Source organism: Pediococcus argentinicus (assembly GCF_001437605.1).
GTDB lineage: Bacteria > Bacillota > Bacilli > Lactobacillales > Lactobacillaceae > Pediococcus > Pediococcus argentinicus.
The window spans coordinates 1-57,671 of record NZ_JQCQ01000006.1; the positions used below are offsets into that span (position 1 = coordinate 1).

Annotated in this window: 65 protein-coding genes, 1 other RNA gene and 1 other annotated feature (1 of these 67 running past the window's edge); of the genes, 7 read left to right on the plus strand and 59 right to left on the minus strand. The window is 37.2% G+C overall.

The window, feature by feature from the left end; all coding sequences use genetic code 11:
- The 22 genes from IV88_RS02275 to IV88_RS02380 form a co-directional block, all read right to left on the minus strand.
- The coding region (locus IV88_RS02275; RefSeq protein ID WP_157059320.1) for a mucin-binding protein at window positions 1-297 on the minus strand (297 nt) is incomplete at its 3' end.
- 90 nt (window positions 298-387) lie between these two features.
- Window positions 388-1,470, minus strand: coding sequence for a mucin-binding protein (locus tag IV88_RS02280; protein WP_057798310.1), 1,083 nt, complete (start codon window positions 1,468-1,470; stop codon window positions 388-390).
- A gap of 292 nt (window positions 1,471-1,762) precedes the next feature.
- On the minus strand, window positions 1,763-2,707 hold the full coding sequence (gene trxB, locus IV88_RS02285; protein ID WP_057798312.1) for a thioredoxin-disulfide reductase: 945 nt from the start codon (window positions 2,705-2,707) through the stop codon (window positions 1,763-1,765).
- A gap of 141 nt (window positions 2,708-2,848) precedes the next feature.
- Window positions 2,849-3,742: a UTP--glucose-1-phosphate uridylyltransferase GalU gene (gene galU / locus IV88_RS02290; protein WP_057798314.1), complete on the minus strand. Its 894-nt coding sequence runs from the start codon at window positions 3,740-3,742 to the stop codon at window positions 2,849-2,851.
- A 23-nt stretch (window positions 3,743-3,765) separates the two neighbouring features.
- The gene (locus tag IV88_RS02295) at window positions 3,766-4,782 is read right to left on the minus strand and encodes an NAD(P)H-dependent glycerol-3-phosphate dehydrogenase (protein WP_057798316.1); all 1,017 of its coding nucleotides are present in this window, start codon (window positions 4,780-4,782) and stop codon (window positions 3,766-3,768) included.
- A 64-nt stretch (window positions 4,783-4,846) separates the two neighbouring features.
- On the minus strand, window positions 4,847-5,689 hold the full coding sequence (gene lgt / locus IV88_RS02300; RefSeq protein ID WP_057798318.1) for a prolipoprotein diacylglyceryl transferase: 843 nt from the start codon (window positions 5,687-5,689) through the stop codon (window positions 4,847-4,849).
- A gap of 11 nt (window positions 5,690-5,700) precedes the next feature.
- Window positions 5,701-6,639, minus strand: a complete 939-nt coding sequence (gene hprK / locus IV88_RS02305) for an HPr(Ser) kinase/phosphatase (protein ID WP_057798320.1) — start codon at window positions 6,637-6,639, stop codon at window positions 5,701-5,703.
- 18 nt (window positions 6,640-6,657) lie between these two features.
- Window positions 6,658-7,017 (minus strand): phage holin family protein, encoded by a 360-nt coding sequence (locus IV88_RS02310; RefSeq protein ID WP_057798323.1) that lies wholly within the window; start codon window positions 7,015-7,017, stop codon window positions 6,658-6,660.
- Window positions 7,018-7,045: 28 nt separating this feature from the next.
- Entirely contained in the window at window positions 7,046-7,360 is a 315-nt protein-coding gene (locus tag IV88_RS02315; RefSeq protein ID WP_057798325.1) for a PspC domain-containing protein, read from the minus strand.
- A gap of 147 nt (window positions 7,361-7,507) precedes the next feature.
- Window positions 7,508-8,179 carry a phosphate signaling complex protein PhoU gene (gene phoU / locus IV88_RS02320; RefSeq protein WP_057798327.1) on the minus strand — a complete coding sequence of 224 codons (672 nt, stop codon included), beginning with the start codon at window positions 8,177-8,179 and terminating at the stop codon, window positions 7,508-7,510.
- A gap of 13 nt (window positions 8,180-8,192) precedes the next feature.
- The gene (gene pstB / locus IV88_RS02325) at window positions 8,193-8,948 is read right to left on the minus strand and encodes a phosphate ABC transporter ATP-binding protein PstB (RefSeq protein WP_057798329.1); all 756 of its coding nucleotides are present in this window, start codon (window positions 8,946-8,948) and stop codon (window positions 8,193-8,195) included.
- Window positions 8,949-8,958: 10 nt separating this feature from the next.
- Window positions 8,959-9,759: a phosphate ABC transporter ATP-binding protein PstB gene (gene pstB, locus IV88_RS02330; protein ID WP_057798332.1), complete on the minus strand. Its 801-nt coding sequence runs from the start codon at window positions 9,757-9,759 to the stop codon at window positions 8,959-8,961.
- A gap of 8 nt (window positions 9,760-9,767) precedes the next feature.
- Window positions 9,768-10,655: a phosphate ABC transporter permease PstA gene (gene pstA / locus IV88_RS02335; protein WP_057798334.1), complete on the minus strand. Its 888-nt coding sequence runs from the start codon at window positions 10,653-10,655 to the stop codon at window positions 9,768-9,770.
- Window positions 10,655-11,575 carry a phosphate ABC transporter permease subunit PstC gene (pstC, locus tag IV88_RS02340; RefSeq protein ID WP_057798335.1) on the minus strand — a complete coding sequence of 307 codons (921 nt, stop codon included), beginning with the start codon at window positions 11,573-11,575 and terminating at the stop codon, window positions 10,655-10,657. The genes pstA and pstC overlap by 1 nt, the downstream gene beginning before the upstream one ends.
- Complete coding sequence (locus IV88_RS02345; protein WP_057798337.1) at window positions 11,575-12,453, minus strand: phosphate ABC transporter substrate-binding protein; 879 nt, start codon at window positions 12,451-12,453, stop codon at window positions 11,575-11,577. The genes pstC and IV88_RS02345 overlap by 1 nt, the downstream gene beginning before the upstream one ends.
- A 152-nt stretch (window positions 12,454-12,605) precedes the next feature.
- The gene (locus IV88_RS02350; protein WP_057798339.1) at window positions 12,606-14,000 is read right to left on the minus strand and encodes a sensor histidine kinase; all 1,395 of its coding nucleotides are present in this window, start codon (window positions 13,998-14,000) and stop codon (window positions 12,606-12,608) included.
- Complete coding sequence (locus IV88_RS02355; protein WP_057798341.1) at window positions 13,981-14,688, minus strand: response regulator transcription factor; 708 nt, start codon at window positions 14,686-14,688, stop codon at window positions 13,981-13,983. The genes IV88_RS02350 and IV88_RS02355 overlap by 20 nt, the downstream gene beginning before the upstream one ends.
- A gap of 10 nt (window positions 14,689-14,698) precedes the next feature.
- A protein-coding gene (gene prfB / locus IV88_RS02360) for a peptide chain release factor 2 (RefSeq protein WP_147165225.1) occupies window positions 14,699-15,815 on the minus strand; the annotation gives its coding sequence in 2 pieces (ribosomal slippage) (window positions 14,699-15,742 and window positions 15,744-15,815; 1,116 coding nt in all).
- 69 nt (window positions 15,816-15,884) lie between these two features.
- The gene (gene secA, locus IV88_RS02365) at window positions 15,885-18,242 is read right to left on the minus strand and encodes a preprotein translocase subunit SecA (RefSeq protein ID WP_057798344.1); all 2,358 of its coding nucleotides are present in this window, start codon (window positions 18,240-18,242) and stop codon (window positions 15,885-15,887) included.
- Between the two features lie 196 nt (window positions 18,243-18,438).
- A complete protein-coding gene (gene hpf, locus IV88_RS02370) occupies window positions 18,439-19,008 on the minus strand; it encodes a ribosome hibernation-promoting factor, HPF/YfiA family (RefSeq protein WP_057798346.1) in 570 nt (189 codons plus the stop codon).
- A gap of 124 nt (window positions 19,009-19,132) precedes the next feature.
- Window positions 19,133-19,714 (minus strand): ComF family protein, encoded by a 582-nt coding sequence (locus IV88_RS02375; RefSeq protein WP_147165227.1) that lies wholly within the window; start codon window positions 19,712-19,714, stop codon window positions 19,133-19,135.
- Between the two features lie 98 nt (window positions 19,715-19,812).
- Complete coding sequence (locus tag IV88_RS02380) at window positions 19,813-21,132, minus strand: ATP-dependent helicase ComFA (protein WP_057798349.1); 1,320 nt, start codon at window positions 21,130-21,132, stop codon at window positions 19,813-19,815.
- 35 nt (window positions 21,133-21,167) lie between these two features.
- On the opposite strand from IV88_RS02380, the gene IV88_RS02385 reads away from it, so the two are divergent.
- Window positions 21,168-21,800, plus strand: coding sequence for a YigZ family protein (locus IV88_RS02385; protein ID WP_057798351.1), 633 nt, complete (start codon window positions 21,168-21,170; stop codon window positions 21,798-21,800).
- A 16-nt stretch (window positions 21,801-21,816) separates the two neighbouring features.
- Here the strand turns inward: IV88_RS02385 and IV88_RS02390 are convergent, their stop codons facing one another.
- The 4 genes from IV88_RS02390 to groES all read right to left on the minus strand — a co-directional run bounded on the left by IV88_RS02390 (window position 21,817) and on the right by groES (window position 27,141).
- Window positions 21,817-23,025: a glycosyltransferase family 4 protein gene (locus tag IV88_RS02390; RefSeq protein WP_057798353.1), complete on the minus strand. Its 1,209-nt coding sequence runs from the start codon at window positions 23,023-23,025 to the stop codon at window positions 21,817-21,819.
- A 161-nt stretch (window positions 23,026-23,186) separates the two neighbouring features.
- Complete coding sequence (locus IV88_RS02395) at window positions 23,187-25,019, minus strand: APC family permease (RefSeq protein ID WP_057798357.1); 1,833 nt, start codon at window positions 25,017-25,019, stop codon at window positions 23,187-23,189.
- Window positions 25,020-25,205: 186 nt separating this feature from the next.
- Complete coding sequence (gene groL / locus IV88_RS02400; protein WP_057798359.1) at window positions 25,206-26,828, minus strand: chaperonin GroEL; 1,623 nt, start codon at window positions 26,826-26,828, stop codon at window positions 25,206-25,208.
- Between the two features lie 28 nt (window positions 26,829-26,856).
- Window positions 26,857-27,141 carry a co-chaperone GroES gene (groES, locus tag IV88_RS02405; RefSeq protein ID WP_057798362.1) on the minus strand — a complete coding sequence of 95 codons (285 nt, stop codon included), beginning with the start codon at window positions 27,139-27,141 and terminating at the stop codon, window positions 26,857-26,859.
- Between the two features lie 177 nt (window positions 27,142-27,318).
- Between groES and IV88_RS02410 the strand changes: the two genes are divergently transcribed.
- Window positions 27,319-27,972 carry a CPBP family intramembrane glutamic endopeptidase gene (locus IV88_RS02410; protein ID WP_057798364.1) on the plus strand — a complete coding sequence of 218 codons (654 nt, stop codon included), beginning with the start codon at window positions 27,319-27,321 and terminating at the stop codon, window positions 27,970-27,972.
- Window positions 27,973-28,331: 359 nt separating this feature from the next.
- On the opposite strand, the gene IV88_RS02415 is transcribed toward IV88_RS02410, so the two are convergent.
- The 13 genes from IV88_RS02415 to IV88_RS02475 form a co-directional block, all read right to left on the minus strand.
- On the minus strand, window positions 28,332-28,955 hold the full coding sequence (locus tag IV88_RS02415) for a redox-sensing transcriptional repressor Rex (RefSeq protein WP_057798366.1): 624 nt from the start codon (window positions 28,953-28,955) through the stop codon (window positions 28,332-28,334).
- A 26-nt stretch (window positions 28,956-28,981) separates the two neighbouring features.
- Entirely contained in the window at window positions 28,982-29,956 is a 975-nt protein-coding gene (locus IV88_RS02420) for a serine hydrolase domain-containing protein (RefSeq protein ID WP_057798368.1), read from the minus strand.
- A 14-nt stretch (window positions 29,957-29,970) separates the two neighbouring features.
- On the minus strand, window positions 29,971-31,008 hold the full coding sequence (tsaD, locus tag IV88_RS02425; protein ID WP_057798370.1) for a tRNA (adenosine(37)-N6)-threonylcarbamoyltransferase complex transferase subunit TsaD: 1,038 nt from the start codon (window positions 31,006-31,008) through the stop codon (window positions 29,971-29,973).
- Entirely contained in the window at window positions 30,995-31,591 is a 597-nt protein-coding gene (gene rimI, locus IV88_RS02430; RefSeq protein ID WP_057798372.1) for a ribosomal protein S18-alanine N-acetyltransferase, read from the minus strand. Before rimI ends, tsaD begins: the two co-directional genes overlap by 14 nt.
- Complete coding sequence (tsaB, locus tag IV88_RS02435) at window positions 31,572-32,300, minus strand: tRNA (adenosine(37)-N6)-threonylcarbamoyltransferase complex dimerization subunit type 1 TsaB (protein ID WP_057798373.1); 729 nt, start codon at window positions 32,298-32,300, stop codon at window positions 31,572-31,574. Before tsaB ends, rimI begins: the two co-directional genes overlap by 20 nt.
- Before the next feature lie 165 nt (window positions 32,301-32,465).
- A complete protein-coding gene (gene galE / locus IV88_RS02440) occupies window positions 32,466-33,461 on the minus strand; it encodes a UDP-glucose 4-epimerase GalE (RefSeq protein WP_057798375.1) in 996 nt (331 codons plus the stop codon).
- A gap of 33 nt (window positions 33,462-33,494) precedes the next feature.
- Complete coding sequence (locus tag IV88_RS02445; RefSeq protein ID WP_057798377.1) at window positions 33,495-34,250, minus strand: acyl-[acyl-carrier-protein] thioesterase; 756 nt, start codon at window positions 34,248-34,250, stop codon at window positions 33,495-33,497.
- Window position 34,251: 1 nt separating this feature from the next.
- The gene (rsmI, locus tag IV88_RS02450; protein ID WP_057798379.1) at window positions 34,252-35,130 is read right to left on the minus strand and encodes a 16S rRNA (cytidine(1402)-2'-O)-methyltransferase; all 879 of its coding nucleotides are present in this window, start codon (window positions 35,128-35,130) and stop codon (window positions 34,252-34,254) included.
- A gap of 8 nt (window positions 35,131-35,138) precedes the next feature.
- The gene (locus IV88_RS02455; protein WP_057798381.1) at window positions 35,139-35,480 is read right to left on the minus strand and encodes a DNA replication initiation control protein YabA; all 342 of its coding nucleotides are present in this window, start codon (window positions 35,478-35,480) and stop codon (window positions 35,139-35,141) included.
- Window positions 35,481-35,482: 2 nt separating this feature from the next.
- A complete protein-coding gene (gene holB, locus IV88_RS02460; protein ID WP_057798383.1) occupies window positions 35,483-36,487 on the minus strand; it encodes a DNA polymerase III subunit delta' in 1,005 nt (334 codons plus the stop codon).
- A gap of 8 nt (window positions 36,488-36,495) precedes the next feature.
- Window positions 36,496-36,831, minus strand: a complete 336-nt coding sequence (locus IV88_RS02465; protein ID WP_057798385.1) for a cyclic-di-AMP receptor — start codon at window positions 36,829-36,831, stop codon at window positions 36,496-36,498.
- 19 nt (window positions 36,832-36,850) lie between these two features.
- Window positions 36,851-37,489 (minus strand): dTMP kinase, encoded by a 639-nt coding sequence (gene tmk, locus IV88_RS02470; RefSeq protein ID WP_057798387.1) that lies wholly within the window; start codon window positions 37,487-37,489, stop codon window positions 36,851-36,853.
- Between the two features lie 131 nt (window positions 37,490-37,620).
- On the minus strand, window positions 37,621-37,989 hold the full coding sequence (locus IV88_RS02475) for a winged helix-turn-helix transcriptional regulator (RefSeq protein ID WP_057798389.1): 369 nt from the start codon (window positions 37,987-37,989) through the stop codon (window positions 37,621-37,623).
- A gap of 139 nt (window positions 37,990-38,128) precedes the next feature.
- Here IV88_RS02475 and IV88_RS02480 point away from each other — a divergent pair, with 139 nt between their 5' ends.
- On the plus strand, window positions 38,129-39,301 hold the full coding sequence (locus tag IV88_RS02480; RefSeq protein ID WP_057798391.1) for an MFS transporter: 1,173 nt from the start codon (window positions 38,129-38,131) through the stop codon (window positions 39,299-39,301).
- A gap of 58 nt (window positions 39,302-39,359) precedes the next feature.
- On the opposite strand, the gene recR is transcribed toward IV88_RS02480, so the two are convergent.
- The 6 genes from recR to IV88_RS02505 form a co-directional block, all read right to left on the minus strand.
- On the minus strand, window positions 39,360-39,959 hold the full coding sequence (gene recR, locus IV88_RS02485) for a recombination mediator RecR (RefSeq protein ID WP_057798393.1): 600 nt from the start codon (window positions 39,957-39,959) through the stop codon (window positions 39,360-39,362).
- A 23-nt stretch (window positions 39,960-39,982) separates the two neighbouring features.
- Window positions 39,983-40,297: a YbaB/EbfC family nucleoid-associated protein gene (locus IV88_RS02490; RefSeq protein ID WP_057798395.1), complete on the minus strand. Its 315-nt coding sequence runs from the start codon at window positions 40,295-40,297 to the stop codon at window positions 39,983-39,985.
- A gap of 18 nt (window positions 40,298-40,315) precedes the next feature.
- Window positions 40,316-42,091: a DNA polymerase III subunit gamma/tau gene (gene dnaX / locus IV88_RS02495; protein ID WP_057798397.1), complete on the minus strand. Its 1,776-nt coding sequence runs from the start codon at window positions 42,089-42,091 to the stop codon at window positions 40,316-40,318.
- 85 nt (window positions 42,092-42,176) lie between these two features.
- Window positions 42,177-42,263, minus strand: an RNA gene (ffs, locus tag IV88_RS09075) — signal recognition particle sRNA small type.
- Window positions 42,264-42,297: 34 nt separating this feature from the next.
- Window positions 42,298-42,798, minus strand: coding sequence for a tRNA adenosine(34) deaminase TadA (tadA, locus tag IV88_RS02500; RefSeq protein WP_057798399.1), 501 nt, complete (start codon window positions 42,796-42,798; stop codon window positions 42,298-42,300).
- Entirely contained in the window at window positions 42,795-43,397 is a 603-nt protein-coding gene (locus IV88_RS02505; RefSeq protein WP_057798401.1) for a class I SAM-dependent methyltransferase, read from the minus strand. Before IV88_RS02505 ends, tadA begins: the two co-directional genes overlap by 4 nt.
- A 206-nt stretch (window positions 43,398-43,603) precedes the next feature.
- Between IV88_RS02505 and nrdH the strand changes: the two genes are divergently transcribed.
- The 4 genes from nrdH (at window position 43,604) to IV88_RS02525 (ending at window position 47,747) form a co-directional block, all read left to right on the plus strand.
- Complete coding sequence (nrdH, locus tag IV88_RS02510) at window positions 43,604-43,834, plus strand: glutaredoxin-like protein NrdH (RefSeq protein ID WP_057798403.1); 231 nt, start codon at window positions 43,604-43,606, stop codon at window positions 43,832-43,834.
- 111 nt (window positions 43,835-43,945) lie between these two features.
- Window positions 43,946-46,111 (plus strand): class 1b ribonucleoside-diphosphate reductase subunit alpha, encoded by a 2,166-nt coding sequence (gene nrdE, locus IV88_RS02515; RefSeq protein ID WP_057798405.1) that lies wholly within the window; start codon window positions 43,946-43,948, stop codon window positions 46,109-46,111.
- An 18-nt stretch (window positions 46,112-46,129) separates the two neighbouring features.
- Complete coding sequence (gene nrdF / locus IV88_RS02520) at window positions 46,130-47,089, plus strand: class 1b ribonucleoside-diphosphate reductase subunit beta (RefSeq protein ID WP_057798407.1); 960 nt, start codon at window positions 46,130-46,132, stop codon at window positions 47,087-47,089.
- An 85-nt stretch (window positions 47,090-47,174) separates the two neighbouring features.
- Entirely contained in the window at window positions 47,175-47,747 is a 573-nt protein-coding gene (locus IV88_RS02525; protein ID WP_057798409.1) for an LOG family protein, read from the plus strand.
- Between the two features lie 69 nt (window positions 47,748-47,816).
- Here the strand turns inward: IV88_RS02525 and rplL are convergent, their stop codons facing one another.
- The 14 genes from rplL to IV88_RS02595 all read right to left on the minus strand — a co-directional run.
- Entirely contained in the window at window positions 47,817-48,185 is a 369-nt protein-coding gene (gene rplL, locus IV88_RS02530; protein ID WP_057798411.1) for a 50S ribosomal protein L7/L12, read from the minus strand.
- Between the two features lie 51 nt (window positions 48,186-48,236).
- The gene (gene rplJ / locus IV88_RS02535; RefSeq protein ID WP_057798413.1) at window positions 48,237-48,743 is read right to left on the minus strand and encodes a 50S ribosomal protein L10; all 507 of its coding nucleotides are present in this window, start codon (window positions 48,741-48,743) and stop codon (window positions 48,237-48,239) included.
- A gap of 25 nt (window positions 48,744-48,768) precedes the next feature.
- Window positions 48,769-48,889: a sequence feature (ribosomal protein L10 leader region), on the minus strand.
- Between the two features lie 48 nt (window positions 48,890-48,937).
- Window positions 48,938-49,627, minus strand: coding sequence for a 50S ribosomal protein L1 (gene rplA / locus IV88_RS02540; RefSeq protein ID WP_057798415.1), 690 nt, complete (start codon window positions 49,625-49,627; stop codon window positions 48,938-48,940).
- A gap of 91 nt (window positions 49,628-49,718) precedes the next feature.
- Window positions 49,719-50,144: a 50S ribosomal protein L11 gene (gene rplK, locus IV88_RS02545; RefSeq protein ID WP_057798418.1), complete on the minus strand. Its 426-nt coding sequence runs from the start codon at window positions 50,142-50,144 to the stop codon at window positions 49,719-49,721.
- Window positions 50,145-50,270: 126 nt separating this feature from the next.
- Window positions 50,271-50,816: a transcription termination/antitermination protein NusG gene (gene nusG, locus IV88_RS02550; protein WP_057798420.1), complete on the minus strand. Its 546-nt coding sequence runs from the start codon at window positions 50,814-50,816 to the stop codon at window positions 50,271-50,273.
- A 95-nt stretch (window positions 50,817-50,911) separates the two neighbouring features.
- Window positions 50,912-51,082, minus strand: a complete 171-nt coding sequence (secE, locus tag IV88_RS02555; RefSeq protein ID WP_057798422.1) for a preprotein translocase subunit SecE — start codon at window positions 51,080-51,082, stop codon at window positions 50,912-50,914.
- A 13-nt stretch (window positions 51,083-51,095) separates the two neighbouring features.
- Window positions 51,096-51,245, minus strand: coding sequence for a 50S ribosomal protein L33 (gene rpmG / locus IV88_RS02560; RefSeq protein WP_057798424.1), 150 nt, complete (start codon window positions 51,243-51,245; stop codon window positions 51,096-51,098).
- A 62-nt stretch (window positions 51,246-51,307) separates the two neighbouring features.
- Window positions 51,308-51,907: a hypothetical protein gene (locus tag IV88_RS02565; RefSeq protein ID WP_057798426.1), complete on the minus strand. Its 600-nt coding sequence runs from the start codon at window positions 51,905-51,907 to the stop codon at window positions 51,308-51,310.
- Between the two features lie 119 nt (window positions 51,908-52,026).
- Window positions 52,027-52,788, minus strand: a complete 762-nt coding sequence (gene rlmB / locus IV88_RS02570) for a 23S rRNA (guanosine(2251)-2'-O)-methyltransferase RlmB (protein ID WP_057798428.1) — start codon at window positions 52,786-52,788, stop codon at window positions 52,027-52,029.
- Window positions 52,781-53,194: a Mini-ribonuclease 3 gene (locus IV88_RS02575; protein WP_057798430.1), complete on the minus strand. Its 414-nt coding sequence runs from the start codon at window positions 53,192-53,194 to the stop codon at window positions 52,781-52,783. The genes rlmB and IV88_RS02575 overlap by 8 nt, the downstream gene beginning before the upstream one ends.
- Window positions 53,187-54,599, minus strand: a complete 1,413-nt coding sequence (gene cysS, locus IV88_RS02580) for a cysteine--tRNA ligase (RefSeq protein WP_057798432.1) — start codon at window positions 54,597-54,599, stop codon at window positions 53,187-53,189. The genes IV88_RS02575 and cysS overlap by 8 nt, the downstream gene beginning before the upstream one ends.
- 269 nt (window positions 54,600-54,868) lie before the next feature.
- The gene (gene gltX, locus IV88_RS02585; RefSeq protein ID WP_057798434.1) at window positions 54,869-56,362 is read right to left on the minus strand and encodes a glutamate--tRNA ligase; all 1,494 of its coding nucleotides are present in this window, start codon (window positions 56,360-56,362) and stop codon (window positions 54,869-54,871) included.
- 71 nt (window positions 56,363-56,433) lie between these two features.
- Window positions 56,434-57,552 (minus strand): PIN/TRAM domain-containing protein, encoded by a 1,119-nt coding sequence (locus IV88_RS02590; protein WP_057798436.1) that lies wholly within the window; start codon window positions 57,550-57,552, stop codon window positions 56,434-56,436.
- A 96-nt stretch (window positions 57,553-57,648) separates the two neighbouring features.
- Window positions 57,649-57,671 carry the end of a hypothetical protein gene (locus tag IV88_RS02595; RefSeq protein WP_057798438.1) on the minus strand. The gene runs 409 nt beyond the window's last position, so the window shows 23 of its 432 coding nt (coding positions 410-432); the start codon falls outside the window, past its right edge; it ends in the stop codon at window positions 57,649-57,651.

Consider the following 57,671-nt stretch of genomic DNA (forward strand, 5'->3'; position numbering starts at 1 on the left):
AGTTCTAGTCACTACTTTAGATACTGGGATCTTCGGAATTGCTTTATAAACTACTGATTCAATTTGATCATCGGAATCCGGTGTGACTGTGGTTTTATCAACTTGGCTACGGTCAAAAGTATAACCTTTGATGTCTGGTGTAATAACATTATCCATCGTTTCTTTTGAATTATCCCACGTAATAATATTCTTTCCGGTAACTTGATCATAAGCCGAAGTACCATCAAACTTAACAGTTTGAACAACTGACTTAGGAGTATCTGCTCCGGCGCCAGTATAGTTAATAGTCCTAGTCACTACTTTATTGATAGAACTGCTAATAATATTATGTTCAAAGTTTAAAGTGAATTTTTGTGGATTATTATCTGTTTCTTTAGTAATGTTTTGTTAATCATTACTGCCAGCGTAACTCCATTCACCATTTTTAAATTCATATGATGTGTTATCGGTACTATCGTATTTAAAGCCCTTTTCAAAGTCGGAATCCTTCAATACGTAACCTAAAGTCCCAAGGTCTTGAATAAGATTACTTGGATCATAATCACTTGTATTACCGGTGAAAGAAGTTAAAGTCTTTGTTCCAATTAACTTATTATCCGTTTTATCAAAAAAAACAATTTCAGCTTTTTGGATGTCAGGGAAGTAGTTGTAATAAGTATTCATTGCCATTCCCATAGTAGCATCGTCCCATCCTGGCTCTCCTTTGTAATACCATTTATATGTTTGGGGATCAATACGCTCTGCTGTATCATAAGATGCACCATCTGTAGTTAAATCAGGTTCAAACCAAGGAACATTATATCCAGCACTCAAGTCATTTGCATCAACTGGGGTAAGTTGCAACCATCCAGCATCATGCTGTTTATTTTTATGTTGATACCACACAAGCCCAATCCATCCTGGCATATACTTAAAGATAGGATAAGCACGCGAACCATCCGCCATTAAGGAAGGATTCCCATTTTTATCCATCGGCGGAATCATCGCAGAAGCATCATTTGGATCATTTCTATAAGAAATAGAATCAAACTGCGGTACTTGTGGCTTACTCTTTTCTTGATAAGTATTACTAAATTCCTTATTCAGTTCTGAACTAGCTGCAGACGCTGCTGTATCGTTGGCAGGCTTCGTAGATTCTGAATTATCCGTAGTTGCTACCGGTGCCTTGGTATCCTTAGCCGGTTCTGGACTAGCTGTAGAGACTGCCGTTTCGTTGACAGCATTTGCTGTTTTTGAACTAGCTACAGGTGCTGTGTTCTTATTTGATAACGTTGTATCTTCTGCTCGAGACACAGTGGCTTCAGGGACTGATTGTTTATTATCTCCTCCGAAAGAGTCCGCGTGAACATTCATTACAAGTCCACCGGCAGCCAGAAGTGTTAACGTAGTTGCCGTCGTCAAATATGTTTGCAACATGTTGAATCTATTTTTTCTCAAGTCATTTTTAACATTTTTATCTAAATTTTGCATTAAAATACCCCCCAAAAAAACTTATTAACCTGTCGAGAGTATCATTTCAACTATTTAAATTCGTTTTTTTGCTCAGATTAAGCAAATTTTGACCTAATTAAAGCAAAAATAATCACTTAATTGAAGATCAGAAAATAAAAGTTTAAAAAAATTATCTGAAATAACAAAAAAACTCAATCAAAATTGATTGAGTTTTTAAATGCATTGTATAACAAGATTATTTATGAATAAGTCGAATTATAAATAACGTAATAATTTTAGATGAAAACGTTATCTGCCTTACACAATATTTTTAGCTTTTAATTTCCGCACTCTTTAATTCTTGAATATATTCATATGCCTGTTGTCCAGCCATACCACCTTCACCTACAGCTGTGGCAATTTGACGTAAGTCCTTCTTACGAACATCGCCCACAGCAAAGATGCCGGAAACCTTAGTGTGCATATGATCATCGGTTGGGATCCATCCATCTTCATCTAAGACACCTAAATCTTGAAATGGTTCTGTCATTGGATGTACACCAACATAAATAAATGCGCCAGAAGCTTCAATAAAACTATCTTCACCAGTCTTGTTATTGTTAACCTTAACTCCACTGACTTTACCGTCTTCACCTACAATTTCTGTGACGTTGCTGTTCCAAACAAATTCCATCTTATCGTTGTTAAAAGCGCGATCTTGGATAATTTGTTGCGCTCTTAATTGATCACGACGATGAATAACAGTAACTTTAGATGCTAGTTGTGTTAAGTAGATTCCTTCCTCAATTGCTGAATCTCCACCACCAACAACAATTAAGTGCATGCCTTTAAAGAATGCACCATCACATACAGCACAGTATGAAACACCGCGTCCACTGTATTCTTCTTCCCCAGGAACGCCTAATTTTTTATATTCAGAACCGGTACCTAGAATTAATGCCTTGGCTTCAAATACATCACCCATATCGGTTTTTATTTCCTTAGTAGTACCATGATCGATAACTGATTCGACGCTACCATATGCATATTCAGCTCCAAACTGAGTTGAACTCTCATACATATCTTTGGCTAAATCAGGTCCTAAAATCGATTTAAACCCAGGAAAGTTTTCAATGGCTGCAGTATTGTTCATTTGACCACCATAAATCCCACGATCTAACATCAAAACGGATAAATTAGCACGCGAAGCGTACAGAGCCGCTGTCATTCCAGCGGGTCCAGCTCCAATAATCACAACATCATATTGTTTAGCCATGTTATTCCTCCACAATTTTTAATAAGACTAATATACACTTACATTTTGTAACTGTCGAATAATCTGTTTTAAAAAGTATTATATTAAAAAGCCGTGAAATCAAAAATGATTGTCACAGCTTTTGTATATTACAAGTTAAAATTATTTTTTCTTATCTTCAGCTTCTAATTTGTGTCCTAAATCCTTAATATATTGACGAAGTTCATCTTTAACTTCAGGATGTTTCAAACCAAACTCAACGTTTGTTTTAAGGAAGCCAAACTTATTACCAACGTCATAACGGTCTCCAGTAAATACATGAGCAAAGACACGTTGCTTCTTGTTCAATGTATCAATTGCATCAGTTAATTGAATTTCGTTCCCTTCACCAGGCTTTTGATGTTCCAAAACATCAAAAATTTCTGGTGTAAGAACGTAACGGCCAATAATAGCCAAGTCACTAGGTGCTTTATCAGCATCTGGCTTTTCAACAAAGTTGGCAACGTTGTAAAGAGTGTCAGAAACCTTTTCTTGAGGATCGATAACACCATACTTAGAAACTTCTTCATGCGGAACAGGCATAACAGCTAATGTCGAGGCACCTGTCTCTTCGAATGATTGAACCAATTGTTTTGTTAGTGGAACTTTATCTTCCATTAGATCATCACCAAGCATAACAACGAATGGTTCATCACCAACAAATGCTTTGGCTGTCAAGACAGCGTCACCTAATCCGCGAGGATGACTTTGGCGAATAAAATATAAGTTTATATTAGTTGTTTGATCGACTAACTTAAGCATTTCACTTTTTCCCTTAGCTTTTAAGTTTTCTTCAAGCTCAGGAACTGAATCAAAGTGGTCTTCAATGGCACGTTTACCCTTACCAGTAACAACAAGAATATCTTCGATGCCAGACTTTTTTGCTTCTTCAACGATGTACTGAATAGTTGGTTTGTCAACAATTGGTAACATTTCCTTTGGCGAAGCCTTAGTAGCAGGTAAGAATCTTGTTCCTAAACCAGCTGCTGGTATAATGGCTTTTCGTACTTTTTTCATGAAAATAACTTCCCTTCAGTTTATTAATCTAACTCAGATTTACCTTCACGTTCCATTAAGTCTGCAACCACTGACTTAACATCTTTTCCATTATACAATACATCATAGATGGATTCAGTGATTGGCATAGAAATATTTTTTTGCTGGGCTAATTCATAAGCCGCTTTGGTAGAAGGAACTCCTTCAATAACCATTCCCATTGTGTCAATAACTTCTTGGAGTGACATTCCTTGTCCAAGTTCATTACCAGCACGCCAGTTACGTGAGTGAACACTTGTGGCAGTGACGATTAAATCTCCAACACCGGATAGTCCGATGAATGTAAGTGGTTTAGCCCCAAAAGCAACTCCTAAACGAGAAATTTCTGCCAATCCTCGTGTAATCAATGCTGCCTTTGCATCATCACCATAACCAAGGCCGTGCAAAGCTCCGGCCCCAATAGCAATAACATTCTTCAAAGCCGCACCCATTTCAACACCAATTACATCATTGTTAGTGTAAACACGGAAATATTTGTTCATGAATAATTCTTGAACAGTCTTTGCAGCTTCAAGATCTGCACTTGCTGCAGTAACAAGTGTTAAATCCTTTTTAGCAACTTCTTCAGCATGACTTGGACCAGATAAAACAGCAATTGCAGAACGATTTTGTTCTGGAATTTCTTCTTCTAATACTTGTGATAGACGTTTGTGTGTGCCTAATTCCAATCCCTTACTTGCATGAATAATAATTGGCTTTGCCCCATTCTTCTCAAGCACTGAAACCATTTGTTGAGCAACTAAACGCATAACCTTTGTTGGAACAACAAATAATACTGCGTCAACACCATCTAGTGCCATTTCTAAATCAGTAGTTGCAATTAAATCTTTTTCGTATGTAAAACCAGGGACATAATGTTCATTTGTATGTTTCTCGTTTAGTTCTTTCGCTTGTTCTTCCATGTTAGTCCATGCTACGACTTTATTGCCATTTTCAACAAGCATGTTAGCTAAAATACTACCCCATGATCCAGAACCCAGAACCGCTACTTTTTTAACCATTACTGTACCCCTATCTATTTTTTAAAATTGAAATAATACTCTTATTATCGTATAAAACTTTTCTTTACTCAACTACATTTGGATTTAATTGATTACCGTCCAAGTAATATGGGTTAGTTTTATTCTTTGAACGACGCCAAATAATAATGATAATAGAACCAATAAACAGAATTACTGATAACCACTGTGACACTCTAAATCCTAATAACATCAAGCTATCCGTTCGCATTCCTTCAATAAAGAATCGACCAATCGAGTACCAAATAACATACGTTAAGAACACTTCACCCTGTTTAAATAATTTCGGAATATATCTCAGTGAAATAAGAACAATAAAGCCTAAAATGTCCCAAACCGATTCATAGAGGAACGTTGGTGTCCTATACGCTCCCCGAATATACATTTGATTAATAATAAATTCAGGTAAATGTAAACTGTTTAAAAATGTTAAACTGGTAACTTTTCCAAATGCTTCTTGATTCATAAAGTTACCCCAGCGCCCAATTCCCTGAGCCATAATCAAAACCGGAGCCGCAACATCTAGCATTAGCCAAGTAGGAATCCATCGTGATCTCGTAAAGAAATACACTACAATTCCAGCTCCGATTAATGCCCCGTAAATCGCAATCCCTCCATCCCAAATTCTGACAATCTGATCAGGATGTTGACTATAGTACCGCCATTGGAAAGCCACATAGTAAGTTCGAGCCGAAATGATGGAAACCGGTAGTGCCCACAGAATCATATCATAAATATCATCTGGATTAATTCGACGTCTACGCGCTTCTCGGACTGCTAAAATAGTAGCCAGAATAACTGCCGAGGCAATAATAACGCCATACCAATGAATCTCAATTCCACCAAAAGAAATTGCAATTGGATCTAATGCTCCTAATAAAAAACTCACAATCATCGCTCCTATTTAGTAGAATTATCTTTAATTAGTTCATTCAAGTTATCATCAAAAACCTTGGTTGCATCATAACCCATGTTTTTAGCACGGAAGTTCATTGCAGCTGCTTCAATGATATCGCCTAAGTTTCGACCGACACGAACTGGAATTGTAATCTTTGGTATTTCAACATCAAAGAACTTACGCTTTTCTTCGCCATTGCCAAGACGATCAAATTTAGTTTCATCATCCCAATTTTGCAAGTGAACAATCAAGTTAATATCCGTATGTCCTTTAACTGATCCAGCACCAAAGAGGTTCATTACATCAATAATTCCGACTCCACGAATTTCAAGCAAATGTCGTAAGATCTTAGGTGATTCACCAACTAAAGTTTGTTCATCTTGCTGGAATACGTCCACTCGGTCATCAGCAATCAAACGGTGCCCACGTTTAATTAAGTCTAGCGCCGTTTCACTCTTACCAATGCCAGAGTCACCAGTAATTAAAACTCCTAATCCATAAATTTCAACTAGTTCACCATGAACCGACTCACGTTCAGCCAGCTGACCTTCTAAGTAGTTAGTCATATTACTTAACAATCTAGATGTAGTTAACTTAGAAGTTAGGATTGGAACCTTATTCTCTTTAGCCGCCTGTGTGAGTTCCACTGGAATTGGCAAGCCGGTTGAAACAACAAATGCGGGTGTATCAACGGTTGCCATGCGACGATACGTATTTAACCGGTCATCACTCGACATACTATCCTTTGCGTAAGATATTTCTGTTTTACCAAACAACTGAACACGTTCACGTGGGTAGAATTTGAAGTAATTGGTTAACTCCAAACCTGGACGCGAAATATCGCTAACTTTAATTTGTTTTTGATCTAGTAACTCTTCACCATGGAATACTTCCAAGCGAATGTTATTGACTAAATCTTTTACTGAAACACTATCGGCCATAGTTTGGCCCTCCTCAGTTTAAACTTCTCGATTAAAATGATTCGAGATAATGGTATTACAAATCGACAAAATGATAGAAACTAACATTGTCATACCAAAAGATGCGAAGTGGAACTGTTCCGTTCCAACTAACACAGATGTAAATGACAACATCAAAGCGTTGATCACAATACTAAATAATCCCAACGTTAAAATTGTAATCGGTAATGAAATTAATTGTAAAAATGGTTTGATGCTAGCATTTAAAATAGCCAAAACTAGACTTGCACCAAGGGCTACCCAAATACTTGCAACATAAAAACTACCTGAACGGCTGAAAAAGCCAGCCATTGCAATGAATAAAATTGCGTCAATTAAGACTCTTTGCCAAAATCGCATCTGCTTTATCTCCTACAATACTTATGATTTATTTTTCATCATGTTCTTCAACATTATGAATTTCTTTTCGTTCTCGTTTAGTTGATTGATTATTTGAACCGAAGTTAGAACCGAAATTAGAACCAAAGAAAGTCCCACTCGTTCGATCTGGTTTACTGGGCATAATAATTGCCAATAAGATATACGCTAATAATCCTAGCCCGTGAGTAAAGATAATTAAGGCTGCAAATAAGATTCGCACCAGTGCCTTATCAATTTTAAAGTATTCTGCAATACCACCACAAACACCAGCAATTAGCCGATTATTAGATTTAGTAAAACGATGTTTTGCTTTAGAATTCAATTTATCACCCCTTAACTATAAGCTAAATCCTATTTTACAGCTTACAATAGGTATTTAGCAAACCTTTCAGTCGTTCTTAAATGGTTTCTAAAATTTATCTTATTCAAAATAAAAAAGCTGGTTGCACGAACCAACTTTGATTAATAACTACTGACCGTCTAACTCTGAACTTAGTTCCACTATCTTGCCCGTCTCGTTGTAAATAATCCATTCCACAACGTTCGTAATATGATCACCAATTCGCTCAAGATAACTAGCAACCATTAGGTATCCAGTATTACCACTCACCATTTTAGAGTCCGTTTTCATATTATCTAAACTCTCTTGTCGGATTTTTCGGTAACGATCATCAATCTGTTTATTCAAATTAACTACTTCATCCGCCAATTTGGAATCCTTCTTCACAAAGGCATCTAGAGTTAGATCTAGCATTGACCGAACCATATTCGTCATATCCGCAATTTCTTCTTCAATCTTTGCATCTCGAAGTTTGCCTTTTAATCGAATACTTTCTTTAGCGATTCCTACCGCATGATCACTAATTCGTTCCAGTTCGGAACTCGACTTCAGTACTACAATAACTTGTCTAAAATCTGTGGCAACGGGCTGCTGGAGTGCCATTAAATTAAGTGCTTGGTCTTCTAATTTAATTTCTTCATCGTTAATATTCGTATCATCTTCAATAACCTGCGTCGCAAGTTCTCGATCATGATCGATAAATGATTTGGTCCCCCGATAAATTTGTTCACTAACATTAATTCCCATTTCAGTGAAACGGCCCAATAATCTTCTCAACTCATCTTCAAATATTCCACGCATTGATAAAGTCCCCCTATCCAAATTTTCCGTTTAAGAAATCACTTGTTTGTTCTTGCACCGGATTTACAAACATCTGTTGCGTTGCTTCTGTTTCGATTAAGTCGCCATTCAAGAAAAATGCTGAGTAATCGGAAATACGCGCCGCCTGTTGCATATTATGAGTCACGATTGCAACCGTATAGTCATTTTTCAATTCCAACATCGTATCTTCAATTTTGGAACTGGAAACTGGATCCAGCGCACTAGTTGGTTCATCCATTAATATCATATCCGGCTGAACCGCTAAAACACGTGCAATACAAATACGTTGTTGTTGCCCACCAGAAAACGATAGTGCACTTTCTTTTAAATGATCTTTCGTCTCGTCCCATACTGCCGCCTGTTTTAAAGATTCTTCAACACGTTGATCAAGCAGTTTCTTATCCTTTACACCTTCTAATTTCAGTCCATAAATCACATTGTCATAAACTGAAAAAGGGAACGGATTGGGTTGTTGAAAAACCATTCCAACTCGTTTTCGTAAATTAACGACATCCATTTTAGGAGAATAAATATCTTGTCCTTCAAATTTGACCGACCCCGTAATCGTGACATCTGGAATCAAATCATTCATCCGATTTAAGCTTCTCAAGAATGTTGATTTGCCAGATCCCGAGGGACCTAGTAAGGCGGTAATTTGATTTTTAGGAAAGGCGAGGTTAATTCCATGTAACGCTTCTTTTTCACCATAGTATAAGCGCATATTTTCTGCTGTAATTACGTTTTCCATGTTGAACCTCCTAGCCAAAGTTTCCTGAAATATAATCCTCGGTAATTCGAGTTGTCGGATTAGTAAATATTTTCTGTGTTCGATCAAATTCAATTACATGTCCCATGTGAAAGAACGCCGTATAATCGCTCAGGCGTGAGGCCTGTTGCATGCTATGGGTCACAATAATAATTGTGTAGTCCTTCTTTAATTCCTGCAGTGTTAACTCCAATTTGGCACTCGAAATGGGATCCAAGGCGCTGGCTGGTTCGTCTAACAGTAAAATATCTGGACTCATGGCTAAAGCTCTAGCAATACACAAGCGTTGCTGCTGTCCGCCAGAAAGAGATAAGGCACTGCGTTTTAAATCATCTTTAACTTCATCCCATAGAGCAGCCTGTTTCAAACTTTTTTCTACCGTTGCTCGAATCTCCTGCTTATTTTTAATACCCATTTCACGTAATGGAAAAGCGATATTTTCATAGATCGATTTAGCAAACGGATTAGGTCTTTGAAATACCATTCCAATTCGACGACGCATCTGATAAACATCAACATCTTTACTGTTAAGATTCAAATCGCGATACATAATTTGACCTTCTACTCGTGCAATCCCATCATTCATTCGATTGATACTTCTCAGATAAGTCGATTTCCCCGAGCCAGAAGCGCCAATCAAAGCCGTAATGGAATAGCGTGGAAACTGTAGGGATGCATCATGCATTGCATGATTAGTGCCATAGAATACTTGTAAGTCTTTCGTTTCTACAACAATTTCGGTATCGGCAGGCAATTTTAAAATTGATTGCTCAGTTAAGTCATAATTTTTCATAATTGTCCCTACTTTCCAGCAGTGATTTTCCTATATAATCTTGCTCCAATAAAACGTGCCAATAAATTAAATACCAATACTGCAATTACTAGAACCGCTGATGCTCCAGCCGAAACCTGATTGGCATCGGGCATAATGCCTTCTGTATTAATTTTCCAAATGTGAACTGCTAATGTTTCGGCTGGTCGGAAAATATTGAGTGGACTTGTTCCGTTAAAGGGATTCCAGTCCGCATAGTTAATTGCTGGGGCGCTTTGGCCGGCTGTAAAAATTAAGGCCGCAGCTTCTCCAAAAACTCGTCCGGCACTTAAAATAATTCCAGTAATAATTCCTGGTAAGGCGATTGGAAAAATCACTCTCGTAACGGTTTTCCATTTTGATAACCCCAATGACAGACCGGCTTCACGTTGTAGATCTGGCACTGCACTAAGGGAATTCTCAATACTCCGAGTTAGTAATGGCAAATTGAAGAAAGTTAACGCAATGGCACCTGAAATAATCGAGAAACCTAATTTGAATTGAACAACGAAGAGTAAAAATCCAAACAAACCAACTACCACCGAAGGAAGAGAACTCAAAACTTCAATTGTGATTCGAACTAGATTAGTAACCCAATTTTTAGGCGCATATTCAGAAAGATAAATGCCAGCTCCCAAAGCAATCGGAAACGATATTAGTAAGGTTAAAATTAATAAATAAAATGAATTAAACAGCTGGTCTCCAATTCCACCACCAGCAATAAAGGCCTGCGCTGGTGAAGTTAAGAATTTCCACGAAATGTGTGGTACACCTTTAATTAAAATGAATCCTAATAGGAATAATAGAATCAGCACTACCACGCTAACCAAGGCGTAAATAATGCCAGTTGCAATTCGATCAATCGTTTTTGCTTTCATTATTTGAGTCCACCCTTTCGTCCGATATAGCGTGTCAGTAAGTTAAATAGTAATGACATAACTAACAGAATGAGTGCCAAAGTCCATAGAGCATTGTTTGGTAATGTTCCCATTACTGTATTACCAATTCCGGTTGTTAACACACTAGTTAAAGTCGAGGCTGGTGATAACAAATTGTGTGGTAATAATGCAGCATTTCCAATTACCATTTGAACAGCCAATGCTTCGCCAAATGCACGTGCCATCCCAAAAACAATCGCTGTTAATAACCCTGGAACTGATGCTCTAATTACTACTCGTGAGATAGTTTGCCACCTGGTCGCTCCGAGAGCTAGAGAAGCTTCTCGATAAAAACGCGGCACACTTTTTAGGCTGTCGATATACATTGATGTAATGGTTGGTAATACCATTACGAATAAGACAAATGTTCCTGACAAAATTCCGAATCCAGTTCCACCAAATAATTGACGCGTTAGTGGAACAACTACTGTTAATCCAATAAATCCATATACTACAGATGGAATTCCGACTAGCAGTTCAATGACCGGTTGTAAAATTCGTTGTCCACGTTTAGGTGATATTTCAGTCATAAATACTGCTGTTGCAATTGCAAAGGGTGTTGCTAACAATGCGGCAAGAATCGTTACACTAAATGATCCGACAATCATTGGTAATGCCCCAACTAAATAGTGACCATTAGCATCAACTGCTGACGGATTCCAAACAGTTTTGGTGAAGAAATCACTGACTGGGACTTTATCCTGAATAAAAGTGGATAAACCTCTGGATGTAATCATAAATAAGATCGACAACACTACTAGCATGATGACCGCAATACAGATGAAAGCAATTGTGCGTCCACGAACATCTTGCTTAGAAGCCTTTGATTTATGAGTTAATTCATTTTTAATTTGATCCATTAGTGATCACCACCCTTAACTGGTGTAATTTTATTATTAGCATCCATTTGAACCTTCATATCATGGATTGAAATGTACCCCAAATCTGTAATCAACTTTTGTTGAACAGCTTTAGATTGCATATAGTCGATAAACTTGGTCGTCTCCTTGGAGGCATTCTTCTGGGTATACATATGTTCATAAGACCAGATTTTCCATTTATTCGTAGCTACATTTGCAGCATTAGGTTTAACCTGTTCCAGAGTCAGCGACTTCACTTGGTTATTAAAGTATGAAAATGACAAGTAACTAATAGCCCCTGGAGTAGCTTCAACAATCTTTTGCACCGTTCCGTTGGAATCCTGTTCCTGTGCATTCATCGGTTGTTTACCGTCTAAAACTACTCGTTCAAATGACTTTCGAATTCCACTTCCCTGTGCTCGATTAATCACTACAATCGGTAAATTGTTGCCACCGACTTCTTTCCAGTTTTTTATCTTCCCTGTAAAAATATCTTTTAATTGTTTCATTGATAAGTTCTTAATTGAAACGTCTTTATTTACAACAGGGCCCATTCCTACCACAGCAACTTTATGATCTTCTAGCTTACTTGCTTTTATACCATCCTGTTGTTCTGCAAACACATCGGAGTTACCAACACTTACTGCCTTTTGTTGAACCTGACTCAATCCTGTTCCAGATCCGCCCCCCTGAACAGTGATGTTCACATTACTATGCTGAACTTGGTAATCAGCGGCCGCTTTTTCAACAAGTGGTTGTAAAGCAGTTGAGCCGACAATCGTGACGGAACTCCCACTTCGACCACCACACCCTGCTAATAAAATTGGAATAATCGCAATCAAGCTAAACTGAATTAATTTAGTAAGTATTTTATGCATAAGCTCGCTTCCTCTCCTCTAATGCTACAAGGTTAAGAATACTAAGCCGATGTAAAAGTAATATTTTGGCTGTGTAAAGTTTGTGTAAAGAAGCCTCCTGGCAAACAAAAAGAGACCGGAAAATAAAATTTCCTGTCTCTTTGATTTCATATTTAGTTTTCCAGTGGCAATCGAACAATAAATGCTGTTCCATGATCTTCATTTGAATCAACAATTGCCTTACCACCCATGTGCTTGGCAGCCTCTTGCACAATAGCTAATCCTAAACCAGTTCCGCCCATCTTAGTGCGACTTCGGGATGTATCAACCCGATAAAATCGGTCAAAAATAAATTCACGTTGATCTTCTGGAATTCCAATCCCTGTATCACGAACAATCAACTTCCAGTGTCGCTTACTCTCACGATATTCAAAAATAACTTGTCCACCATCGTGATTATACTCAATTGCATTAGTCAAAAGATTTTTAACAATCTGGAACAAATCATTTTCATTAACTTTTTTAACCAGGTCAGCCGGAATATTATTTTCGACGATTAGATTTCGACGCTCAATTTCAGATTGCATGAATTGAATCTGGTTATCCACATAATCTTTAAGATTGACATCTTTTAAGTTTTCTCCACGATCAGAAATCTTGGACATCGTTAAAATGTCATTCGTCAGACCTACTAACTTATCACTTTCAGTCTTAATAATTGTTAAGAACTGGTTCAACTTTTCAGGATCATCTTTTGCACCATCCAATAACGTTTCTGCAAAACCAGAAATAGATGTGATCGGTGTGCGAAGTTCATGAGAAGCATTGTTGATAAAGTCTTTTTCCATCTTCTTCATACGAATACTTTCTGTTACGTCGTACATCAAAACAATCACTTCAAACTTGTGGTGAACCTGAGGGCTGTATACCACAGTCGTTTCAAACACCCGATCAAATTCCTCACCAAAATTAATAAGCCCAGTATATGTCTTATGTTCAGTAAAAGTTCGTTCAACCAACTCGATAAAATCACTATTTTTAACATCCATCGTAAACGGATGTGGTACATCAAGGCTGGTAATCTTTAAGTTTTCTACAGCATAAGAATTAGCCACTTGTAATTCCCGATGGCGGTTGAGAACTAGCACTCCAACCGGTAAGTTATCCACAATTGCTTCCAATTCATTTTCTTGATTACTTAAAACATGAATTTGATGTCGATCATGGGCACTTACTTCATTAACGGTCTTTGCAAGTTCATAAAAGCTGTCATTGGGATCTAAACGAATTTTTTCTGATTTGTGTCCTCGCAAAATTTCTTCCAATTTAGTTTGAAACAAGTGTTGTCGTTCAAAGATATTCTGCAAATTACTCCAAAATACAATGGCTTCAATTGCTGTGATTAAAATAACTAAAGCAGCTAACAGTGTTAAATTAACTCCACTAATTTTCGGATTAGTTTTGGCAATTAATTTATAAACCAAAAATGCCATAAAACTATTTCCAATTAAACTTGCTAAAGTAAACCGGACGGTTCGCTTTAGTACCCTACTTTTTGTTGAATTCATATCCAAATCCTCTAACTGTTTTTATTAACTGTGGTTGTTTTGAATCAATTTCTAACTTATCTCGTAAGTGACTTATATGAATATCAACAATTCGTGTTTGACCAGCGTATTCAAATCCCCAAACAGCATTTAAAATTTGATCTCGTGATAATACTTGGTTAGCATTTTCATACAAATACTTAAAAAGCTTGAACTCATTTGGTGTTAGATCCACTTGCTGTCCATCTTTAGTTACATGATGCCTTGTAAAGTTAAATTCAATAGTGCCCATTTGAACATTATGATTGGCACCTTTTGAATCGTTTACTTGTTCACTGTTGCGACTTGTTCGTCTCAAAATAGCTTTCATTCGGGATATTAGTTCATGTGGACTAAACGGCTTGGTCAAATAGTCATCTGCTCCCAATTCAAGTCCCATAATTTTATCAATTTCACTTGATTTGGCTGTAATCATAACAATCGGAACATACTCATCAAATTTTCGGATTTGTTTTAAAGCATCTAATCCATCTAGTTCTGGCAACATGATATCCATCAATATAAAATCAATTTGATTCTTTTGTGCAATTTCGACTGCATCTCGCCCGTTACTAGCTTCAATTGTGTCATAACCAGCCTGTTCAAGATTATAAGTAATCAAAGTCACAATTGCTGGTTCATCATCAACCACTAAAACTTTCAAACTCATATTTACACCTCTATTGTGGATTCTTTTGTTCTAACTTCCACTGCAAGTATGCATTAATGAAACCGTCCAAGTCGCCATCCATGACGCCCTGAACATTAGCTGTTTCAAAATTACTACGATGATCTTTAACCATGGAATATGGATGAAAAACATAGGATCTAATTTGTGATCCCCAACCAATCTCCATTTGATTGCCTTCAAGAGCAGCCTTTTCTTGTGCTTTCTTTTCTTCTTCTAATTCAAAAAGCTTAGCTCGCAACATGTTCATCGCCGTGACACGATTTTGTAATTGTGAACGTTCCGCTTGGCTGGCTACCACGACACCAGTTGGTAAATGAGTAATTCGAACTGCTGAAGAGGTTTTATTAATATGCTGTCCACCAGCACCGCTCGAACGATAAACATCAACTCGCAAATCATCAGTATTGATATCAACCTCAACAGTATCATCTAATTCTGGCATCACATCTACCGAAGCAAATGAAGTATGACGCCGACCCGCTGAATCAAATGGTGATAACCGAACTAAGCGATGAACACCTTTCTCTGAGCGTAAATATCCGTAAGCGTTATGTCCAGTAATGCGAACACTAACACTATTGATACCAGCGACATCCCCAGGTTGATAATCGTCAATTGTAACTTTGAAATTGCGTTGTTCTGCCCAGCGCGTATACATTCGGAGTAACATTGATCCCCAATCCTGAGATTCAGTACCACCAGCACCGGGATGAATTTCCAAAATGGCATTATTTTGATCATATGGGCCATCCAACAATAGTTCTAAACGATAATCTCGCAACAATTGTCCCGTTTCTTCCAACTCCGACTCAAATTCTCCCTGCATTTCAGCATCAAATTCTGTTTCTAAAAGTTCCAGAGTTACGGTTAAGTTATCAACATGATCAGTTAACTTTTTAAAATTATCGTATTTATCTTTTAATAAGTTATTTTCTTCAATAAGAGTTTGTGCCGCATTCTGATCATTCCAAAAATCGGGTTCACCCATCTTCGCTTCGTTAACTGAGATACTTTGACTTAAGCCATCTAAGTCAAAGAGACCCCCTAAAGTCTGCGACTTCTTTTTGCATATTTTCTACTTCATGACGCGCTTCACTTAATTCCATATCAAGCTCCTCTTAAAAAAAGAGCCAGCGATAAACATTGTTCATCCTGAAACTCTTTTTTAATTCATATTATCTTTCTAAGTTTTGACGAATTTCAGATTTCATAAATAGTCGGGTAGCTTCATATTCAATATCTCCAACCATTTCATTGAACATTCGATATCCTTCTTGTTGGTATTCAACAAGTGGGTTCAACTGTCCATATCCACGAAGGCCAACAGACTGACGTAATTGATCCATTGTATCAATGTGATCCGTCCAGTGTTGATCAACAACTCGCAAAATAACAACCTTTTCAAATTCAAGCATTTGTTCTGGATCGTACAATTGCTTTTCCTTTTCAGCATAAACCGCATCGGCACGATCATAGAGATCTTGCTTTATATCTTTAATTGATTTACCTTCGAAATCAGCATTTGAAACTGTATCTTCATTAACCAAAGCAGACTTAGTAAAATCTGTAATCGTGTCTAAATCAAAATCTTTTTTGTTTTGAGTATGTGCATCAACAACTCGGTCAATTGTTCGGTAAGCCATTGGCATGATAACGTCTTTAAGACTCTTATCTTCCATAATAACTTCCTGACGTTCTTTATAGATAACCTCACGTTGAGCGCGCATAACATCATCATATTGAAGAACATTCTTACGAGAATCGTAGTTATTACCTTCAACACGTTTTTGAGCTGATTCAACTTGGCGTGTAATCATTCGACTTTGGATTACAGCATCCTCATCAGCAATTTTCATTCGACTTAACAAGTTCTTGATTCTTTCTGATCCAAAACGAATCATTAAATCATCTTCAAGGGAAAGATAGAACTGTGACATACCTGCATCACCCTGTCGTCCGGCACGTCCACGTAACTGGTTATCAATACGACGTGATTCATGTCGTTCAGTACCAATAACTGCCAATCCACCTAATTCACGAACACCAGGTCCAAGTTTAATATCAGTACCACGACCAGCCATATTAGTAGCAATCGTTACAGCACCTTTTTGACCAGCATTTGTGATAATTTCAGCTTCACGGGCATGATTCTTAGCATTCAAAACAACATGTGGAATATTTTCACGGTCTAACAAACGCGATAAATATTCAGAAGTTTCAACCGCAACAGTACCAATCAATAGTGGTTGTCCTTTTGTGTGCAATGCCTTAATTTCTTTAACAACAGCTGAAAACTTACTTTCCAATGTTGGATAAAGTAAATCAGGACGATCATCACGAGCGATTGGCCTGTTAGTTGGAACCGTAGTTACTTCCATGTTGTAAATTTCACGGAATTCTTCTTCTTCAGTCTTAGCAGTACCTGTCATACCAGAAAGCTTGTGATACATTCTAAACAAGTTTTGGTAAGTAATAGTAGCCATTGTCTTAGCTTCGTCTTGAATCTCAACATGTTCTTTCGCTTCGATTGCTTGATGAAGTCCATCACCAAAACGGCGTCCTTCCATAACACGACCCGTAAATTGGTCAACAATTAACGCTTCCCCATCTTGAACCATATAGTCCTTATCCTTAGACATAATATAGTTAGCACGTAAGGCTTGATCCAGATGATGATTTAATGAAGCATTTTCGACATCATATAGATTATCTTGATTAAAGTACTTTTCTGCTCTACGAATTCCATCTTCAGTCAACGAAATTGATTTAGATTCCCAATCAATATTGTAGTCCTCTTCTGTCAGAGTTTTAACAAACTTATCGGCAATTTCGTACATATGAGCACCTGCCTCACTTTGACCAGAAATGATCAAAGGTGTCCTAGCTTCATCAATTAAAATTGAATCAACCTCATCAATCAGAGCAAAGTTTAGAGGACGTTGTACCATGTCTTCTTTGTAAACAACCATGTTATCACGTAAATAATCAAACCCAATTTCACTATTAGTTGAGTAAGTAATATCAGCATTGTATGCTTCACGCTTTTCTTCTGAGGATTTATCAGTTAAGTTCAGGCCAACAGAAAGGCCAAGCCAGTTATAAAGCTCACCCATTTCAGTGGCATCACGTTGTGCAAGATATTCATTAACCGTAACAACGTGAACACCCTTACCAGCTAAAGCGTTTAGATAAACCGGTAATGTAGCCGTTAAAGTTTTTCCTTCACCAGTACGCATTTCAGCGATGTTACCACCATGTAAAATCATTCCACCCATTAACTGAACATGGAATGGGAAAAGACCTAAAACACGTTTAGCCCCTTCACGAGCTACAGCAAAGGCTTCAACTAAAATATCATCTAATGTTTCACCGTTCTTTAAGCGTTCTTTAAATTCAGGTGTTTTAGCCTGTAATTCTGTATCACTTAAAGCTGCCATTTGATCTTTAAGTGCTTCAATCTGATCAGCTTTTTGATCTAATCTTTTAAGTTCTCTAGAATCACTTTCGACCCATCGTCTTAATATGTTTGCCATTTAAAATGTTCCTTCCAAGTTCATTCTTTAATAAATCATTTGAATTGTTTAATAAATATTACTTAATCATATAGATATACCTATTAATTTTAACATTAAATCCTTGAGAAAAACATCAAATTAACACCGTTTATATTAAGAAACACTTACATTTCTAAGGCAACAAAAAAAAGAGTCATAAGACTCTTTTCATTAATTATTCATCGTCGGATTCAATTAGTCCATAACGACCATCGCGACGTTTATACACAATGTTTACGGATTCTGTTTCAGCATCTTCATAAATAAAGAAGTTGTGACCTAACATATCCATTTGAAGAATAGCTTCTTCGCTATCCATTGGTTTCAAAGAAACTTGTTTGGTACGGACAATATCAAACTTACTTGCATTATCCTCATCATTGCCATCCGCATCAACTGTTAAGTCGGCTGCTGGAACTTCAACACCCTTAAAACCTTTTTCACGTGATTTACGGTTAATCTTGGTCTTATACTTGCGGAGTTGTCTTTCCAACTTATCCGTAACTAGGTCAATGCTAGCGTATAAATCTGGTGAAGTTTCTTCTGCTCGTAAAACTAGATAAGGCAATGGAATTGTAACTTCCACCTTAGCTGTTTTGTCTTGATAAACTTTCAAATTTACATGTGCCTTGGGATTAGCACCTTCATCAAAGTATTTTTCAACTTTACCAATTCTTTTTTGAACATAATCCCGAATTGCATCTGTTACTTCGATATTTTCACCACGTACATTAAAATCAAGCATAGAACTTCTCTCCTTTCGTGTGAACAAGTACCGTTCACTTACCGAAGTATAAGGGACCACTCCACATACTTCTGTACAAATTTATTATAAATGAAAACGCTCTATTTAACAATAAAAAGCCTAATTATCGACATAAAGTTATTGATTCAATACGTTTGGTACCATATTTATGTAACGCATCCCGAGCATGACGGAGTGTGGTCCCGGTGGTATAAATATCATCAACCAATAAAACGCTTTTTTCTCTAAGCTTATTTCTGCTTTCTTCGCAAACCTGAAAGGGGTTATTTCGAGCTATTCGTTCTATCCTAGAGTTCTGGTACTGATGTTTTTGATTATCAGATCGATTACTCACCAAAATATCATTCCAATCAAATTTCGGTGCTAAACCAACAACTTGATTAAATCCACGAGTTAGCCAGGTTGATTTATCAATCGGAATTGGAATGATTAAATCGAATTGATCTCTAATTTGATTTAAATAAGTATATAGCGTTATGGCAAAAGTACTGCCAATTAAATAATCGCCCATAAATTTATATTGATTAAAGAAATCCTTCATACTCTGATCGTACTCAAATAATGCTGTGTTTTTAAACTCATCATTCCAACGCCGACAATCATTACATATTTCAGACTGATTATCTTGCGTTCTTCCACATCCATTACAGCTTTGATCTAGATGTATTTTTTGGAATTTATCCAAACAGTAATCGCAGTCCAATTGTTTATTCAGAGATTTAAAACTAAGTATCTGCGTTAAAGTTAATTTCTGGCTGGCATCTCGCTTACACAGCTGACAAATCAATCTTCCACCTTCATTCGATTCATTTTCTTTATTTGAGCAATAGCTGTATTAATCTGTTTGGTTCTAACCTCACAGGCTGCCCATACATTTCCATCAGGTCGTTCTTTACTTCTTCCAGCTCGGCCTGCTATTTGAACTAACGCAGCTGAAGAATAAATATTGTCATCTGATCCAATAATTAATATATCAATTTTGGGTAGTGTAACCCCTCGTTCCAAAATAGTCGTCGTTAATAATCCATCGACTTCGCCAGAACGCATTAATTGAACTTTTTCATGCCGTTGTGGATCTTTGGAGTGGACTGGTTCAATTTTCAAGTCTGGAAATTTCTTACTTATAACATTGTGAATTAGGGGTAATTGTCGGATTCGGGGAACGAAAATTAGAAAACGACGCTTATTACTTTTTTGCAGTTGCAGAAATCTTCGTAAAACAGGAAAAATATATCCTTTAGTAATTTTCTTTTCCCATCCAAAGCTCAACTTCACCATTATTTCCGGTAGCTTAAATCCATGAAAACGACGCGGTAAATAACTTACGGACAAATCCCCATTTTTGACATCATTCAGTAATTTCTGATCTGGTGTTGCCGTTAAATATATAGTCGTCCCCTGTAATTTACGGGCTTTGTGAATAGCAAAATGCAACGCTGCATTCCCTGCCAACGGAAAAGCATCAACTTCATCAACGATCAACAAATCAAAGGCTCCTCGAAATCTAAGTAACTGATGTGTAGTACAAATTGTTAGCTGCCGATACCGATACTTCATTTCAGTCTTACCGTGCAACAATACTATTTCTAATCCTGGAAAAGAAGCTTGCAAGCGAGGAAATAGCTCAATACAGACGTCTACTCTTGGAGAAGCAATACAAACTCTATGACCTAACTTCAATGCATGTGCAACTCCTTCAAACAACATCTCCGTTTTGCCAGCACCTGTAACCGCCCATAGTAATCGATTATTTTGCTGATTAATGCTTTCAATAATGTTTCTTGAACACCGTTGTTGAGCATTGGTCAGTTGTCCTTGCCATGCTAAATAATCCACTCCCTTTTTAAACTTATTTGGCTCTGCAATGGTCCCCAAGTTTACCAAACTGGATATTCGGCCCAATTGAATACAATTTCGGCAATAAACTTCATTTCTAGGCAATAAACCTGATTGATAGACAAACTTAGTTGCACATCGATTACATTGGTATCGACTATTATCTAATTTGGTAACGCCTGGTCTTAAATCACATTCAAATGAATGATTGTCTCTAGATAAAATAATCTCTCGTCCATAAAATTGCTCTTTATCATCTTCCACCATATAATTAACTTACGCATTAAAAAGGAGTTTGCTTTATGACAACATTCTTTTCAGTATCAGATTCCAATGAATCAACTCAAATAATTAAAAAATCTGAATTCATTACCACTGTGGTGCCTATCAAAGATGAAGAAGACGCACAATCTAAAATCAATCAAATTAGTGATCAATATGCAAAAGCAAACCATCACTGTTTCGCTTATTTACTGGGCAATCATCAAGAAATCCAGCGTTCTTCTGATAATGGTGAACCATCAGGAACAGCCGGAGTTCCCATTTTAGAAGTTTTAAAGAGAGAACACATGACTAACCTTCTTGTAGTTGTGACCAGATTTTTTGGTGGTATTAAATTAGGGGCCGGAGGTTTAATTCGCGCATATGGTTCTTCCACTTCCCAAGCACTCACTGAATCGCACAAAGTTGCTTTAATCAAACAAGTCGAGTTAAAAATTCATCTGGATTATAATCAAAACGATCAATTAAATTATTGTTTGAATCAAGTTAATGTCCAACCGCAACAAACAGACTACGACACTAGAGTTACTACAACCGTTTTGGTCGATGAAACCAATCTAGAAAACTTTAAACAACAGTTAATTGAACTTTTTAACGGCAATATCCAAATTGAACAACTTGAAGAAGTAACTACTAGTAAACCAACAGAATAAATAAAAGGCCATGATTCTAAGAATCATGACCTTTTTTGTTAGATTTACGATGTCTAGCTAACCGACTTTGCGTTATACCAGTTTCATCCTGTTCTTCTTTTAAATGAATACTGTCTGATTTTGAAGTGTTAGAACTTACAATTTTTCGAATTCCATTTAATAATGGGGTTCGATTTTCACCCACTAATCCAATCGCTTCAACAAATAACTCAATTCCAATTAAAATTCCGACAGTTAGGAGTACGGAACCCCAAAGTGTTGAAATCGGATAAAGTAATGCGATAAATGAAAAAATTAGTGAAATCCCATAAATAACCAGAACTGTTTGACGATGTGTTAATCCCATTTGCATTAAACGGTGATGAAGATGACGTTTATCAGCGTGAGAAATGGGCTCCCGATTTAGCATTCTTCTGAGCATGGCATAAAGCGTGTCTGTAATTGGCACACCTAGAATCATAACCGGGATTAAAACCGAAATGAATGTAGCATTCTTTAGCCCTGATAATGAAAATACGGAGATCATAAAGCCAATAAACAATGCTCCAGTATCTCCCAGATAGATTCGAGCTGGGAAAAAGTTATAAGGCAAGAAACCAATCTCTGCTGCAACTAAAGTAAAAATCATAATAACAACATAAATATTAGTTGAAGGTAAGAAAAACATTCCAGTAAATCCGGTGGTAAAAAGTGCAATAATCGATACCCCTGTTGCTAACCCATCTAATCCATCAAGCAGGTTAATCGCATTCGTAATGGCTGCAATCCAAAGTAGCGTAATTGGCAATCCCCATAATCCAAGTTGTACTGTTCCAAAGAATGGAATAGTCAACGTGGTCAGCTGTACTTTAGCTACAAAATATACTTCCACAGCTGCTAGCAGAATTCCTAGCATTTTTTGACGTGGCTTTAATTCAAAAATATCATCAATAATACCGGTGGTTACAATAATACACTCACCAATAAACAATCCCCAGACTTGCCAACTTAATCCTAATAATAGATCTCCTTGTGGCATCTGATCCCTTAATAAAAGTAACAGTGCCACATTAAATGCAATAAAGATTGCGAGTCCACCCATCGTTGGCATTGGGACTTTATTAACCCGTCGAGCATTGGGCTGATCAACTGCTCCAACCCAAAACGACAGTCTTCGGACAAAGGGAGTTAGCACAGCGGAAATTAACATGGTCGCAAATAAACTGACTATAATTTCAAAACGCATTTTCTTCCTCTTTCCACGTATTCCAATTTAACATCCATTATACCTAATTATTTAAACTCTACACAAGTTTATCTAAAGGAAATCCTTTGAACTTAAGGAAACTAAAAGAACTAACAAAAAACCACATCTCAGAATTCCTGAAATGTGGTAGATAGACAAATTTATTTCAAATGATAATTGTAAGTTGAAACAATAATATTCTCACGTGAATTTAGTGAAGCCCTTAAACGTAAACCAGTTTGGTTATGCAAAATGTTTTGCCATGGTCGCCGTGGAACAAATTGTGGTACCAAGACTGTCGTTGTGTAATTTCTTTCAGAGGCTCGCTTAGCGATAACATCACAGAAACGTAAGGTTGGATTAGTGATTGAACGATATGAAGAATGAATATCAACAAATCGAACATCAGGATACTCTGCCTTAAATTCCATAGCTGTCTTATGTTCCTTTTCAGGATCAGCATCAAAAGAAACGTGCATAGCAATAACATAATCACCAATAGAACGTGCATAATTAATTGCTCCAGCAGTCACTTGAGTTACATTACTTACCAACACAATAACGGTTGAGCCATCGTATTCATGTAATTTAACTGTACCTTTTTCAATTACTCGAAGTTGTTCCGCAACGGCATCATAATGTTTACGAATCCTATAGAACATTCTGAGTAAGAGTGGCATAACGATGAAATAAGGCCACACATTTGAAAAATGTTGTAACAGTAAGAAAATAACTAGTCCAAATGACAGGAAAGCTCCTAAGAAGTTCGCTGAAGCCTTCATGATCCAATTCTTACCCTTTTCACGACGCCAGTGAACAATCATTCCCGATTGTGAAAGTGTAAATGGAACAAAAACACCAATTGCATAAAGTGGAATCAATAAACCAGTTTGACCGTTAAAAATCAAAATCAATACAATGGCACCTGCAGCTAATGAAATAATTCCGTTTGAGTAACCTAAACGATCTCCACGGTCCATGTAAGCATGAGGCATAAATTTATCTTTAGCTAAATTGTATGCCAACATTGGGAAAGCTGAAAATCCAGTATTTGCGGCAACCGCTAAAATCATAGCAGTTGATAATTGTAAGATATAATATAAAACTCCATGTCCGAAGACTGTCTCACCAATTTGTGAAAGTACCGTTTGCGAAGCGCTTGGTACAATTCCACTGTAGTAAGCCAAGAATGTAATTCCGGCAAAGAAGATTCCTAAAATCAAAGACATAATTGTCAATGTTGCTGCAGCGTTTTTACGCTTTGGCTTTTTGAAGTTAGGAACCGCATTACTGATAGCTTCAACCCCAGTTAGAGATGAAGATCCAGAAGATAGCGCACGGAAGAATAACCAAATTGTCATTCCCGGAACTCCACTACCAACAGCTGCAGCGGCATGATAGACCGCTCTACCAGTAACGATATTGAATAATCCAAAACCAATCATCCCGGTAATGACAAGGATAAATAGGTAAACCGGGAATGTTAGAAAACTAGCTGATTCACGCATTCCACGTAAATTCAAAGCCATAATTCCCAAAACAATCAAAATTGATATACCTACTTGATAAGGATGTAGAGCGGGAATTGCTGAAGTAATTGCTTCAGTTCCAGAAGTCACACTAACGGCCACAGTCAACATGTAATCAACCAATAATGACCCACCAGCAACTAGTCCAGCTGAAGTACCCCAGTTCTGACTAGCAACCACGTATGCCCCACCACCAGATGGATAAGCATGAATGATTTGACGGTAAGAAACCGTAATTGCAAATAATAGGACTAAGACAATCAATGCAACTGGAATAGCATACCATGTAGCAGCCGCTGAAAGTACAATCAAGACTGACAAGATCTGTTCAGTACCATAAGCAATAGATGACAACGCATCTGAAGAAAGCAATGCTAAAGCTTTAAATCTAGTTAAAGCTGAGCCACCTTCATCTAAAGTTCTTAATGGTTTCCCAATTAAGATTCTTTTTAAATAAGAAAACATTTCCCTATCTCCATTTCAACAAATAGTATTACCTAAATGGAATGTTAAAACATGACATCAAAACATGTCAAACACTCGCTAATCTTTAAAATTCATCATTAGTAGATAATACCACAATATGACACCAAAAAGACCTAAAACAATTATTTGTTCTAGGTCTTTGATTAGTTCATTTAAGTTCAAGTTCTACATCATACCGCCCATGCCTGGGTTAGCAGGTGCTGCAGGTGCAGGATTGTCTTCTGGCTTGTCAGCAACTACAGCTTCAGTTGTTAATAATAGAGCTGAAACACTAGCAGCATTTTGCAATGCTGAACGAGTTACTTTAGTTGGATCAACAATTCCGGCTTCAATCATATCAACCCATGAATTGTCAGCGGCATTGTAACCGAATCCTTCTTTTTCACCCTTTAGACGAGTTACGATTACTGATCCTTCTTCACCAGCATTCTCAGCAATTTGACGAACTGGTTCTTCAAGGGCACGACGTACAATATTAACACCTGTTAATTCGTCGCCTTCAGCTTTAATATCATCTAGTGCACTAATAACATTAACTAATGCTGTACCACCACCAGGAACGAATCCTTCTTCGACAGCGGCACGTGTAGCATTCAAAGCATCTTCAATACGGTACTTCTTTTCTTTTAGTTCAGTTTCAGTAGCAGCACCAACGCGAACAACTGCAACTCCACCAGCTAATTTAGCTAAACGTTCTTGTAACTTTTCTTTATCAAAATCAGAAGTTGTTTCTTCGATTTGTTGTTTGATAGTTGCAACACGTTCAGCAATTTGTTCTTTGCTACCTGATCCTTCAACGATGGTGGTGTCATCTTTAGTAACTGTAACTTTGTTTGCTTGACCTAATTGTTCCAAAGTTGCGTCCTTAAGGTTCAATCCTAAGTCATCAGTAATAACAGTACCACCAGTTAAAATAGCGATATCTTCCAATTGGTCCTTACGACGATCACCAAAGCCTGGAGCCTTAACAGCAACGACGTTAAATGTTCCTCGCATCTTGTTCAATACCAATGTTGGAAGAGCTTCACCAGTAATATCATCAGCAATAATCAAAAGTGAACGACTTTGTTCAACAACAGATTGAAGAAGCGGCAAGATATCTTGGATATTTCCAATCTTCTTATCTGTAATCAAGATGTATGGATTATCTAAATCCGCTTCCATCTTGTCGTTATCAGTAACCATGTATTGTGACATGTAACCACGATCAAATTGCATCCCTTCAACTACATCAAGGTTTGTATCAACACCACGTGATTCTTCGATTGTAATTACACCATCATTGCCAACTTTTTCCATTGCATCGGCGATTAACTTACCAACTTCTGGATTTGCTGAAGAAATTGAAGCAATTTGTGCAATGTCATCCTTAGTCTTAACTTCGTGAGACATCTTGTGTAAGCCTTCAACAGCCTTCTTTGTTGCTTCTTCAATACCACGACGAATGCCAACAGGGTTTGCACCGGCTGTGACGTTCTTCATACCTTCATTTACAATTGCTTGTGTCAAAACGGTAGCAGTAGTTGTACCATCACCAGCAATATCATTAGTCTTTGAAGCAACTTCAGAAACTAACTTAGCACCCATATTTTCAAAGTGATCTTCAAGCTCGATTGATTTAGCAATCGTAACACCATCATTTGTAATTGTTGGTGAACCATATGATTGTTCCAACACAACGTTACGTCCTTTAGGACCAATTGTTGACTTAACTGTATCAGCTAGTTGATCAACACCTTTTAACATCTTTGTACGCGCATCTTCTGAAAACTTAATCTCTTTTGCCATTATTTTTTCACCTCAACATTTTTAAAAATTAGTCTACAACTGCAATCAAATCTTTTTCATGTACAACTAAATATTTTTGATTATCATAAGAAACTTCAGTTCCTGCATATTTGTCATAGAGTACTTTATCGCCAACCTTAACAGTCATTGGAACTTTTTGACCATTTTCTAATACTTGGCCTTCACCAACGGCAACAACTTTTCCGGTTTGTGACTTCTCTTTTGCATTACTTGCTAAGACAATGCCACCTACTGTTTGTTCTTCCTCTTCTTGAGCTTCTAAAACAACTCGATCTGCTAATGGTTTTAACACGTAAAATCCCTCCAAATATTTTTATTATTTAGCACTCCAATTACTTAAGTGCTAATTACAATGAATACTATAATCATTTCTAAAAAAGATTGCAAGTTTTTTTGACCATTCTTAACCAAATATATTTTTATTGTGTTTAGCGGTTATGATATACTGTCAAAAACAAAGGAGTTTATCATGAAATTAGCTAAAAGTTCGATTGCCATATTATTTTCTTATCTAGTGATTTTTTTACTACCATCACTTCTAAATAGTATTTTTAATATTAAAAATATCATCATTTCTGTACAAACCTGGGATTACTTAATCGGTGCTATTGTGTTAGCAACTCTTCTGTACTTCACTAAAGAAAAAAATTCGATTGATTCAAATAAAAATGGAATTGATAATGTTGTTATCTGGGGATTCATTGGATTATTCTTGGCTTTGCTAATCCAATTTGCAATTAGTTTTATTTTGATTTTAACTAAACAGAATCCTGCATCTGAAAACACAGCTCAACTATTAACCCTAACTAAAGCATCTCCATTCTTTATTTTAACAATTGTTATCGGAGCACCAATCATGGAAGAAATTGTCTTTCGAAAAGTTATATTTGGTAATTTAAACAAATTGATGGGTTGGGACAAGAGTTCTGTGGGCATTACGATGTCTGCCATTATCTCTAGTTTAGCCTTTGCATTAATGCATCAGGATGGCCACATTTTCATGTATGCAACGCTGGGATTATTATTCTGCTGGATATACCGCAAAACCGGACGAATTCAAACGACAATGATTTCTCATATCTTGATGAATACATTCGTTGCATTGCCTGTGTTGTTTAAGTGATTGTATAAAAATAAGCTTCAGACTGTTTTAGTGGCTGGAGCTTTTTTGTTAGTTTTAAATTTATGATGTAGATGGAATGACCTTGATTTTGTTTATTGCTCAAAACCCTATTCTATTCTGAAACGCGCTCCACCAACCAGCCTTCTCCGTTTAGCTACACCATCACAACTATCCCAAAACCGGATAATTGTGATGCTTATGCTAATACTCGAAGACTCCCGGTTTGTTTCGCGCCCTTATTTAAAACGTGCTCCCAATGTCTGTCTTCTCCGCTTTGCTACGAAAAGAGACCATTCCATAACCCGGAATAGTCTATTTCCTATGCAATGCTCAAAGACAAATCAACATTGCTCACACTCTTATTTGTGTCCTATCGCATAAATCAAGTTTTGAAGTTCACTAGTTAGATCCACATTTTGAACTGATATATTATTTGGAACTGCTAAGCGTTCAGTGGTGAAGTTCATAATGCCACTGATGCCAGCTTCAACTAGTTCATCTGTGATTTCTTGAGCAGCATCGGTTGGAACCGTCAGAATTGCTACATCTGTTTTATGCAACTTAATTTGCTCTTTTAAATTATCCATCGCAAAAACTTCGACTTCGCCCTCTTTGGTTCCGATTACTGACGGGTTAACGTCAAACGCTACTCCGATGCGAACGTTACTACTCTTGTGAAAATTAAAATTAAGTAGTGCGTGTCCAAGATGTCCCACGCCGACCAGTGCGACTGTAGTTTGAACATCTTGATCTAATATGTCTTTAAAGAAACCTAATAACTCTTTGACATCATATCCATAACCACGCCGACCCATTTGACCGAAATGTGAAAAATCTCGCCTGATGGTTGCTGAATCAATTTTAAGCAAATCTGCCAATTCACTAGACGATATTTTTAACGTCCCACGATTATATAGTTCGGTTAAAAAGCGATAGTAAAGTGGTAAACGTTTTGTGGTTGCAACTGGAATTTTATCCGTCATTTTTAGAGCTCCTCCAAAAATAAATCCTATTCAGCAATGATTTTCAGTAAATCATCAACTAATTTGAGACCTTGTTCTTTATCAGTAATGTAGTTGGTTAAGACAACTAATCCACGTTTCAAATTTGTATTAAAAACGATTAACGCGGTTGAACTAGTTGCATATAATGTATCTTGATTATACCGTTTCCATCCCAATGTTTGTCCATCTTTCTCCAACTTACCTAATACATCGAAGATTTGTGGATCAAGTACTTCTTTACCCTGATAATTACCACGGTTGATCAACATCTCCGTAAAAACAGTTACGTCATTCAATGTTGAGAATAATCCAGCATGACCGCTTTCCCCGTTTAGAATCAAAGCCAATGGATCTTCAACTTGACCCTGAATTTGTCCACGACGAGCATCTTTTCTTGTTGGTACAAATCGAATCTTTGGACGATTCAAATTATATCCGGTATTCGTCATAGCCATTGGATACAAAACATGATCTTGAACTCCGCGATCAAGAGACCCGTCAATAGTTCTTAAAATCAATCCTAATACAATCGTATTGAGTGGTGATGGTTGTACTTTTTCACCAGGTTCAAAATCAGTTTCAATGTTATATAAAGCATCCATGAATTCCAAACCAGTCATATTTTCAGCATTATCGATTGCAACTGGTAAACCACTTGTATGCATAAGTAAGTTTCCAATATTAATTTTTTCATCTGAAAAGCCAGGTAAGAATTTAACGATTGGATCTTTTAATCCAACTTCACGGACAGCCAATAGTTGAAAAATCCGACTGCTGGTAGCAATAACTTCTGTTAGTGATCCCAAATCATAAATCATGGAAGGATCCAAATTGATTGCTAATTCGTCAGCGCCCTGGACGCCTTCAAAACGACTTTCAATTCTCTTTGAATCAATCAAGCTGTATGACGCACCGTAAATCATCTTTTGATCAATTGCTGTTTGTACTACTTGATGAACTGCTTCAAATTTCTTACTCATCTTACATCCTCCGTCTAACGTACTGCATCAGGTTCCCAATCAAATTCTAGGCTAGGATCAGCATTTAAAGTTAAATCAGCACTCTCACCATGTTGCATTGCAACATAACCTGCTGCCCCAATCATAGCACCATTATCGCCGCAAAGTTTAAGCGGGGCTTTAACAAAATCTAGTTCTGGTAAATCTTTTTTAATCATTGAGTCTAAAGTTTCTCGAAGTCCCTGGTTTGCAGCAACTCCGCCAGCCAAGATCAATTGCTTAATATCTAATTGTTCACATGCTCTTTTAGTTTTAGATACAATCACGTCCACAACACTCTGTTGGAAACTAGCTGCTAAATCTTTACGATCTAGTTCTTCACCAATTTGGTCAGCGTGGTGAACAGTATTGATAAAAGCACTCTTTAATCCACTAAAACTAAAGTCAAAGTTATCATCATGCTCCATTGCTCTTGGAAAATTGAACGTATCATGACCCTGATGAGCTAATTCATCAATATTTTTACCAGCAGGATATTTCATTCCCAAAACGCGACCAATTTTATCGTAAGCTTCTCCAGCGGCATCATCTCTTGTTTCTCCGATGATTTTGAAGACATTTTCAGCTGGCATATATACTAATTCTGTATGACCACCTGATACTAGTAAAGCTAAAGAAGGAAATACAATTGGCTTAACGAAACGAGCAGCATAGATGTGTCCTGCCATATGATTAACTGGAATTAATGGTAAGTTATGCGCATATGCAAACGACTTAGCTGCAGATACACCCACTAGCAATGCTCCCACTAGTCCAGGACCATAAGTAACAGCAACTGCATCTAAATCATCAGGCTCAACAGCAGCTTTTTTTAGTGCTTGGTCGATTCCCAACGTAATTTGCTCAATATGATGACGACTAGCAACTTCAGGTACCACACCGCCAAATCGTTGATGGCTATCAATTTGTGTAGCAATAAAATTAGAAAGAATTTCATTGCCATTCTTAACGACAGCTACACTGGTTTCATCACAACTTGATTCAATAGCTAATATTAATTTACTTGTTCCCATGGTAGCCTCCTCGCCACTTAGATAGATCCAAACTCATATCGATTGCATCTTCATGATCGCCAAAATAGTAGCGTTCCTTAACGCCAACTTTTTCAAAGCCAATTTTCAAATACAATGCTTGAGCGTTATGGTTGCTCCTACGAACCTCTAAAGTTAAAGTGCGATACTCAATAAATTGCGCTTTTTTGATAATAGCTTCAATTAAGAAAGCTCCCAATCCACGGTTCTGAAAATCGGGCAGAACCGCAACGTTAGTAATGTGAGCTTGCTTTAAGCGATCATCAAACGAAGCACCGATAAATCCAATCAACTGATCATTTTTTCGAATCACAAGGTATAAACGATCACTTTTACGTCTCAACTCATTAGCAAAAGCAGTTCGATCCCATGGAGTTAATCCATCATAGACCGCACGTTCAACCCCTAAAATTTCAGGGATATCTGGAAACATCGCTTGTGCAACAAAATAAGATTCACCTTCAATTTCAACAATATGGTGTTTAATTTCGAAAGCTTCTTCGCGTAATCGTCTAGTGCGATTTAACAAATTTTGTTTAATCCAATTAGTCAATCTGTCTAACATATGATCCACTTCTAACATCGTTTGGGTGTTGATCCTTCCAATTTCGTTCAGCTTCAGTAACTCGCAAATATTGAGGAACCGCCGTATAAACATTTTCTAATTCATTCTTCTTTAAGCCCATTAGACCAAGAAAATAAGCATTAGGCAATGCATTCCAACCATCTAAATGACTGCTAGGTACTACTAAAGTGTTTTCAATCGATTCTCTAAAATCCTCAAAATCAGTCGTTATAAAATTAACGGGCTTTCCAATTTGGTTGATATGATTTAAAAGATCTTCAAAGCTGATATGCTGATCTTCAACTAATGTTGTAAGTTTCGATCCCTTTTTCTCATATATACCTGCAAAAACATTACCTTGGCGAGCGTTGAAAAATGGTGCCACAATCCCGTCCTGAGTGTCATTCTGAGCTAATAACGCTAGGCTAGAAACACCTATTAATTCAGCATTAACCGCATAAGCCAATGTTTTAGCTGTAGTAACTGCAATTCTCAATCCAGTATATGAACCCGGGCCTTCAGCAACCACAATTCGATCAATATCATTAATATCTAATCCACTAGTTTTAATAGTTTGATCAATAATTGGCATCAATTGACTGCTGTGATTTCTTTTTATATTAGTAGTTTGAGTTGCAAGTAAATGTTCGTTATCTAAAACTGCAACTGATAGTGCAACATTTGACGTATCAAACGCTAAAATTTTCATGTCATTAACTCCCTTTTTTCCATGGTTAATCTTATCATAAAAAAGTTCAATGCAAACAAATTTACCTACAATAAATCAGAGTGTGAATCCACGCGGGGTATTTTGAATATTACAAACAAAAAGAGTTCTGCGAACGATGTCCGACAAAACTCTCGTTAAATTTAATTATTTACGATCATCGTAGCCATTTGGATGTGTTTGAGTCCACTTCCAAGCAGTTTTGATAACTTCTTTTACATCGTCATATTGGGGATTCCAATTTAAAACTGTACGAGCCTTTTTGCTAGCAGCAATCAATGAATCGGGATCGCCAGGGCGACGTGGTGCAATCTTAGCAGGAATCTTTTCGCCAGTTGCTTCACGAGCAGCTTCAACCATTTGCTTAACAGAAAATCCAGTTGATGAGCCTAAATTAAATACATCACTTTCATTACCATCCTTCAAATACTTGATAGCCAAAATATGTGCGTCAGCTAAATCTACAACATGAACGTAATCGCGAACATTAGTACCATCCGGAGTGTTGTAGTCATCACCATAGATAGAAAGTTCATCACGTTTGCCCAATGCAACTTGTAGAATGATTGGTGTCAAATGAGTTTCAGGGCCATGATCTTCACCAATTGAGCCATCTGGCCAAGCACCAGCAACGTTAAAGTAACGTAAAGCAACAAACTTAATACCATAAGCTTTGTCAGCCCAACGAATAATTTTTTCCATCATTAACTTGCTTTCACCATAAGGATTGATAGGATCTTGACGATCACTCTCTTCAATTGGTGATTTTTCAGGAACGCCATAAGTAGCAGCAGTTGATGAGAAGATGATACGTTTAACATTATGATCACGCATTTCTTCAAGAAGTGCTACCATACCAGCTGTATTATTATCAAAATACTTAAGTGGTTTTTCCATAGATTCTGGGACAATTGAGAAAGCAGCAAAGTGAACAACTGTATCGATACTTTCTTGATCAAAAACCTGCTTTAAGAATGCATGATCTCGAATATCACCTTCATAAAACTTAGCACGTGTATCAACCGCAGCACGATGACCAGTGGATAAATTATCAGCAACGATAACTTCTTCATTTTGGTCAGCTAATCTTTTCACCATGTGTGAGCCAATATAACCGGCTCCACCAACTACTAATATACTCATTATTGTTCCTCCATTAATTAAGATAGGTTTAGTTTACACTAACCGGGGTTGCCATTCAATTTCAGCTTCACAATATACTTCGTCATTCACTAAAACTTGATGCAAAGTTCGTTTCGAATCATCGTCACTTTCAATTGATCTAACCACACTTTGAACCATCTGTTCCGGCTGAACTTCACGATGATAGCGAATATTAATCATAACTGGAAATTCTTCCGTTAACCATTGGTCATCAACCGTATTTAACATCCATTCAAAGTAACGGGCATTATTCACATGATGATTAGCATCAATATCAAAATAACGAACCGCATACTTTTGATCAAAAATAGGTTCACTATCCGTTGAAGCAACTTTTGGTAAACGAACAATTCGTTTCACTGGTTCTGATTCATAGGGGCCAATAACTTCTGGTAATAATTTACTCATTTTACGAGTCGTTCGATTCATCAATACGAAGATTGAAGTAACTCGCACAATTTCTTCACCATTTTCGTCAGAGATCCAAAAATCACGTTGGCAGAAGTAATCATTATGGTTAACCGCTTCTGTTCCGACTTCGACAACCTCATCGATACTTGGAAGACGTTTAACATTTATAACGTATTGAGTAACAACCCAGCCCAAGCCAGTTGGGTCAACAACATCGCTACCGACATTTAAAGCTTCACTTTGATCTTCTGAAGCCAAAATCATAATATTCATTAACATCGGAATTGTAGCCTTACCGGTTTGATCGCCTTCGTAATATGTAATTCGATGTTTTTCGGTAAACTTTTTTCCTGCCATGCTATGACTCCTTTAAATTATGATAGATTTGATAAACTTCTTGCTTAGCTAATCCACGTAACTTAGCCACTCGTTTAATAGCTTCATTAGTTTTTATATCTTCTGTTTTAAGAATAAAATCAACATGGTCTGAAACTGATAATTTCTCCCAACTTTGATCCTCAACTTCTGGATTTAAATTACGATCCAAAATAATCACAAACTCACCGCGAACTTCATTTTCGCTAATCCATTCATTGACATCTTGTAAATTGCCACGAATAAATTCTTCGTAACGTTTAGTTAACTCGCGGGCAAGTACTACCTGTCGATCAGGTCCAATGACTTCTAGCATATTCTTAATCGTTTTTGTTAGTCGATGAGGTGCTTCATAAAAAATGATTGCAATCGGACTATTTTTCAATTCCGCCAAAGTGTCTTTTTGTTCCTTAGGCTTACGAGGTAAAAAGCCATAAAATTCAAATGGTTGTGGTACAAGTCCTGATGCAATTAAAGCCGTTAAGCCTGCGTTAGCCCCTGGCAACGGCACTACAGTTAAATGCTCTTCAATTGCTGCTTTAACCAATTCTTGTCCTGGATCACTAATGGACGGCATCCCCGCATCAGAAACCTGTGCTAAATTCTGTCCCTGTTTCAACAAACCTAATACTTCAGGAATTCGCTCACTCGTATTGTGTTCATGAAAACTAAGTTGCTTAGTTTCAATTTCAAAATGATTAAGTAACTTCTGAGTATTACGAGTATCTTCGGCTAAAATCAAATCAACATCTTTTAAAATGTTGACTGCTCGAAATGTCATATCCTCCAGATTACCAATTGGAGTAGGAACTAAATAAAGTGTTCCAGTTGCATGTTCTTTAAAACTCTGTTGCGTTTGCATTGTTCTTCCTACCGATCTCCATAAATAACTGTCAGACAAAATGCACATTCTTCATCATTTTTACGATGCTTTCCAAACCATTCATTACAAATATGATAACCACTGGCATATAGCTTTTCGAGATTCTTTCGTGACTTAGAGAGGCCATGCTTGGTATTGTGCTGATTCTTTTTATCATTATCTTTAACTTGTTCGAGACGTTCTCTTAAATGTTGATTTTCAATTTTTAATTCAGCATTTTCTTCTAAAACATCTACCATCGAGTTTTGAACCTGTTGCAAACGTTCTAATAACGCTGCTGCCTCTTGACTAATAGTTGACAACTCTGCGTATAAATCCTGTTCTGCCACGTTTACCCCTCCGATTCAAATAAATTACATAGTTTAATAGTGGTACTTTCTAATATATTTTGAAAATTAATATTTGATGCTAATTGGCCACGCATTTGTAAAACCAGGTCAAGTGCTGCAATGATAGTTTGTACTGAGTGACGTTCAGCAATTACTGTAAATTGATTACTCTGATCTGGAAAACTTAAATGTTGATCACTAACCTTTATCTCCAATAAATCACGTGGAAATAACGTTAAGAAATCAATTAGTTTTTCTTGATGAAATCGGTCACTCCCAAGGTTTAGTAAACGAGTCTGAACTAGTACAAAACTGTTTCGATCACCCTTCACTACTGCATTAAACCAATCTTTTAATCCAGTATAGGTGTTTTGCAACCAATCATTTTCCAATAGTAGCTCTACTTCTGCCTGACTGTTTGTAATCTTGGTTGTAGCAGTCACAATATTACTCGGAACACCCAATTCAATAAACTGTTGCTCAAGTTGCTTTGCATTAAGTGGTTTTAAATCAATGACTTCTGTTCGCGAAACAATCGTTGGCAGCATCAAGTTCTTATTATCTGACAAAAGAAATGCTGTTACATTTCCGACGGGCTCTTCAATAAACTTCAACAAACTGTTTGCTGCACCACTAGTCATTTTATGTGCTTCTGAAATGATAAATACTTTTTGGGAGCTTTCAACACCACTTTTAGAAAACTCTGATTTTAAAAATCGAACTTGATCAACTTTTATCGATTGTCCATCTGGTTCAATCACAAACACATCAGGATGTTGGTTTTCATTGATACGAACGCACTCTTGGCATTCATTACATGGAAAGCCATTCTGTAAGTTGATACAAAAAAGGCGCTTTGCAACCCACTTTGCAACCGCCAACTTTCCTAGTCCGCTCTCACCTGTTAGTAAGTAAGCATGCGATAACTGGTTCTTTTCAATAATTCTTTTAAATTGATCAATAACAGTGCCCTGTTTGGTCAAAATATCATTATCAATTTCGGTCATATTATCCTCTAGAAGTGCATGAATTGATCAACTGGTAGTACAAAGACGGTCGCACCACCGACCTGAACTTTAACTGGATAAGAAGTAGTACCTTCCATTCCACCATCAAGGTTAACTGGTGGTGTCATAAATTCGTCACGAGTATGGCTGGCATCTTTAATTAGTTGTAAAACTTCGTCAATTCGTTCTTCTTCGATACCAATCATAAAAGTCGTATTACCGGCTTGAAGAAATCCACCAGTAGTTGATAACTTGGTTGCACGAACGTTTTGATCAACAAATGCGTCACTTACTCTATTTGCATCTTTATCTTGCACAATTGCAATAATTAATTTAGTAGCCATACTTCCACCAATCCTCTCATTATCTATGTTGATTTAAATACTCTGTAATAATTGTCTGCACTTCTTTTTCGACTTGTTCTAAATCCTGACTAGCATCTACTAGTTTGATTCGTTCTGGATATTCCTGTGCTAAATCTAGGTAGGCAGCACGAACCTTTTTATGAAAGTCTAAAGCCTCCAAATCAAGGCGATTCACTTCATCAGTTCGGTGAGTCATAATGCGCTTAATTCCAACTTCTGAGGGGACATCCAAATAAATGGTTAAATCTGGAAGTAATCCTTCGGTTGCAAACAAGTTCATTTGATATACAGCATCGGTTCCGATTTCTCGGCCGGCACCTTGATATGCAATTGAGCTATCCACAAATCGATCACAAAAAACTACCTGATTGTTATCTAAAGCTGGAATCACTTTTTCAATTAAATGTTGGCGCCGAGCTGCGGCATAAAGCAATGCCTCTGTCCGTCGATCCATCTTCGTATTAGCCTTATCTAAAATAATACTTCGAATCGCTTCTGAAATGGGATTACCACCCGGTTCTCTTGTAACAACCAATTGATTATTAAGTTGGGATTCAAAAATACTTACCATATCTTTTAGAACCGTTGTTTTGCCGGCCCCATCTGGTCCTTCGAATGTAATAAACTGTCCACTCACGCTCTACTACCTACCCAACAAAAAATATTTTTAACTGTATTTTATTCTACTTTAGAAAATGAACCCTGTCTATTAAGTAAAACAGAATCAAGATACTTCAACGTGTTACTTTTATAGAAGCTTTTCCGCTTTTAAGCAGTTGGAACATCATCCTTATTTAATAAATTAATATTTTCGCCTTGTTCTTGTTTCATTTCGATATGCTTCTCGCCCCAAACACATAGTTGGTTTAAAACTACACTGAGACTCTCACCGTAGTCAGTTAGCGAATATTCAACTCGTGGTGGAATCTGGCTATAAACTTCACGATGAACAATTTGATCTTCCTGTAGTTCCCTTAGTTGTTGAGTTAACATCTTCTGCGTGATATTTGGTATTGCTCTTCTTAATTCACTGGTTCTTAAAGCCCCGTGTCTTAAATGGCATAAAATAATCGGTTTCCACTTTCCACCAATTACTTCCATCGTTGCTTCAACGCCAATATTATATGTTTTTTGCATTTTACTAACCTCCAAAACGCTAATAAATCAAAATGTTTCAAAAAGGTACCTATAGCACTTTAAAGTAGGTAATTGTGCTTTTGATACGTACTAGTATACTAGTTTTCATCACTTAAAAAAACTAAGGAGGCTATATATTTTGGCTCAAAAGAAAATTTCACCCGGTTTGACTCTTGCTGCACTCGCGATTAGTGCTTTTTCAATTGGCTCAACCGAATTTATCAGTGTTGGATTAATTCCACTACTAGTCAAAAGTTTCAGCATTTCAGTTTCACAGGCTGGTCTAACCGTTTCGATTTACGCTCTCGGAATCACGTTTGGTGCTCCACTCTTAACTATCTTAACTGGAACATGGGATCGAAAGCGTCTAATGATTGTAATTATGATTACCTTCATCATTGGTAACATTGTTTCAGCAATTGCACCCAGTTTTATAATTTTGCTACTCGGTCGAATCATCGCATCACTCGCTCATGGAATATTTATGTCAATTTCCTCTGTCATTGCGGCTGATGTTGTGGTTCCATCAAAACGTGCCAGTGCTATTTCAATTATGTTTACCGGCCTCACTGTAGCAACCGTTACTGGTGTACCACTAGGAACCTTCATTGGACAGCACACATCGTGGCACTGGTCATTTATCTTTATTTCTATTATTGGTTTAATCGGATTAGTAGCTAACTACTTCTTAATCCCAAATGGTCTACCAATTCCAGGCAAATCAAACCTGGCCGGATTTGGTCGTGTTTTGAAAAATCCATCTATTCTACTTGCACTATTAATTACTGCGTTTGGATATGGTGGAACCTTCACTGCTTACACTTTCCTAACACCCATCTTAGAAAACAGTCTTGGCTTTTCAGCAACTACAGTAGTTATTATCCTAATCGTCTACGGACTCATGGTTGCAATTGGTAACACGCTAGGTGGGCGTTTAGCCAACCACAATCCTGTAAAAGCTTTGATTTATATGTTCCTTGGTCTAGCAATCGTGTTATTGCTGCTCTTCGTAACTGTACATTTCAAATATCTTGGACTAATTAGCGTTTTATTAATGGGCTTCTTTGCCTTCATGAATGTTCCCGGATTACAGCTATATATCGTTCAATTAGCTGAAAAATATACTCCCAAAGATATTAGTTTTGCTTCTTCTTTGAATATTTCAGCATTTAATATTGGAATTTCACTTGGATCTCTAATCGGCGGACAGGTTACTAACAATCTTTCCGTAACATTAACACCAATATTCGGTGCTCTTATGGTATTTATTGCTATTGTCATGACTATGTATTTACAAAAACGCGAAAAGTAAAAATAATAGCGCCAACCAAGTTATCTACAAGTAACTTGATTGGCGCTATTATTTTTACTTACATTTCTGTTCGGCCCTCGACCGCTTTATAAAGTGTCATTTGATCAGCATATTCAATATCACTACCAACCGCTAGCCCGTGAGCTAATCTGGTAACCTTCACACCTGAAGGCTTAACTAAACGAGCAATATACATAGCTGTTGCTTCACCTTCTGGAGTTGCATTTGTAGCAATAATCAATTCTTTAATAGCTTCATTTTTTTGTAGTCGCGTAAGTAAACTAGTGATATTAATATCCTCTGGTCCCTTACCTTCCATTGGAGAAAGAACACCGTGAAGTACGTGATACAAGCCATGGTATTCTTTCATTTGTTCCATCGACATAACATCTTTTGAATCTTCAACTACAAGGACAATGTCTTGTTTCCGCGACGGATCTGAGCAAATTTCACATGGGTCATCTTCCGTAATATTTCCACAAATACTACAAAATTGTAAATCCCGTTGAGCAGCAATAAGTGACTTTGCAAAATCAGTTACATCGTCGCCCTGCATATCAAGTGTGAAGAATGCCAAACGTGTCGCTGTTTTATATCCAATACCAGGCAACTTCATAAAGCTATCAATTAACTTGGCAATCGGTTCTGGATACTGCATAATCTTCCTCTTTTCGTCGGAAATTACATTCCGGGCATTCCTCTAGTGTACTTACCCATTGATTTATCAGTTTCTGATGTAATTTTCTTCATAACGTCATTAACAGCTGCAACAATTAAATCTTGAAGCATTTCAGGATCATCAGGGTCTACAGCTTCTGGTTTAATAACAATATCTTTCATTAACTTGTCACCAGTAAAAGTAACGGTAACCATATCATCAGGTGAGACACCTGTAAATTCTTCAACATTTAAACGATCTTGTTCTGCTGTAACTTGTTTTTGCATCTTTTGCATTTGACGCATCATATTTTGCATATTTCCCATTCCACCGCGCATAATTCAACCATCCTTTATTTAATCATTTTTAATTTCAATATTTTCATCGCCAAAAATGGCAACTGCTTCGTCCACAACTTTATCACTTTTGTCATTTGGTTCAACTGTTTGCTCTGGTTCATCCGGTACGGTCTCTTCTTGAACGATTTCTGGATCTGGCGTAGAAGTGTCACCGTTCTTTCGAGCTTGGATAAATCCTGATCGAACTTGAGGCCAATCCTCATCAGTCACGTATGTAACTTTGAAGCGAGCGCCAGTCAAACGTTCTAAATCACTTTCTAGCGTACTTCGTAAATCGCTGTCGTCGACTGCCTTTTCAAAAAGAAAATCATAACTAAACGAAACAACAACACCAGATTTACTTGCTGCTACAGGACGAGAAACGTGCATTAGAGCACGTTGGGTAACACTCAACATGTTCATTAGGTCTTTCCAGACATCCCTTAACTCAACCAAATTATTCTTAGTAGCCGTATCCAAAATTGGATAAATCTTTGTTAGGTTAGCTGGTGTTTTCTTAGAACTACCTTTTTTAGCAACACTCTTTTTACGAGGCTCACTGGTACGAGTTGTATTAGCCGCAGCAACTGGAGGATTCTTTTTTAATTCCTTCATTTGCTGTTGTAAAACACTCAATTCTTTCTTCAATTGATCTACTTCAGCACCATTTGCACCCTCGTTTGAGGTAATAGTTGATCCCACAGCCGGTACTTGGCGATTTGTTAGCTTGATAGTTAAAACTTCCAAGTAAACATCTGGATGAGTGGTAAATCGCATCTGCTGTTGTGCGTCGTTTAAAATATCAATCATTTGATACAATTCAACACTATCAACATCTTGAGCCTGACTCTTAAATTGATCACTCAATTCTCCTAAATGCTGTTGTTCAACTAATTTAGGATCCTGTTGATATAAGAGTAAATTACGCCCTTCTTCAATCAAGTCTTCAATCAGACGTTGACCATCTTTACCCTCATTTAATATCTGATGCAAAGTTTCTAATCCCTGAGCAGTTTCCTTCTTGAAAATCTGGTCAATATATTGGTCAAGCAACGTTTGATTAACACTTCCGGTTACTAACAAGGCATTTTCCAACGTTACTTCGTTATCACCAAATGACAAAACCTGATCCAAGATACTCAAGGCATCTCGCATTCCACCTTCAGCAGCTCGTGCAACAACTTGCAAGGCTTTGGGATCAAATGTAATCTTCTTCTCGTTTAAGATATAAACCATGCGGTCATAACTTTCTTGAGCTGAGATTCGTTTGAAATCAAAACGCTGAGTTCTTGAAATAATCGTAAGTGGAATTTTTTGAGGTTCCGTAGTAGCTAAGATAAAAATAACATTAGCTGGTGGCTCTTCAAGTGTTTTTAATAGCGCATTGAAAGCTCCAGTTGACAGCATATGAACTTCATCAATGATATAGACCTTATAATCAGCCTCAGTTGGTGCATATTTAGCTTTATCACGAATATCACGGATTTCTTCAACCCCATTATTTGAGGCCGCATCAATCTCAATTACATCGCTCATGCTGCCATTGGTAATCGCCTTACAGCTCTCACATTCATTACAAGGCTCGCCGTCTTTTAAATGATGACAATTAACTGCTTTAGCAAAAATCTTTGCAGCGGATGTTTTACCAGTCCCACGGGGTCCCGTAAACAAATAGGCGTGACTAGTCTGGTCTGTAATTAACGCATTTTTCAATGTTTTAGTGATCACATCTTGTCCAACCATATCTTCAAACCGTTGTGGTCGCCATACTCGGTACAAAGCCTGATAACTCATTGCATTAGTCCTTTCATACTTTAAATTCATTTATTAAAAGAAAGAACCCTCAGTCAGCCGACCAAGGGTTCCTGTTTAATTACTCAATAACTTAAGGCACAAGCCAGAGCAAACTTAGTGCTGCTTCCTTCCGGACCTGACACAATTCGTAAGTCCAACCTTGCCTCAAGGCCTTACGGCAATAACTATAATACTCGAAATTTGATTTAATTTCCACCATTTCGCTTAACTTTTTTTCTTTTTTCGCGAATTGTTTTAAAGAATTCTTTCATAATAGTAGAAGATTCTTCCTGCAGAACACCTTCGGTAACGTTAACCCGATGATTCAATCGATCATCCTCTAAAACTGTATATAAACTCCGAACGGCTCCTGCCTTAGGATCACGTGCGCCAAAATACACCTCAGGCAACTGTGAATTGATAATTGCACCACTACACATTAGGCAAGGCTCAACCGTAACAAACAATTGGCAATCCCATAAACGCCAGCTATGTAAATATTCACAAGCTTCCGTGATTGCTAGTACTTCAGCATGCATAGTCGCATCTTGGCCATGCTCTCGTAAATTATGTCCCCTACCAATGATTTGTCCGTCATGTACCACGACAGCACCAATTGGAACCTCATCAATCATCCAAGCATAGTTAGCTTCAACTAAAGCTTCTTTCATATAATTAACTTGTTCTTCGTTCGTTAATGGTTTCATTTCACACTTCTCAATATATAGTAGCCTTTATTCTTTTTAATAACTTCGGCATTGCCATATGTTTCATTCATTAATTTTTTTGCTGAAGGTGCACCTTGCTTTTTCTGCAAAACAATTAGTAACTGTCCACCATCAACTAAATGATCTTTAGCTTCTGAAATAATCTGATCTACAATTTTTTTACCAGCTCGAACTGGTGGATTTGAAATTATTGATGTGTAATCTTGATCTTGAACCTGTTCATAAACATTTGATTCAAACACTTTGGTTTGTTGATCCACATGATTACTTTTAGCATTTCTTTCCGCTAAACCTAATGAACGGTGATTTACATCCGTCATATGAACCACAAAATCTTGATGTAACTTAGCAATTACGATGCCAATTGGTCCATAACCACACCCAACATCTAGAATTTTGTGATCACTTGTTTGGAAGGAAATCGCTTCTAGTAACGTTTTGGTACCAAAATCAACGTTATTTTTTGAGAAAACACCACTATCTGATGTGAACGTGAAAATATTTTTTAAAATCGTGGCATCCCACGTGCGCTCTGCATGTTCTGCGTTTGGATCCTCTGTAAAGTAGTATTCAGTCATTGAAAATTCCTCCGTTATCTATTAGTATAGTCTAGTAATCTCATTTACAGAACTAGTTTTTCACAAAAATTAAATTAAATCACATAAGCACAACATGTTGTATCTTAATTAAAAAATAGATACATAATGTTGTGTTTTTTCGTTGCTTTTAGTTTCAAATGAGTTATACTTAACTCACAGCAAAAATTCGAAATGAGGTCATCATTATGAGAGAGATAACTGTTTACACTAAAAATAATTGTATGCAATGTAAAATGACAAAGCGTTTTCTATCTGAACACGAAATTCCATTTGTAGAACACAATATTAATACCAATCCTGAATATATTGATACTTTAAAGGAACAGGGTTTTCAATCTGTCCCGGTAGTAAAATTTGCGGAAGATAAAGCGGTATCAGGATTCCGTCCTGATGTTCTAAAACAATTGGCAATCTAAATATTGTATGTTTGGTATAGTCAATTTAAAGAACGTTCCGAGATTTTCAGCTAACGGAACGTTCTTTATTTTTGACTTTTACATACCCTCAGTCAGAAAGGTGAAGTTTATATGGCATTAAAAGACTTGAAAGACGTAACTTATTACGATCTTAATAATGAAATCAACATTCCCGTTAACAATCAGATCCCTCTTGAAAAAGATCACGAAGCGTTAGAGGCATTCTTGAAAGAAAATGTTACAGCAAATACCAAACAATTTTCATCTTTAAAAGAACGTTTCGATTTCTTACTTAAAGAAGACTATATTGAGCCTCAAATCGTTAGCAATTATTCATTTGACTTTATCGAAAAGCTTTATGACTTTTTACGCAATCAAAACTTTAGTTTTAAATCATTCATGGCAGCTTACAAATTCTATGCCCAATATGCCCTTAAAACAAACGATAACCAATATTACCTAGAAAACTTCATTGATCGTGTTGCTATGAATGCTCTTTACTTCGCTGACGGCGATGAAAAACTTGCGATGGGTATTGCTGATGAAATCATTCATCAACGTTATCAACCCGCAACACCTAGCTTTTTAAATGCTGGTCGTAAACATCGTGGCGAATTGGTTTCTTGTTTCTTAATTCAAGCTAATGATGACATGAATTCAATTGGACGTACAATCAATTCTGCCCTACAGCTTTCAAAGCTTGGCGGTGGTGTTGGTATCAACCTAAGCAACCTTCGTGAAGCTGGCGCACCAATTAAAGGTATTGAGGGTGCAGCTAGTGGTGTCGTCCCTGTTATGAAATTACTGGAAGATAGTTTTTCATACGCTAATCAATTAGGCCAACGTCAAGGTGCTGGGGTTGTTTATCTAAGCGTCTTCCATCCTGACATTATCAACTTCCTTTCCGCTAAGAAAGAAAATGCTGATGAAAAGATTCGTGTTAAGACCCTTTCATTAGGTGTGACTGTTCCTGATAAATTCTATGAACTAATCAAGAATGACGATGATATGTACTTATTCAGTCCTTACAGTGTTGAAAAGGTTTATGGCAAACCATATTCATATGTTGATATTACTGAAGAATACGACAATATGGTTGCTAATCCCGATATCAAGAAGTTTAAAGTTAAAGCTCGTAATTTAGAAAATGAAATTTCTAAACTTCAACAAGAATCTGGTTATCCTTACATTGTGAACGTTGATACTGCTAACCGTGAGAATCCTATTTACGGAAAAATCGTTATGAGTAACCTTTGTTCCGAAATTATGCAGGTTCAAACTCCTTCAGTTATCAATGACAAGCAGGAATATACTGAATTAGGAACAGACATCAGTTGTAACTTAGGCTCTACTAATATTGTGAACATGATGAACACTCCTGATTTTGGTAAATCGGTTGAAAATATGGTTCGTGCTTTAACTTATGTAACTGATCATTCTGATATCGCCGTTGTACCTTCTATTCAACATGGTAATCATTTGGCACACACGATTGGTTTAGGAGCAATGGGACTTCACGGTTACCTTGCTAAGAACCATATATACTATGGTGAAGATGATTCAATCGACTTTACTAACGTTTACTTCTTACTTCTAAACTACTGGACTTTGAAAGCTTCTAACAAGATTGCTAAAGAACGTGGTGAAGTATTCTTCAACTTTGATAAGAGTAAATACGCTGATGGCAGTTACTTTGATAAATACTTAAACCAAGATTGGGGTCCTAAGTCAGACCGTGTTGCTGAATTGTTTGATGGTATTGATATTCCAACAAAAGCAGACTGGCAAGAACTAAAAGATGCTGTTATGAAAGATGGTCTCTACCATCAAAATAGAATGGCAATTGCTCCTACTGGTTCAATTTCTTACATTAATGATTCAACAACTAGTTTGCATCCAATCGTAAACCGCATTGAAGAACGTCAAGAAAAGAAAATCGGTAAGATTTACTATCCAGCTCCATACCTTTCAAATGATACTTTGAAGTATTACCAATCAGCTTATGATATTGATATGCGTAAAGTAGTTGATATTTACGCTGCTGCGCAAGCTCACATTGATCAAGGTATGAGTATGACATTCTTTATGCGTTCAACTATTCCTGCCGGTATTTACGAATGGAAAGATGGTCGAACAGACAAGATGACTACTCGTGATTTAAATATTCTTAGAAACTACGCTCATAAAAAAGGTATTAAATCTATTTACTATATCCGTACATTCACGGATAATGATGGTGAAGTTGGCGTTAACCAGTGTGAAAGCTGTTCAATTTAATTACTATAGGAGGAAACTATGGCACAAGAAAACTATGAAGCGATTAATTGGAACCGCGTGTCCGATCAAATCGATAAAGCAACTTGGGAAAAGCTAACAGAACAATTTTGGCTTGATACTCGTATTCCTATTTCAAATGATTTACGTGACTGGCGTGAATTGGACGAAGATCACCGTTGGGTGGTTGGCCACGTCTTTGGTGGTTTGACTCTTTTAGATACGTTACAATCTCAAGATGGAATGGCTGCATTGCGCCATGACGTTCGGACTAAACATGAAACAGCCGTTCTAAATAACATTCAGTTTATGGAATCTGTTCATGCTAAGAGTTACTCATCTATTTTTGAAACTTTGAATACTCCCACAGAAATCGACGAAATTTTCGACTGGAGTGATTCAGAAGAATTCCTACAAAATAAGACTAAGAAAATTTATCAGTTATACCATGACGAATCACATCCTTTGAAGAAAAAGGTTTCAAGTGTCTTCCTAGAAACATTCTTGTTCTACTCTGGATTCTTTACACCGCTTTACTACTTAGGTCATAACAAACTGAACAACGTTGCAGAAATTATCAAATTGATTCTTCGTGACGAATCAGTTCATGGTACTTATATTGGTTATAAATTCCAATTAGGCCTTAAAGAGCTGGGCGAAAATGAACAACAAGAACTTAAAGACTGGATGTTTAACTTCTTATATGACTTATATGATAACGAAGAAAAATATGTTCATAAGTTATATGATCAAGTTGGTTGGACTGACGAAGTTCTTACTTTCTCACGTTACAACGCTAATAAAGCTTTGATGAATTTGGGACAAGATCCACTCTTCCCTGATACAGAAGCTGACGTAAATCCAATTGTTATGAATGGTATCTCAACAGGAACTGCTAACCATGACTTCTTCTCACAAGTTGGGAATGGTTATCGTTTAGGTAATGTTGAAGCTATGAATGATGATGATTACAAAATTTAATGAATAATTAAGAGCCTAACGGATATTTCGTTAGGCTCTCTTTTTTGATTAAGCTATAATAAACCTAAAGTGAGGTGCTTCAGAAATGAAATCAATCTGTGTATTTTGTGGTTCAAATCCAGGTCATAATCCAATTTACAAAGAAGCAGCGGTTGAGTTAGCTTCTAATATCGTCTCAAACAAGTATAAACTCGTTTATGGCGGTGGAAAATTAGGGCTAATGGGAATAATCGCAAATTATGTTTTGGACCACGAGACACCCGTTTTAGGTGTTATTCCTAAAACATTATCTTCAGAACAATTATTGCGTCTCACTGATGAGCAACTGGTCTTAACCAATAGTATTTCCGACCGGATTCAATACATGGTTGATGCGTCTGACGCACTCGTTGTACTCCCTGGTGGATTTGGTACGATGGAAGAACTCTCCAGTGTGTTGTGTTGGAGTGAACTAAGTTTGCATAATAAACCGATTGTACTTATGAATATTAACGGTTACTTTGATAAATACATTAGCTTTCTACAAAATGCTGTGGAAGAAGGATTCCTTGTCGAAGCTAATTACCGGTTATTGAAAGTCGCTACCTCTACCGAAGAAGCCTTTCGTGAAATTAATCTTTACCAACATAACGTGGCGTTTAAGCATTTATCGAATTAATAAAAAATAGACAACAAAAAAGCATATTCCTTCGGAATATGCTTTTTATTTGGGCTAGAGTAGAGTAAATTATTTTACCTCTACGCTTGCTCCTGCTTCTTCTAACTTAGCTTTCATTTCGTTAGCTTCGTCTTCTGAAACGTCTTCTTTAACAGCAACTGGTGCGCCATCAACCATGTCTTTAGCGTCCTTTAATCCAGCACCTGTGATTTCACGAACAGCTTTGATAACTTTGATCTTAGCTGAACCAGCTGAAGTTAATTCAACTGTGAATGATGTCTTAGCAGCAGCGCCATCAGCACCTGCAGCACCTGCAGCAGCTACGGGAGCAGCAGCAGAAACACCAAATTCTTCTTCGATTGCTTTAACTAAATCATTTAAGTCAGAGATTGAAGCACCTTTGATGTCTTCAATGAATTGATCTTTATCTAATGCCATGTTTGTATCCTCCAATTAAGTTATATGGTTTATCCATATTTATATAGTATATTATGCGGCGTCTTCTTCGCCTTTTTGGTCCACAACAGCTTGAAGTGCGTAAGCAACATCTCGAACTGGTGACAAGAATTCGTTTGCAAGCATTGCAAGCAAGTCTTCACGACTAGGCATTGTTGCGAAGGCATTGATCTTGTCAACGTCAGCAACTTTACCTTCGATAACGCCACCCTTGATTTCAAGTTTGTCGTTACTGTCAGCGAAGCTCTTCAAAATCTTAGCAGGTGCTACAGGGTCTTCGTCTGAGAAGGCAACTGCAGAAGGGCCTGAGAAGACTTCTTCCATTCCATCAAAACCAGCTTTTTCAGCAGCACGTACTAAGATTTTGTTTTTGATAACTTCCATCTTAACACCTGCATCACGTAATTGCTTACGTAAGTCAGTAACCTCAGCAACTGTTAATCCACGTGAATCAACAACGATTGCTGCGCTAGCGTCAGTAAATTCTTTAGTGACACTATCAACGATTTCTGCTTTTTTAGCGATAGCTTCTTTACTCATATTAGTTTCACCTCCTGAATTTATTTGTAAGAACAAAAAATCCGTGTTCTCATACGAGGACACGGATAAATTTTATACGTTCCTCGGCAGGTAATATTAAGGTCTAACAAGACCACCTGAGTCTTAGGTAAATTATTCAGTTATAATTCACTCTTAGAAATATATCACACTACCTGGAACCAATCAAGAGCTGATTAAAATTGAGTAAAGTCAACCTTAACACCAGGTCCGAATGTTGATGATACAGAAACGTTCTTAATGAACGCACCCTTAACAGATGCAGGACGTAAACGAACGATTGTATCGTTGATCATGTTTAAGTTACCCATTAGCTTGTCTTCATCAAATGAAACTTTACCAATTGGAACATGAACGTTACCATCACGGTCAGTACGGTAAGTTACCTTGCCGGCTTTTGATTCTTCAACAGCCTTAGTAACATCCATAGTAACAGTTCCGGTCTTAGGGTTTGGCATTAAGTTCTTAGGTCCAAGAACACGACCTAAACGACCAACTTGTCCCATCATGTCAGGTGTTGCAATAGCAACATCGAAATCAAGCCATCCACCTTGGATGCGTTGTACTAAGTCGTCTTCACCGACGACATCAGCACCAGCAGCTTCAGCTTCTTTAGCTTTTTCACCCTTAGCAAATACGATTACAGTTTGTTCTTTACCAGTTCCGTTAGGCAAAACAACAGCACCACGCAATTGTTGGTCAGCTTGTTTTGTGTCAACGTTCAAGTTATAAACAGTTTCAACTGTTGCATCGAACTTTGCAAAATCAACTTTTTTAACTAATTCAAGAGCTTCCTTTGGAGCATATGCCTTATCAGCATCTACTTGTTTTAGAGCGTCTTGATACTTTTTACCTTTTTTAGCCATCTGTGTGTCTTCCTCCTTGCAAAATGTGGTTATAGCGGATTGTCCTCCCACTTGATACATCTATTTTAGTAGAGTATCCGACCATTCGTAATTAGTCTTCGACAACGAATCCCATACTACGAGCAGTACCTTCGATCATGCGCATTGCAGCTTCTGTATCTGCAGCGTTTAGATCTTGCATTTTTGATTCTGCGATTTCCTTAACTTGTGCCTTTGTAACTGTGGCAACTTTGTTAGTGTTAGGTTCGCCTGAACCATGTTCAACACCGGCAGCCTTCTTCAATAGAACAGATGCAGGTGGTGTTTTTGTAACGAAGTCGAATGAACGATCTTCGTACACTGTGATTACAACAGGAATAAGCAAACCAGCTTGGTCAGCTGTACGAGCATTAAAGTCCTTTGTAAATCCCATGATATTAATACCTGCTTGTCCTAAAGCTGGTCCAACTGGTGGAGCTGGAGTTGCTTTTCCTCCAGGTATTTGCAATTTAACGATATTTGCTACTTTTTTAGCCACGCGACATACCTCCTTATAAGTCCGTGTGTGGTAAATGAGGATCTTAATTTCCTCTCCCACTCAATACAATATGCAAAGCATACAAAGAGTAGTTTACCATACAAGTTTAACTATCTCAATCTGAAATTAGTCCAATTTATCAATTTGGTCAATATCAAGTTCTGTACTTGTTTCACGACCAAACATATCGATATCAACTTTAAGTTTCATATTCTTTTCGTCAACTTCAGTAATCTTACCGGTTAAGCCATTGAAAGCACCTTCGATAATCTTAACAAGTTCGCCGACTTCAACATCGATGTCAGCATGACGAGCAGACATACCAAGACGACGCAAGATACGATCAACTTCGTCTGGTAAAAGTGGAGTTGGTTTACTACCGGAACCATGTGATCCAATAAATCCAGTAACACCTGGTGTATTACGAACAACGTACCAAGAATCATCAGTCATAACCATTTCAACTAATACATATCCGGGGAATTCGTTCTTTTTAACAACCTTATCTTTACCGTTCTTTGTTTCATGTTCCTCTTCTTCAGGAACAACTACACGGAAAATGAAGTCTTCCATTCCCATTGACTTAGCACGTGAGTCTAAGTTGTTTTTAACTTTGTTTTCGTATCCTGAATAAGTATGTAATACATACCAGTTTTTTTCTGCAGTTTCCAATTCCACCAGCTCCTTTATACAAAATAAAAAAACTTCGACCAGCGAAGTTTCCTAAGTGAGTTAAGTATAGCAAAGATAAACCCTAAAAGCTATGTTTAAACAAAGAGCTTCAAGAATAACTGTACAACCCAATCTACCAAAGCTAAAAAGATAATGAAGAAGACTGATGTTCCAATTACGGTAAATGAGTCTTTTCTTAATTGACGACCATTTGGCCAATCAACAGCTTTCATTTCGGTTCCAACACTCTTTATAAAACGAAACATATGCGCTTACCTCCTACCTAGTTTCACGATGAATCGTATGTTTATTACAGATTTTACAATATTTTTTTACTTCTAAACGTTCTGTCCGTTGCGGATTGGATGCAACAGTATAGTTCCGTGATCCACAAATAGTACAGGCTAAAGCTACTTTTCTCTGGGGCATAAAAATCCCTCCTAAATATTACTCATAAACTCTAGCATGGTAACCGGTCGGTGTCAATTTGTTTAAACATCAAATAACTGACCACCAAATTTTCTGTGACAACGCCCGATTGCATTAGTGATTTGTTTCAACTCGCAGTCTAGTTCTTCAGCAATGTCACTAGGCTTATAACCATTGAATAACCGACTAGAAATATCTTTTTCAAACTTTGAAAGTTCAGAATGATACTCGGCATAATTTTCTTTTAAGATTAGAGATTTAGACGGATCATGTACTAAACTAGGACGTTCTTTATATGCTTTTAGTGCATTTTCAGGTAATGATTCAAATGAGCAAACTTCCTGGTCCGCTTTTCGCTTAAAAGCTAGGTTGAACCTTACTAAGCTACAAACTCGATTTGAAAAACTCTGTTTAAACAAAGCTCCAATAGTAACGTGTCGTGTAAAATCAAAGCTCATAACTGATTTGTAAAAAACAATCCGACCTTCTTGAATCCAGTCATCCGTGTCAAAATGTTTCAAATGATGTTCCCTCTGGCTTTTAAAAACCACGCCGATATAACGTTGAAATAACGGTTCAAAATACTGAATTTGATTATCTTGAACTAACTTTACCATTGTTTCATCATCTAAACTTTTATACTTTTCACCTTTGTAATTCATTGTGCTCCCCGCACCCTCACAACTATTAAATATACAAGAAGTGTGTAAACACGCCAAGGTGGTTATCGACAAATAAAAAAACTAATTTCTCTCATTTGAGAAACTAGTTTTAAGTGTAATTAAAGTTGATGTCTTGAATTGAAGCCTTGATAAATTAAAAGCCCAGCAGCAACACTAGCATTTAGACTTTGGACTTCCCCAACCATCGGAATCGAAAGCATTTGATCGACATTATCCTTTAAAAGGCGTGCAATTCCTTTACCTTCATTTCCTATGATAAGACCGACTGAACCTTTCGCATCCCAGCGACGATAATCAGTTCCTTTCATATCAGTTCCAAAAATCCAAACACCGCGATCTTTCAATTCTTTAACTGTATTAACAAGGTTATTCACTTGAACCACTGGAACACGTTCAATCGCGCCAGTTGAAGTTTTAGCAACGGTACTTGTTAGTCCTACTGCACGACGTTTTGGAATAATCACTCCATGAACTCCAGCCGCATCAGCTGTTCTTAAAATTGATCCAAGATTATGTGGATCTTCGATGCTATCTAGAATGAGAATAAATGGTTCTTCTTCTCGTTCCTGAGCTAAATTAAAAATATCATCTAAGTCAGCGTATTGGAAAGCTGATACCGCAAGGACAATTCCTTGGTGATTTTGACGATCAGACAAAGTGTCGAGCTTCTTTTTCGTAACGCGTTGGACAATAAGTCCTCGCTTTTCTGCTTTACGTGCCAATTTGTTAACAGCATCTGATTTTAGACCTTCTTGAATGAAGACCTTATTAATCGAGTGGTCACTGTTTAAACTAGCCTCAGCAGCGTGACGACCAATCACAAAATCTGTTTGTTCTGGTTGTTCATTTTGATTATTCAATACGTAATTTTCCTTCCTCAACGTGTTCAATACACCATTGTGCGAACTCTTTAATTCGATCATCTTGATTAGTTAAAGACAAGTAACCCACAATTGCTTCAAATCCAGTTGAAATTCGATAGGTCATGACCGAAGTATTTTTAGCACTCGTATGACTTTTAGCATTCCGACCTTTTTTAAAAGCATCTTGTTCTGCTTCAGTTAGAAAGTCTTCTTCATTCATAGCATCAATTAAAGCAGCCTGTGCTTTAGCCGAAACATAGCGTGTTGCTGTGTGATGCAATCGATTTGGTTTCGTCAATCCTTGCTCAATGAGATGTCTACGAATAAACACTTCATAAACCGCATCACCTAAGTAAGCCAACGCAATCCCATTTACTGCCTGATAATTCACTTCATTAGTCATTCTTTTTTCTCCAACGTGTTCCATTTGGTGTATCTTCCAGTACAATTCCCATTGCTGTTAATTGATCACGAATCTGATCACTAGTTGCAAAGTCGCGGTTCTCGCGAGCTTCGTCACGTTTCTTAATTAGTAAATCAATATCTTGATCATCTGATTCATCCTGCTTTAGTGCTACTCCAAAAACAAGCATCATTGCACTATAACTCTTTAATAAGTCCTTGATTTGATCAGCATTAACCTGTTCAGCTTCACTGTACACATTTAATAATTTAGTGAATTCATAGACCGTTGTAATTCCATTCTGAACGTTGAAATCATCATCCATGTTTGTTTCAAACTGCTTTTTAAGATTTTCAGCTTGTTTCAAAACTTCATAATCTTTTTCACCATCAGCATTCTTCAATCGGTAGCTCAGGTTTACAAAAGCATTTTGAATCTTCTCTAAGTTGTTCTTAGCATCATCTAAATTAGCTTGTGTATATTGGATGGGACGACGATATTGCGTTGTGGCCATGAAGAATCTGAGTACTTCAGGATTAACCTTCTTAACCAAATCATGCACAGTTACAAAGTTTCCAAGTGACTTACTCATCTTTTCATTTTCATCACCAACTGTGACGAAACCATTATGCATCCAGTAACGAGCAAATGTTTTACCAGTCTTAGCTTCACTTTGGGCAATTTCATTTTCATGATGTGGAAACTGTAAATCCTCACCACCACCATGAATATCAAAGGTATCACCTAAATACTTAGTCGACATTACTGAACATTCAATATGCCATCCAGGGCGACCCTTCCCAAATGGTGAATCCCATGAGATTTCATTTGGTTTAGCTGCCTTCCATAAAGCAAAATCAATTGGATCTTCCTTACGAGCCGTTTCTTCATCATCAACATGTTGACTAGCACCTTGTTCGAGTTCATCAATATTTTGATGTGAAAGTTCACCGTACTTTTCAAATTTACGAGCACGATAATATACATCGCCTTCTACTTCGTAAGCAAATCCCTTTTCAATCAAATCTGAAATAAATTCAATGATTTCTGGAATATTTTCAGTTGCACGTGGATTAACTGTTGCAGGTTCAACATTAACTGCACGGACATCTTCCGTAAAAGCATTGATAAACCGATCTGCTAACTCTGGAACTGTGATTCCTTCTTCATTGGCAGTCCGAATCATCTTATCGTCAACATCAGTAAAGTTTGAAACGAACTTAACAGTGTATCCCCTATATTCAAAATAACGACGGATTGTATCAAACGCAATGATACTGCGAGCATTACCAATATGAATGTAGTTATAGACAGTTGGTCCACAGACATACATGCTAACCTGATTTTCTTTAAGAGGCTTAAAATCTTCCTTAGCTCTAGTCATGGTGTTATAAATTTGAATCATCAGCTATCACCCTTTTCGAATTATTTAAGTTCAATTTTAGATTAAATGATTAGTTAAAGCAAAGATTCATGTAAGAGAGTGAAAAAAAAGACGCTTTGACTCTGAGCAATAGCATAGGAAACCGAATGATTCGTATTTGGAATCGTTTGGTTTTCATAGCTATGCACAAGGGTCAGTCTTTTTTTCCCGATTTAATATAGTAAAACCCGTAAATATAAAAAGAGTCCGAAGCAAAAACTAATGTTTTTACTTAGACTCTCTCATCATAATTATTTTTCTTCCAGTTCAGCAATCATAGCCTTCAAGTGTTTCATTGAAAGGTCGTAACCTAACAACTCAAGACTTTCTGGCAATTCTGGTCCGTGCATTTCATGAGTGATGGCAATACGAATTGGCATCCAGAGTGCGCGACCTTTGATTCCTGTTTCTTTTTGAACAGCTTTGATGGCAGCTAAAATATTAACTGTATCGAACAATTCAAGTTCTTCAAATTTCTTTTCCAAACTCTTCAAAGCAGGAAGAGCATTATCAGCAGCTAATTCTTTTTGTGAATCTTCGTCAATTTCGTCTGGTCCATGGAAAAATAGTTCTGCGAACTCAACGATTTGAGCTGTATAACTCATTTGACGCTTGAATAAGTTTACTAACTTACGAGCCCATTCCACTTTTTCAGCAGATGGATTCTTAGCAATCTTATCTGCCTTAATAAGTTGTAATAATGAAGAATGCATAATGCGGTCTTCATCAGCAGCCTTAACATATTGGTTGTTAATCCATTCCAACTTCTTAGCATCAAATGCAGCAGGTGATTTGCTTAAACGCTTTTCATCGTACATTTTAACGAATTCTCTCAAACTAAAGATTTCGCTTTCGCCAACTGGAGACCAACCTAGTAAAATAATAAAGTTCAACATAGCTTCTGGTAAGTATCCTAAACTACGGTATTGTTCAATAAATTGAAGAACACTTTCGTCACGTTTACTTAACTTCTTACCTGTTTCACTATTGATAATCAAACTCATGTGACCAAAGACTGGTGCATCCCAGCCAAATGCTTCATAAATCATCAATTGTTTTGGTGTATTAGCAACATGATCATCACCACGGAACACGTGGCTAATCTTCATCAAGTGATCGTCAACTACAACAGCAAAGTTATATGTTGGCATACCATCACGTTTTTGAATGACAAAGTCGCCACCGATACTGTCAGAGTCAAAAGACACATTACCCTTAACAACATCATCCCAAGCATAAGTTGTATTAACTGGTACTTTGAAACGAATAACTGGTGTAATTCCAGCAGCTTTAGCATCGGCAATCTTTTGAGCTTTTTGTTCAACACTCAAACCTGCATATTCATCCACGTAATGTGGCATTTCACCATTAGCTTTTTGTTCTTCACGTTGAGTAGCTAGTTCTTCTTCAGTCATGTATGATTCGTAAGCTTTACCTTCGTCCATCAATTGTTTGATCAATGGTTGGTAAATATCTTTACGTTCAGACTGACGGTAAGGACCATATTCACCGGGCTTGTCAGGACCTTCATCCCAATCCATACCCAACCACTTCAAATTATCGATCTGACTCTTTTCACCATCAGCGATATTACGACTTTGGTCGGTATCCTCAATTCTAAGAATGAACTTACCCTTGTAATGACGGGCAAACAAATAGTTAAATAATGCGGTTCTTGCGTTACCGATATGCAAATGTCCTGTTGGACTTGGAGCATAACGTACACGAATTTCTTGCTTTGCCAAAATTAACACCTCTCCAAAATTTCTGTTCACAACGTCTTTAATTCTACAATTCTCACTATAATAAATAAAGTTTAATTAGTGTTTTCTTCGGCTTTATCTGAAATACCCTTCGTCGAATGGACTGGTTTCGCAAAAATCATACGGCCAGCATCCGTCTGTAGGGCACTCGTAACAACGACATCAATCTGCTCACCAATATAGAACTTACCGTCTTCAACAACGACCATCGTTCCATCGTCAAGATAAGCAACTCCTTGTTGACGCTCAGTCCCGTTTTTAACAACGTGTACATGTAGCCCTTCACCAGGAATCACCCGTGGTTTTAAAGCGTTGGCCAATTCATTCACGTTCAACACTTGAACATTTTGAAATTGACTAACCTTGTTCATGTTGTAGTCATTAGTAACGACAACGGCATCTTTATCCTTTGCGAGTTGAATAATCTTACTATCAACTTCATCAATATCATCATAGTCGCCTTCATACATTTCAATTGGAATAATATTTTCATTTTGAAGCTTGTTCAAAAAGTCCAACCCACGACGACCACGAACACGTTTGATACTATCTGCAGAGTCTGCAATATATTGAAGCTCATAAAGGACAAAGTTAGGTACCAATAAAGTTCCTTCGATAAATCCAGTCTTAACAAGGTCATAGATCCGGCCATCAATTAAAATGTTCGTATCCAAGATCTTGTAATGATGATAGTTTTCACCAGCTCTACGCGACAAAACTTGGTCGTTACCATCCTTTTTACGGATTTGAAGGACCTTTCGCCATTCATCAATACGAGTTGTTCCAATTCGCAATCCTAAATAGCCTAAGAACAGCATTAAGATTAATGGAATAATCGTATTCACAAAGAAAATCGACGAACGATAAAACAAGGTTGAGATTAATACTGCAATCAACATCCCCACTACCATTGCTGTACTACCAGTAATTAAGTAAAGTGGTGGTGTTTTTGTAACAACTTTTTCTGCCCGATTAACAAGCTTTTCAACGTAGCCGACTAGGAATAATGACAATAACCAGAATATTAACGCGCCTACTAGAAAATTAGTAATCGGATTATTAACCCAGAAAATGGATGAAATACCGAATAGGTCCCACATCCACTGTAGATAGGTTAATCCTAGAGCTCCACCACCAAGGGCAAAAACAGCTCGAATAATTCTTCTTTTCATATTTTAGTTCACCTCCTTTCAAGTAATATCATACTCCAACATTATAACAATTAAAAAAAAGCTAGGAACGATTTTTCCCAGCTTCTTGTTGAATTCTTAAAATGCCATATTTCTTTGAT

What these genes read in the sequence shown, in the direction of transcription:
- IV88_RS02280 (WP_057798310.1), bottom strand. Translation starts at nt 1,470, where the DNA reads ATGCAAAATTTAGATAAAAATGTTAAAAATGACTTGAGAAAAAATAGA.
- trxB (WP_057798312.1), bottom strand. Translation starts at nt 2,707, where the DNA reads ATGGCTAAACAATATGATGTTGTGATTATTGGAGCTGGACCCGCTGGA.
- galU (WP_057798314.1), bottom strand. Translation starts at nt 3,742, where the DNA reads ATGAAAAAAGTACGAAAAGCCATTATACCAGCAGCTGGTTTAGGAACA.
- IV88_RS02295 (WP_057798316.1), bottom strand. Translation starts at nt 4,782, where the DNA reads ATGGTTAAAAAAGTAGCGGTTCTGGGTTCTGGATCATGGGGTAGTATT.
- hprK (WP_057798320.1), bottom strand. Translation starts at nt 6,639, where the DNA reads ATGGCCGATAGTGTTTCAGTAAAAGATTTAGTCAATAACATTCGCTTG.
- IV88_RS02310 (WP_057798323.1), bottom strand. Translation starts at nt 7,017, where the DNA reads ATGCGATTTTGGCAAAGAGTCTTAATTGACGCAATTTTATTCATTGCA.
- phoU (WP_057798327.1), bottom strand. Translation starts at nt 8,179, where the DNA reads ATGCGTGGAATATTTGAAGATGAGTTGAGAAGATTATTGGGCCGTTTC.
- pstB (WP_057798329.1), bottom strand. Translation starts at nt 8,948, where the DNA reads ATGGAAAACGTAATTACAGCAGAAAATATGCGCTTATACTATGGTGAA.
- pstB (WP_057798332.1), bottom strand. Translation starts at nt 9,759, where the DNA reads ATGAAAAATTATGACTTAACTGAGCAATCAATTTTAAAATTGCCTGCC.
- pstA (WP_057798334.1), bottom strand. Translation starts at nt 10,655, where the DNA reads ATGAAAGCAAAAACGATTGATCGAATTGCAACTGGCATTATTTACGCC.
- pstC (WP_057798335.1), bottom strand. Translation starts at nt 11,575, where the DNA reads ATGGATCAAATTAAAAATGAATTAACTCATAAATCAAAGGCTTCTAAG.
- IV88_RS02345 (WP_057798337.1), bottom strand. Translation starts at nt 12,453, where the DNA reads ATGCATAAAATACTTACTAAATTAATTCAGTTTAGCTTGATTGCGATT.
- IV88_RS02350 (WP_057798339.1), bottom strand. Translation starts at nt 14,000, where the DNA reads ATGAATTCAACAAAAAGTAGGGTACTAAAGCGAACCGTCCGGTTTACT.
- IV88_RS02355 (WP_057798341.1), bottom strand. Translation starts at nt 14,688, where the DNA reads ATGAGTTTGAAAGTTTTAGTGGTTGATGATGAACCAGCAATTGTGACT.
- secA (WP_057798344.1), bottom strand. Translation starts at nt 18,242, where the DNA reads ATGGCAAACATATTAAGACGATGGGTCGAAAGTGATTCTAGAGAACTT.
- hpf (WP_057798346.1), bottom strand. Translation starts at nt 19,008, where the DNA reads ATGCTTGATTTTAATGTACGTGGTGAAAATATCGAAGTAACAGATGCA.
- IV88_RS02380 (WP_057798349.1), bottom strand. Translation starts at nt 21,132, where the DNA reads ATGGTGGAAGATGATAAAGAGCAATTTTATGGACGAGAGATTATTTTA.
- IV88_RS02385 (WP_057798351.1), top strand. Translation starts at nt 21,168, where the DNA reads ATGACAACATTCTTTTCAGTATCAGATTCCAATGAATCAACTCAAATA.
- IV88_RS02390 (WP_057798353.1), bottom strand. Translation starts at nt 23,025, where the DNA reads ATGCGTTTTGAAATTATAGTCAGTTTATTTGCGACCATGTTAATTTCC.
- IV88_RS02395 (WP_057798357.1), bottom strand. Translation starts at nt 25,019, where the DNA reads ATGTTTTCTTATTTAAAAAGAATCTTAATTGGGAAACCATTAAGAACT.
- groL (WP_057798359.1), bottom strand. Translation starts at nt 26,828, where the DNA reads ATGGCAAAAGAGATTAAGTTTTCAGAAGATGCGCGTACAAAGATGTTA.
- IV88_RS02410 (WP_057798364.1), top strand. Translation starts at nt 27,319, where the DNA reads ATGAAATTAGCTAAAAGTTCGATTGCCATATTATTTTCTTATCTAGTG.
- IV88_RS02415 (WP_057798366.1), bottom strand. Translation starts at nt 28,955, where the DNA reads ATGACGGATAAAATTCCAGTTGCAACCACAAAACGTTTACCACTTTAC.
- IV88_RS02420 (WP_057798368.1), bottom strand. Translation starts at nt 29,956, where the DNA reads ATGAGTAAGAAATTTGAAGCAGTTCATCAAGTAGTACAAACAGCAATT.
- tsaD (WP_057798370.1), bottom strand. Translation starts at nt 31,008, where the DNA reads ATGGGAACAAGTAAATTAATATTAGCTATTGAATCAAGTTGTGATGAA.
- rimI (WP_057798372.1), bottom strand. Translation starts at nt 31,591, where the DNA reads ATGTTAGACAGATTGACTAATTGGATTAAACAAAATTTGTTAAATCGC.
- tsaB (WP_057798373.1), bottom strand. Translation starts at nt 32,300, where the DNA reads ATGAAAATTTTAGCGTTTGATACGTCAAATGTTGCACTATCAGTTGCA.
- galE (WP_057798375.1), bottom strand. Translation starts at nt 33,461, where the DNA reads ATGAGTATATTAGTAGTTGGTGGAGCCGGTTATATTGGCTCACACATG.
- IV88_RS02445 (WP_057798377.1), bottom strand. Translation starts at nt 34,250, where the DNA reads ATGGCAGGAAAAAAGTTTACCGAAAAACATCGAATTACATATTACGAA.
- rsmI (WP_057798379.1), bottom strand. Translation starts at nt 35,130, where the DNA reads ATGCAAACGCAACAGAGTTTTAAAGAACATGCAACTGGAACACTTTAT.
- holB (WP_057798383.1), bottom strand. Translation starts at nt 36,487, where the DNA reads ATGACCGAAATTGATAATGATATTTTGACCAAACAGGGCACTGTTATT.
- IV88_RS02465 (WP_057798385.1), bottom strand. Translation starts at nt 36,831, where the DNA reads ATGGCTACTAAATTAATTATTGCAATTGTGCAAGATAAAGATGCAAAT.
- IV88_RS02475 (WP_057798389.1), bottom strand. Translation starts at nt 37,989, where the DNA reads ATGCAAAAAACATATAATATTGGCGTTGAAGCAACGATGGAAGTAATT.
- recR (WP_057798393.1), bottom strand. Translation starts at nt 39,959, where the DNA reads ATGCAGTATCCAGAACCGATTGCCAAGTTAATTGATAGCTTTATGAAG.
- IV88_RS02490 (WP_057798395.1), bottom strand. Translation starts at nt 40,297, where the DNA reads ATGCGCGGTGGAATGGGAAATATGCAAAATATGATGCGTCAAATGCAA.
- dnaX (WP_057798397.1), bottom strand. Translation starts at nt 42,091, where the DNA reads ATGAGTTATCAGGCTTTGTACCGAGTATGGCGACCACAACGGTTTGAA.
- tadA (WP_057798399.1), bottom strand. Translation starts at nt 42,798, where the DNA reads ATGAAACCATTAACGAACGAAGAACAAGTTAATTATATGAAAGAAGCT.
- IV88_RS02505 (WP_057798401.1), bottom strand. Translation starts at nt 43,397, where the DNA reads ATGACTGAATACTACTTTACAGAGGATCCAAACGCAGAACATGCAGAG.
- nrdH (WP_057798403.1), top strand. Translation starts at nt 43,604, where the DNA reads ATGAGAGAGATAACTGTTTACACTAAAAATAATTGTATGCAATGTAAA.
- nrdE (WP_057798405.1), top strand. Translation starts at nt 43,946, where the DNA reads ATGGCATTAAAAGACTTGAAAGACGTAACTTATTACGATCTTAATAAT.
- nrdF (WP_057798407.1), top strand. Translation starts at nt 46,130, where the DNA reads ATGGCACAAGAAAACTATGAAGCGATTAATTGGAACCGCGTGTCCGAT.
- IV88_RS02525 (WP_057798409.1), top strand. Translation starts at nt 47,175, where the DNA reads ATGAAATCAATCTGTGTATTTTGTGGTTCAAATCCAGGTCATAATCCA.
- rplL (WP_057798411.1), bottom strand. Translation starts at nt 48,185, where the DNA reads ATGGCATTAGATAAAGATCAATTCATTGAAGACATCAAAGGTGCTTCA.
- rplJ (WP_057798413.1), bottom strand. Translation starts at nt 48,743, where the DNA reads ATGAGTAAAGAAGCTATCGCTAAAAAAGCAGAAATCGTTGATAGTGTC.
- rplA (WP_057798415.1), bottom strand. Translation starts at nt 49,627, where the DNA reads ATGGCTAAAAAAGGTAAAAAGTATCAAGACGCTCTAAAACAAGTAGAT.
- secE (WP_057798422.1), bottom strand. Translation starts at nt 51,082, where the DNA reads ATGTTTCGTTTTATAAAGAGTGTTGGAACCGAAATGAAAGCTGTTGAT.
- rpmG (WP_057798424.1), bottom strand. Translation starts at nt 51,245, where the DNA reads ATGCCCCAGAGAAAAGTAGCTTTAGCCTGTACTATTTGTGGATCACGG.
- IV88_RS02565 (WP_057798426.1), bottom strand. Translation starts at nt 51,907, where the DNA reads ATGAATTACAAAGGTGAAAAGTATAAAAGTTTAGATGATGAAACAATG.
- IV88_RS02575 (WP_057798430.1), bottom strand. Translation starts at nt 53,194, where the DNA reads ATGACTAATGAAGTGAATTATCAGGCAGTAAATGGGATTGCGTTGGCT.
- cysS (WP_057798432.1), bottom strand. Translation starts at nt 54,599, where the DNA reads ATGATTCAAATTTATAACACCATGACTAGAGCTAAGGAAGATTTTAAG.
- IV88_RS02590 (WP_057798436.1), bottom strand. Translation starts at nt 57,552, where the DNA reads ATGAAAAGAAGAATTATTCGAGCTGTTTTTGCCCTTGGTGGTGGAGCT.